43 protein-coding genes and 2 tRNA genes (1 of these 45 cut by a window edge) are annotated in these 42,851 nt (G+C 58.5%); 27 read left to right on the forward strand and 18 right to left on the reverse strand.

Going from position 1 to position 42,851, the window contains the following annotated elements:
* Both brnQ (G5287_RS05205) and brnQ (G5287_RS05210) read left to right on the forward strand, forming a co-directional pair.
* A protein-coding gene (gene brnQ / locus G5287_RS05205) for a branched-chain amino acid transport system II carrier protein (protein ID WP_005335813.1) crosses the window boundary here: on the forward strand, window positions 1-539 show its 3' portion. The gene continues 766 nt to the left of window position 1, outside the view; the window shows 539 of its 1,305 coding nt (coding positions 767-1,305); its start codon lies off the left edge, out of view; its stop codon occupies window positions 537-539.
* Between the two features lie 414 nt (window positions 540-953).
* On the forward strand, window positions 954-2,231 hold the full coding sequence (brnQ, locus tag G5287_RS05210; RefSeq protein WP_421230982.1) for a branched-chain amino acid transport system II carrier protein: 1,278 nt from the start codon (window positions 954-956) through the stop codon (window positions 2,229-2,231).
* A gap of 73 nt (window positions 2,232-2,304) precedes the next feature.
* Here the strand turns inward: brnQ (G5287_RS05210) and G5287_RS05215 are convergent, their stop codons facing one another.
* From G5287_RS05215 to zur, 3 genes are read right to left on the reverse strand one after another with little or no spacing between them, the layout of a single operon-like run.
* Entirely contained in the window at window positions 2,305-2,535 is a 231-nt protein-coding gene (locus G5287_RS05215; RefSeq protein ID WP_160882368.1) for a hypothetical protein, read from the reverse strand.
* 4 nt (window positions 2,536-2,539) lie between these two features.
* Entirely contained in the window at window positions 2,540-3,001 is a 462-nt protein-coding gene (locus G5287_RS05220) for a chemotaxis protein CheX (RefSeq protein ID WP_005343179.1), read from the reverse strand.
* Window positions 2,991-3,449 (reverse strand): zinc uptake transcriptional repressor Zur, encoded by a 459-nt coding sequence (zur, locus tag G5287_RS05225; protein WP_160882369.1) that lies wholly within the window; start codon window positions 3,447-3,449, stop codon window positions 2,991-2,993. Before zur ends, G5287_RS05220 begins: the two co-directional genes overlap by 11 nt.
* A gap of 137 nt (window positions 3,450-3,586) precedes the next feature.
* On the opposite strand from zur, the gene dusA reads away from it, so the two are divergent.
* Window positions 3,587-4,573, forward strand: a complete 987-nt coding sequence (dusA, locus tag G5287_RS05230; protein ID WP_088868451.1) for a tRNA dihydrouridine(20/20a) synthase DusA — start codon at window positions 3,587-3,589, stop codon at window positions 4,571-4,573.
* Between the two features lie 69 nt (window positions 4,574-4,642).
* Here the strand turns inward: dusA and G5287_RS05235 are convergent, their stop codons facing one another.
* Window positions 4,643-4,957: a hypothetical protein gene (locus G5287_RS05235; RefSeq protein ID WP_421230976.1), complete on the reverse strand. Its 315-nt coding sequence runs from the start codon at window positions 4,955-4,957 to the stop codon at window positions 4,643-4,645.
* 118 nt (window positions 4,958-5,075) lie between these two features.
* Window positions 5,076-6,680, reverse strand: coding sequence for a peptide ABC transporter substrate-binding protein (locus G5287_RS05240; protein ID WP_421230977.1), 1,605 nt, complete (start codon window positions 6,678-6,680; stop codon window positions 5,076-5,078).
* Window positions 6,681-6,864: 184 nt separating this feature from the next.
* Between G5287_RS05240 and G5287_RS05245 the strand changes: the two genes are divergently transcribed.
* The gene (locus tag G5287_RS05245; protein WP_421230978.1) at window positions 6,865-7,572 is read left to right on the forward strand and encodes a ParB-like protein; all 708 of its coding nucleotides are present in this window, start codon (window positions 6,865-6,867) and stop codon (window positions 7,570-7,572) included.
* A gap of 94 nt (window positions 7,573-7,666) precedes the next feature.
* On the opposite strand, the gene G5287_RS05250 is transcribed toward G5287_RS05245, so the two are convergent.
* Entirely contained in the window at window positions 7,667-8,326 is a 660-nt protein-coding gene (locus tag G5287_RS05250) for a CatB-related O-acetyltransferase (protein ID WP_157161483.1), read from the reverse strand.
* A 284-nt stretch (window positions 8,327-8,610) separates the two neighbouring features.
* On the opposite strand from G5287_RS05250, the gene G5287_RS05255 reads away from it, so the two are divergent.
* A complete protein-coding gene (locus G5287_RS05255; protein ID WP_157161484.1) occupies window positions 8,611-9,039 on the forward strand; it encodes a DUF2753 family protein in 429 nt (142 codons plus the stop codon).
* Window positions 9,040-9,056: 17 nt separating this feature from the next.
* Here G5287_RS05255 and G5287_RS05260 read toward each other — a convergent pair whose 3' ends face one another.
* On the reverse strand, window positions 9,057-9,806 hold the full coding sequence (locus G5287_RS05260; RefSeq protein WP_421230979.1) for an enoyl-CoA hydratase-related protein: 750 nt from the start codon (window positions 9,804-9,806) through the stop codon (window positions 9,057-9,059).
* Window positions 9,807-9,896: 90 nt separating this feature from the next.
* Here G5287_RS05260 and G5287_RS05265 point away from each other — a divergent pair, with 90 nt between their 5' ends.
* From G5287_RS05265 to G5287_RS05275, 3 genes are all read left to right on the forward strand, one after another.
* Window positions 9,897-10,346, forward strand: a complete 450-nt coding sequence (locus tag G5287_RS05265; protein ID WP_043820460.1) for a copper chaperone PCu(A)C — start codon at window positions 9,897-9,899, stop codon at window positions 10,344-10,346.
* A gap of 95 nt (window positions 10,347-10,441) precedes the next feature.
* Window positions 10,442-11,074: a TIGR04219 family outer membrane beta-barrel protein gene (locus tag G5287_RS05270; RefSeq protein WP_252655804.1), complete on the forward strand. Its 633-nt coding sequence runs from the start codon at window positions 10,442-10,444 to the stop codon at window positions 11,072-11,074.
* Between the two features lie 128 nt (window positions 11,075-11,202).
* Complete coding sequence (locus G5287_RS05275) at window positions 11,203-11,883, forward strand: SDR family oxidoreductase (RefSeq protein ID WP_201994735.1); 681 nt, start codon at window positions 11,203-11,205, stop codon at window positions 11,881-11,883.
* Window positions 11,884-11,977: 94 nt separating this feature from the next.
* Here the strand turns inward: G5287_RS05275 and G5287_RS05280 are convergent, their stop codons facing one another.
* Window positions 11,978-13,702: a proline--tRNA ligase gene (locus G5287_RS05280; RefSeq protein ID WP_216952073.1), complete on the reverse strand. Its 1,725-nt coding sequence runs from the start codon at window positions 13,700-13,702 to the stop codon at window positions 11,978-11,980.
* Window positions 13,703-13,975: 273 nt separating this feature from the next.
* Between G5287_RS05280 and rlmD the strand changes: the two genes are divergently transcribed.
* Window positions 13,976-15,328 (forward strand): 23S rRNA (uracil(1939)-C(5))-methyltransferase RlmD, encoded by a 1,353-nt coding sequence (gene rlmD, locus G5287_RS05285; RefSeq protein ID WP_005335776.1) that lies wholly within the window; start codon window positions 13,976-13,978, stop codon window positions 15,326-15,328.
* Between the two features lie 81 nt (window positions 15,329-15,409).
* Here the strand turns inward: rlmD and G5287_RS05290 are convergent, their stop codons facing one another.
* Genes G5287_RS05290 through G5287_RS05300 form a run of 3 tightly spaced genes read right to left on the reverse strand, consistent with a single transcriptional unit; the run spans window position 15,410 to window position 18,886 of the window.
* Window positions 15,410-15,976, reverse strand: coding sequence for a PqiC family protein (locus G5287_RS05290; protein ID WP_421230980.1), 567 nt, complete (start codon window positions 15,974-15,976; stop codon window positions 15,410-15,412).
* Window positions 15,973-17,622: an intermembrane transport protein PqiB gene (gene pqiB, locus G5287_RS05295; RefSeq protein WP_005335774.1), complete on the reverse strand. Its 1,650-nt coding sequence runs from the start codon at window positions 17,620-17,622 to the stop codon at window positions 15,973-15,975. The genes G5287_RS05290 and pqiB overlap by 4 nt, the downstream gene beginning before the upstream one ends.
* Window positions 17,615-18,886, reverse strand: coding sequence for a PqiA/YebS family transporter subunit (locus tag G5287_RS05300; RefSeq protein WP_421230981.1), 1,272 nt, complete (start codon window positions 18,884-18,886; stop codon window positions 17,615-17,617). Before G5287_RS05300 ends, pqiB begins: the two co-directional genes overlap by 8 nt.
* A 176-nt stretch (window positions 18,887-19,062) precedes the next feature.
* Here G5287_RS05300 and hfq point away from each other — a divergent pair, with 176 nt between their 5' ends.
* Complete coding sequence (gene hfq, locus G5287_RS05305; RefSeq protein ID WP_005335772.1) at window positions 19,063-19,422, forward strand: RNA chaperone Hfq; 360 nt, start codon at window positions 19,063-19,065, stop codon at window positions 19,420-19,422.
* A gap of 132 nt (window positions 19,423-19,554) precedes the next feature.
* On the opposite strand, the gene G5287_RS05310 is transcribed toward hfq, so the two are convergent.
* The 6 genes from G5287_RS05310 to G5287_RS05335 all read right to left on the reverse strand — a co-directional run bounded on the left by G5287_RS05310 (window position 19,555) and on the right by G5287_RS05335 (window position 27,065).
* Complete coding sequence (locus tag G5287_RS05310) at window positions 19,555-20,145, reverse strand: HAD family hydrolase (protein ID WP_201998107.1); 591 nt, start codon at window positions 20,143-20,145, stop codon at window positions 19,555-19,557.
* Between the two features lie 66 nt (window positions 20,146-20,211).
* Window positions 20,212-21,315 carry an EAL and HDOD domain-containing protein gene (locus G5287_RS05315; RefSeq protein WP_216952069.1) on the reverse strand — a complete coding sequence of 368 codons (1,104 nt, stop codon included), beginning with the start codon at window positions 21,313-21,315 and terminating at the stop codon, window positions 20,212-20,214.
* Window positions 21,316-21,319: 4 nt separating this feature from the next.
* Window positions 21,320-22,960 (reverse strand): GGDEF domain-containing protein, encoded by a 1,641-nt coding sequence (locus tag G5287_RS05320; protein ID WP_227341411.1) that lies wholly within the window; start codon window positions 22,958-22,960, stop codon window positions 21,320-21,322.
* 253 nt (window positions 22,961-23,213) lie between these two features.
* Window positions 23,214-25,229: an exoribonuclease II gene (locus tag G5287_RS05325; RefSeq protein ID WP_216952067.1), complete on the reverse strand. Its 2,016-nt coding sequence runs from the start codon at window positions 25,227-25,229 to the stop codon at window positions 23,214-23,216.
* Between the two features lie 86 nt (window positions 25,230-25,315).
* The gene (locus tag G5287_RS05330; RefSeq protein ID WP_216979494.1) at window positions 25,316-26,215 is read right to left on the reverse strand and encodes a LysR family transcriptional regulator ArgP; all 900 of its coding nucleotides are present in this window, start codon (window positions 26,213-26,215) and stop codon (window positions 25,316-25,318) included.
* A 199-nt stretch (window positions 26,216-26,414) separates the two neighbouring features.
* Window positions 26,415-27,065, reverse strand: coding sequence for an acyl-homoserine-lactone synthase (locus tag G5287_RS05335; protein ID WP_216979493.1), 651 nt, complete (start codon window positions 27,063-27,065; stop codon window positions 26,415-26,417).
* 62 nt (window positions 27,066-27,127) lie between these two features.
* Here G5287_RS05335 and G5287_RS05340 point away from each other — a divergent pair, with 62 nt between their 5' ends.
* Both G5287_RS05340 and lysE read left to right on the forward strand, forming a co-directional pair.
* Window positions 27,128-27,910, forward strand: a complete 783-nt coding sequence (locus tag G5287_RS05340; protein WP_216952064.1) for a LuxR family transcriptional regulator — start codon at window positions 27,128-27,130, stop codon at window positions 27,908-27,910.
* A gap of 194 nt (window positions 27,911-28,104) precedes the next feature.
* On the forward strand, window positions 28,105-28,716 hold the full coding sequence (gene lysE / locus G5287_RS05345) for an L-lysine exporter (protein ID WP_227341410.1): 612 nt from the start codon (window positions 28,105-28,107) through the stop codon (window positions 28,714-28,716).
* Between the two features lie 81 nt (window positions 28,717-28,797).
* Here the strand turns inward: lysE and G5287_RS05350 are convergent, their stop codons facing one another.
* Window positions 28,798-30,807 carry a methyl-accepting chemotaxis protein gene (locus G5287_RS05350; RefSeq protein WP_227341409.1) on the reverse strand — a complete coding sequence of 670 codons (2,010 nt, stop codon included), beginning with the start codon at window positions 30,805-30,807 and terminating at the stop codon, window positions 28,798-28,800.
* A 261-nt stretch (window positions 30,808-31,068) separates the two neighbouring features.
* On the opposite strand from G5287_RS05350, the gene ruvA reads away from it, so the two are divergent.
* The 15 genes from ruvA (at window position 31,069) to G5287_RS05425 (ending at window position 42,851) form a co-directional block, all read left to right on the forward strand.
* Entirely contained in the window at window positions 31,069-31,683 is a 615-nt protein-coding gene (gene ruvA / locus G5287_RS05355; protein ID WP_216952061.1) for a Holliday junction branch migration protein RuvA, read from the forward strand.
* An 8-nt stretch (window positions 31,684-31,691) separates the two neighbouring features.
* Window positions 31,692-32,702: a Holliday junction branch migration DNA helicase RuvB gene (ruvB, locus tag G5287_RS05360; RefSeq protein WP_005335744.1), complete on the forward strand. Its 1,011-nt coding sequence runs from the start codon at window positions 31,692-31,694 to the stop codon at window positions 32,700-32,702.
* Between the two features lie 934 nt (window positions 32,703-33,636).
* Complete coding sequence (locus G5287_RS05365) at window positions 33,637-35,193, forward strand: cytochrome ubiquinol oxidase subunit I (RefSeq protein ID WP_227341407.1); 1,557 nt, start codon at window positions 33,637-33,639, stop codon at window positions 35,191-35,193.
* Window positions 35,194-35,204: 11 nt separating this feature from the next.
* On the forward strand, window positions 35,205-36,341 hold the full coding sequence (cydB, locus tag G5287_RS05370) for a cytochrome d ubiquinol oxidase subunit II (protein ID WP_005335741.1): 1,137 nt from the start codon (window positions 35,205-35,207) through the stop codon (window positions 36,339-36,341).
* Window positions 36,342-36,355: 14 nt separating this feature from the next.
* Window positions 36,356-36,472 (forward strand): cytochrome bd-I oxidase subunit CydX, encoded by a 117-nt coding sequence (gene cydX / locus G5287_RS05375; RefSeq protein ID WP_005304933.1) that lies wholly within the window; start codon window positions 36,356-36,358, stop codon window positions 36,470-36,472.
* A complete protein-coding gene (locus G5287_RS05380; protein WP_041202810.1) occupies window positions 36,459-36,770 on the forward strand; it encodes a cyd operon YbgE family protein in 312 nt (103 codons plus the stop codon). Before cydX ends, G5287_RS05380 begins: the two co-directional genes overlap by 14 nt.
* Window positions 36,771-36,875: 105 nt before the next feature.
* The gene (gene ybgC / locus G5287_RS05385; RefSeq protein ID WP_005343212.1) at window positions 36,876-37,283 is read left to right on the forward strand and encodes a tol-pal system-associated acyl-CoA thioesterase; all 408 of its coding nucleotides are present in this window, start codon (window positions 36,876-36,878) and stop codon (window positions 37,281-37,283) included.
* Window position 37,284: 1 nt separating this feature from the next.
* Complete coding sequence (tolQ, locus tag G5287_RS05390) at window positions 37,285-37,962, forward strand: protein TolQ (protein ID WP_216954450.1); 678 nt, start codon at window positions 37,285-37,287, stop codon at window positions 37,960-37,962.
* Window positions 37,962-38,408, forward strand: coding sequence for a protein TolR (gene tolR, locus G5287_RS05395; RefSeq protein WP_005335733.1), 447 nt, complete (start codon window positions 37,962-37,964; stop codon window positions 38,406-38,408). Before tolQ ends, tolR begins: the two co-directional genes overlap by 1 nt.
* Window positions 38,409-38,413: 5 nt before the next feature.
* Complete coding sequence (gene tolA / locus G5287_RS05400) at window positions 38,414-39,544, forward strand: cell envelope integrity protein TolA (protein ID WP_216979490.1); 1,131 nt, start codon at window positions 38,414-38,416, stop codon at window positions 39,542-39,544.
* 95 nt (window positions 39,545-39,639) lie between these two features.
* Window positions 39,640-40,965: a Tol-Pal system beta propeller repeat protein TolB gene (tolB, locus tag G5287_RS05405; protein ID WP_005335728.1), complete on the forward strand. Its 1,326-nt coding sequence runs from the start codon at window positions 39,640-39,642 to the stop codon at window positions 40,963-40,965.
* Between the two features lie 49 nt (window positions 40,966-41,014).
* Complete coding sequence (gene pal / locus G5287_RS05410) at window positions 41,015-41,539, forward strand: peptidoglycan-associated lipoprotein Pal (RefSeq protein WP_005304908.1); 525 nt, start codon at window positions 41,015-41,017, stop codon at window positions 41,537-41,539.
* Window positions 41,540-41,697: 158 nt separating this feature from the next.
* On the forward strand, window positions 41,698-42,498 hold the full coding sequence (ybgF, locus tag G5287_RS05415) for a tol-pal system protein YbgF (protein ID WP_167571264.1): 801 nt from the start codon (window positions 41,698-41,700) through the stop codon (window positions 42,496-42,498).
* A 174-nt stretch (window positions 42,499-42,672) separates the two neighbouring features.
* Window positions 42,673-42,748, forward strand: a tRNA-Lys gene (locus G5287_RS05420).
* A 31-nt stretch (window positions 42,749-42,779) separates the two neighbouring features.
* Window positions 42,780-42,851, forward strand: a tRNA-Val gene (locus G5287_RS05425).

Below are 42,851 nucleotides of genomic sequence, written 5' to 3' on the forward strand. Positions count from 1 at the left end.
GTGTGGCGACCGATGTCAGCAATGGTGGCGCCATCGTCAACGCCTACGTACTGAGCCTGTTTGGTCAGCCGGGTCAGTTCATTCTGGCGGCCATCATCACTCTGGCGTGCTTTACCACTGCAGTCGGTCTGATCTCCGCCTGTTCCGATTTCTTCCACAATCTGACCGGTATGGCTTACAAGAAGCTGGTGGTGTTGCTGGGCGTTATCTGTGCCGTGGTGGCCAACGTAGGCCTGAGCCAGCTGATCAGCCTCTCCATTCCGGTGCTGGTTGCCATCTATCCGGTTGCCGTGGCGCTGGTGCTGGTCACCTTCCTGAAGGGTTACTTCGGCCGTCCCCGTCTGGTGTTCCGTGGGGTGTTGATGGTTGCCTTCCTGTTTGGTTGCCTGGATGGTCTGGGTGCTGCCGGCATGAAGATGGATGCGTTTGCCTTCCTGCCGCTGTTCGACAAGGGCCTCGCCTGGCTGATGCCGACCCTGCTGGCCTGCGTAGTTGGCGTGATGGTGCGTCCGACCGAGATGGCTGCCGAAGCTGCCTGATCACGCCCGATGTGATATTGCCAAGAGCCTGCCCAGTGCAGGCTCTTTTGCTTTCCGTCACTCTGCATTGTGTTTTGCCGGGTTGTGATGGTCACTGCCGGTGACGCTTGCCTGTTCCGCGCTTTTGCTGCCTGTTCTCGCCTCTTTGCATCATTTTGAGAGGGGCAAATTTGTTGGTGATTAATTCTGCTTGTTCAAATTGTTTCAATATATTAATTTGAGATTGAGATTTGATTCCTTTTCTTTATGCTGAATGCGCAATTCTTGTCCGGTATCCGTACGAGAGAGAAGCAAGAGACATTGTTACCGGTTATCTGCCAGGCAGTGGGTGCAATCAATAACAAGCTGATAAGGCAGATGAGGTTGGGTTTGACGAAATCATTGAAGTTGTCCGACGTATTCGGACTGGGGTTTATGACGTTTGCCTTCTATCTGGGGGCTGGCAATATCATTTTTCCGCCGCTGGCCGGTTTTATGGCCGGTGAGCATCTGCTGGCCGCCATGTGCGGCTTTTTGCTAACGGCAGTGGGCTTGCCGCTGATCACCCTGATTGCGGTGGCCAAGGGGAGTTCGGGGGGCGGCGCGAGTGGCTGGACCGGAATGACCCGCTATCTGCCCGCCGGGGCAGCGACGGCGCTGGCCATCGCCATCTATATCATCATGGGGCCCGCCTTTGCCATTCCCCGCACCGGTCTGGTCGCCTACGAGATGGGGCTCAAGCCCTGGCTTGGCGATACCGGTCATGAGGGGCTGCTGATCTACACCCTGAGTTTCTTTGCGCTGGTGATCATGGTGGCGCTCGATCGGGGCAAACTGCTCGATGCGGTTGGCAAGTACCTGACTCCCGCCCTGATGGCGATGCTGCTCATTCTGGCGGTCGGGGTCTTTATCGCGCCGCAAGGTACCATGCCCGATGCCAGCGGTGACTACATCAGCGCTCCGCTCACCAAGGGGATGCTGGAGGGGTATAACACCATGGATACCCTGGCATCCCTGATGTTTGGCGCCCTGATCATCGGGTTGCTGCGCCAGAAGGGGATCGAGGATTATCGCAGCCAGTTCAAATACCTCACCATTGCGGGCCTGATCTCGGCGGTCGGGTTGTCGGCGGTCTATCTCTCCCTTTTCCAGCTTGGCAACAGTGCCGGTGGGGTGGCGAGCGACATCAGCAACGGCGGTGCCATCGTCAATGCCTACGTCCTGAGCCTGTTTGGTCAGCCTGGGCAGCTTATTTTGGCGGCCATCATCACTCTGGCCTGTTTTACCAGTGCAGTAGGCCTACTCTGTGCCGGAGCCGATTATTTCCAAGGTTTGACTGGCTGGGCTTACCACGAGTGGGTGATGCTGCTGGGGGCACTCTGCGCGCTGGTGGCCAATGTGGGGCTGAGTGAGCTTATCAGTCTCTCCATCCCGGTGCTGGTAGCCATCTACCCGGTTGCCATTGCATTGGTGCTGGTGACCTTCCTCAAAGGGTGGTTTGCCCAGCCACGGCTGGCGTTTCGTGGCGTGCTGCTGGTCGCCTTCCTGTTTGGCTGTCTGGACGGACTGGGCGCTGCTGGTATGGCTATGGACGGCTTTGCCTTCCTGCCGCTGTTCGACAAGGGACTTGCCTGGCTGCTGCCAACTCTGCTGGCCTGCATCGTTGGCATCTTGATGCGACCGAACGGAAAGCTGGCTGCCGAAGCGGCTTGATTCAGGATCAACGAGATAGCAAAGAGGCCAGCATCTGCTGGCCTCTTCTGTTTCTGCCGGATCCGTTACCGGATCAGATTTGCGGGCCTGCCGGCTTGGGTTTGCCATCCAGACCATACCAGTGGGTTTCTACCCGTCCGGCATGCCACTCGAAGGTGCCCCAGGGCTGTTTGGTTTCCCAGCGCGGGAAGTTGATGAGAACCCGGTTATCTTCGTACTTGTAGAGGGAGGTGCTGATCTGAATGTCCGACAGGATCAACAGTAGTGCCCAGCAGATGAAAATCCATTTCAATGCTTTCCACATAGGATTACTCGAAGCAAATTTCGATAGTGGCGCGACCGAAATCGGATTCGAACGGCATCATTATCTTGGTGCCATCGGCCCTGTGGGTGATGGTGTGGTTGGGGCCGGAGACGATGATGGGGGTCGCCATGTCAAACTCGTAGCCCTTCTCGCCCAGCATCCGCTTGGCACCGCCGGTCACCATGTTGGTGATTTCACCGACCATGTCGGTCACCTCTTCATTGATGGAGGCGGGAGCTTCCCCCAGCATGCGACGCATGATCTCCAGCGCCAGCCCCTTCTCGAAGCTGATGGAGAGGGAGCCGCGGGTCTGCGGGCCGACCATGCCGATCAGACCGGAGACGTCGCCGCGCGCCAGCTCATCCATCTTGCGTTTCGGTTTGCCCGGTTTTAGTTCCAGCTGTGCCATGGTCGAGAGCACATTGAGCAGAGATAGCAGGAACGGATTTACAAAATCAGCCTTCATGATGACTTCCTACAGTGGGCGTACAGCGAGCACATTGGCCATGTGCCTCTATTGTCTTATTGGTAATCGTAAAGCCATGCAAGTGGGCCTGCTCGGAAAACGCGCTATCTATTGCACTATCGTGAAGTTCGACCACATCCCCGCACTCGTCGCAGATCAGCAGCTGCATCGGGTGAGCGTGATCGAAGTGGCAGCAGAAGATAAACGCGTTGAGCGATTCCACTTTGTGAGCAAAGCCCTGTTCGAGCAAAAAATCGAGTGCCCGATAGACGGTTGGCGGCTTGGCATTGGCTTCGGTTTGTTGCAGCTGGGCCAACAAATCATAGGCGCTGATGGCGTTGCCGTGTGCCGCCAGCAGGCGAAATACCTGACGTCGGGTCGGGGTGAAGCGGATCCCTCGCTGTATACAGAGTCGCTCGGCTCGTTGTAAAAGTTGGTCTTGATTCATGATCGCGCAGATACCCTTTCTATTAGCCGGATACTATCACAGGGCCTCGCATGGCGCGGCGACAAAATTCATTTTCTGGGGCTGCTTCACGTTGTGATAAAATCCGCCCCTTTCTTTAGCTAACCCGGATGATTTTTATGCAGGCGCAGCGTTTTTCCATCGCCCCCATGCTGGACTGGACTGATCGGCATTGCCGTTACTTTCATCGACTGATGAGTCGCCAGACCTTGCTCTATACCGAAATGGTGACCACCGGTGCCATCATCCACGGCAAGGGGGATTATCTGGGTTACAGCGAGCAGGAGCATCCCATCTCCCTGCAGCTGGGGGGCAGCAATCCGGCCGATCTGGCGCGCTGTGCCAAGCTGGCCGAGGAGCGCGGCTATGACGAGGTGAACATCAACGTCGGCTGCCCCTCCGATCGGGTGCAAAACGGTCGCTTTGGCGCCTGCCTGATGGGCGAACCAGCGCTGGTGGCGGACTGCGTCAAGGCAATGCGCGATGTGGTCGATATTCCGGTGACGGTGAAGACCCGTATCGGCATCGACGATCAGGACTCCTACGAATTTCTGCAGACCTTTATCGAACAGGTGCGCGATGCCGGTTGCGATACCTTTATCGTCCATGCCCGCAAGGCGTGGCTGAGCGGCCTGAGCCCCAAGGAGAACCGCGAGATCCCGCCCCTCGATTATCCCCGCGTCTATCGGGTCAAGCAGGATTACCCGGAGCTGACCATTGCCCTCAACGGCGGCGTCACCTCCATGGAGCAGGCTCTCGAGCACCTGCAACACGTCGATGGCGTCATGATGGGGCGTGAAGCATATCAGAACCCCTACATTCTGGCGCAGGTGGACAATCTGGTGTTCGGCCAGAACAACGCCGTGCCGAGCCGCCACGAGGTGGTGCGGATGATGCTGCCCTATATCGAGCAGGAGCTGGCCAAGGGCAACTACCTCTCCCATATGACCCGCCACATGCTGGGGCTGTTCCAGAACATGCAGGGGGCTCGCGCCTGGCGCCGTCACCTGAGCGAGAACGCCTGCAAACCGGGCGCCGGTATTCAGGTGGTGCTGGATGCCATGGCCAAGGTGCCGGAGTTTGCCAGCAGCGAGACGGCCGAATAAGCCGCTTTGTCAGGGCAAGAACCACAAAAAGCGCGTCAATCGACGCGCTTTTGGTTTTTCTGGTCAGGGTCACCCTGATGTGTTGTCAGAAGCCGTACTGTAGTCGTGTATCTCTCCGGGGCGCGGAGTAAAACGTGGATCGCCATCTTTGTATTCACGAACAAGCTGCATGGTCTTGCAGAAGCTGGCCTGCTTGTCGTACTCCTGCCGGGCAAGATCGATGGCCCGCTCGGCCCGGCGCCGCTCCATCTTGTCAGACTTGCGATCGCTGAACTGTTGCTGCTGATGCAGCATCCAGCCGACAAACTCTTGCTGGCATTGGGATTCGCGATTGGCCTGCGCAGGTAGGGTCCACAACAACGAGAGCAGTATCAGGTAGCGCATGACTGAGTGGGGATTGAAGATTAATTGAACAGAAGGGGCGGCATTTTAGGCTGGAAATCGGGGTGTGAACAGTATCAATAGCGAGGCCCTGCGGGGCCTCGCATCGTTGTGGCCGAGGTCAGTGCCTGACGAGGTAGAGTTGGCGGCTGTAGGCCACATCTTCCGGGTTGTTGATGGGGTAGCCCTTGAGCCATGGCTTGATGAGTCGGGCATTGGTGTACTGGTAGATGGGGGCGATGGGGGCCTGATCCAGCAGGATCGCTTCCGCCTCGCCAAACAGCTTGCTGCGGCTGGCGGCATCCTGAGTGCTGGCCGCCTCTGCCAGTAGCTGGTCATAACGGGCATTGGCAAAGCCAGCCATATTGCCACTGTGACGGGAGCCCCACAGGCCGAGGAACGCTGAAGGGTCGTTGTAATCGGCGACCCAGGATGAGCGGATCACCTCGAACTGACCGCTCTGGCGGCTGTCGAGATAGGTTTTCCACTCCTGATTGGTCAGCTCGACCTCGGCGCCCAGCTTCTGCTTCCACATGCTGGCGATGGCCAGCGCCATCTTCTTGTGAATTTCCGCGGTGTTGTAGAGCAGGGTCAGCTTGAGCGGCTTGTCCGGGCCGTAACCGGCCTCCTTGAGCAGGGTCTTGGCCTTGCTGTCCAGCGCCGGCTGGCTGCTGGTGGAGAGCAGGTTGGCGGCCGGGGTGAAGCTGGCGGTCACATCCGGAGTGAAGTGATAAGCCGGTTTCTCGCCGGTGCCGAGCACCTTGTCGGCGATCAGGGCGCGGTCGATGGTGTAGGAGAGCGCCTTGCGCACCCGCACATCGTTCAGTGGTGCCTGACGGGTATTGAAGGCGTAGTAGTAGGTGCCGAGCTGATCCGGGGTATAGACCTCATTCGGGATCTGCTGCTTCAGCTTGTCGTACTGCTCCTTGGGGAAGGATTCGGTGATATGCAGATCTCCCGCCAGGTAGCGGTTGGTGGCCGCGCTCTCCTGATTGATAGGCATGAAGATCACCTTGGTCAATACGGTATGTGCCCGATCCCAGTAATAAGGGTTGGGGGTCAGCTCCAGCTTCTCGTTGACCACCCGGTTGTTCAGCACAAAGGCACCGTTGCCCACCAGTTTGCCAGGTTGGGTCCACTGGTTGCCGTACAGCTCGATGCTGGCCTGATGGAGCGGCGACAGACTGGGGTGGCTCAGCAGGTTCAGGAAGTAGGGCACCGGCTGGGAGAGGGTCACCTGCAGGGTGTGGTCATCGAGGGCCTTGACCCCCAGCTCGCTGGCAGGCAATTTGCCAGCGACTATCTCGTCCACCTTGTCGAAACGGGCCAGTTGGGCGAACCAGGCGAAGGTGGTCGCCTCTTTCGGGTCGACCAGCTTGCGCCAGCCGTAGACGAAGTCGCCGGCCTTGACCGGATCGCCGTTGGACCAGCGCGCATCCGGGCGCAGATGGAAGGTAAAGAACTGGTTGCCCTTGTTCTCCCAGCTGGCCGCCACTCCGGCAACCGGTTTGCCATCCGGCCCCTGGGTCAGCAGCCCCTCGAACAGATCCCGTAGTACCTGCAACTCCGGCAGGCCGACCAGCTTGAGCGGGCTCAGGCTCGCAGGTTCATCCTTGAGGTGGCGAACGACAATCTGCTCGGCGGCGAGTTGTGTTCCGGCGGGAATATCGGCAGCCTGGACAGCAGCACAGCCCAGCAGGGCCAGCAAGGGGGTCCATCCTTTCATGGGTCGGATCCTTCAAATAGTGTGAAGCGGGGAGAAAACTCGGCGAGAAAATATCGCCGACAGATGGGAAATCATGATATCCCGTTTGCTGGTCTGACCGCCAGCATTCGACTCTCACTCCCAATCGGGGTAGCAGAGCGTTCCCGGCGTCTGTGCAGTTCAATGTGGTGAGGAGTGTCATACGATGAAAGCATGGTTAGTGCTGGCCTGTGTGTTGAGCCAGGGTGCCTGGGCGTTGGCCCCGTGCCAGAGCGACACGGCAGTGGGCAACTGGTGCGAGATCGGCATCGATGCCTTGCACCCGACTCAGGGGGGCGTCGGCCAGATCCAGGTTGATGAGACCCAGGCCACATTGGCGGGCATGAGTGCAAAGCAGCTCGACAAGTTGATGAAAAAGAAAGAGATCCCTGTAGTGATTGCACCGGATGGCAGCTACTGGCTGGTGGACAGACACCATCTCACCAAGGCGTTGTGGCAGCAGGGCGTCAAGGATGCGCGGGTCAAGGTGATTGGCCGTCTGCAGGACAAAGCCAACTTCTGGAGCCAGATGCAGAACAACCACTGGGCCTGGCTCAAGGATGAGAAGGGGCAGCCGCTGACCCCGGAGCAGTTGCCGACCAGTATCGACAAGCTGCCTGATTACCCCTATCGCACCCTGGCCGGACTGCTGCAGGATGCGGGCTACTTTCGCAAGGACAAACAGGTCTATTTCGTCGAGTTTGCCTGGGCCAGCTGGCTCGGCAAGCAGATGCAGTGGATGCCTGTCGATAACTCCAATCTGACCGCCCGCCTGCAACAGGCCAAACGGCTCGCCTGCGGCAGCGATGCCAGTGACTTGCCCGGTTATCCCGGCAAGCAGTGCAGCCTCAACCAGTCCAAAAGCGCGCAGTGAGTGGATGTGCGATGACGGCATCCAGAGCATGCCGGAGATAAAAGAGGGCGACCCCAGGGTCGCCCTTATGCTGTCAGCTACTGGTTAGCGGTGGTCACTCATGGCGCACCGCCCAGTGGGCAGCCGCCTGTTCAAGCAGGGCGACGTCACCTTGCTGGATCAGCGCTAGCAGATCGTTGACCTGTTGATCCCGCCAATCCCACCAAGCGAGGGCCTGTAGCCGGGCAATTTCCTCCTCGCCAAAGCGCATTCGCACCACCCTGGCCGGGGTGCCCGCCACCATGGCATAGGGTGGTACATCCTGATTGACCAGCGAACGGGCGGCGATGATGGCGCCGTCGCCGATGGTGACGCCGGGCATGATCATCGCCTCCATGCCGATCCAGACATCGTTGCCGATGCGGGTATCGCCAGCGGGGCGGTAGCTGCGCTTGAGCGCCGCCAGATCGGCGAACGGATAGGTGCTGATGAAGGCCGTGTTGTGGGTGTGGTTGCCGCCCATGATGATCTTTACCCCAGCGGCAATTTGCACATAGTCGCCGATATGGAGCCGGTCGATATGCCAGAGCGGCTCCCAGCCGGTTTCCGGGCTGCGGCTGAAGGGATCGCCATGGAGGTAGCGCACCGCCACCTCTTCGAAGGGGCCATCCCAGGCACCCGAGTAGTAGCTGTGCTGCCCTTTGAGGCAGATATTGGGGTTGGTCACCGTCAGGTGCAGGTATTCGACCTGCGACCAGTGTTGGCAGGTGTTCATGCTGGTACTCCTTTGCTGAATGGATCGGATGGGTTGCGTTCGCTTGAGCGCAGCTAATAGATCCAGACCAGCATGCGGGGCACGCAGAGCAGGGAGCAGCCCAGCATCTGCGGGAGGCGAGGTCGCATTGTGGTGTGCTCCAAAGAAGAGGGAAGGGCGCGATCATAAGGTCGGGCGCCGGGTTTGCCAAGGTTGCGCAGAGATCCTGCACTAACCCTCTGGTTGATATTTATTCTCAATTAGCCATGATAACACTCCCACCATGACGGACTCGGGAGAGCGAAATGACACCGCAAAGTTGGCAACGATACATGCTGGAGGCGGAGCGTGCCTGGCAGGCCGGTTCGCTGGGGGCGGCGATCTGCTTTTATCAGCAGGCGCTGGGGGATGTTTACGAGATGACCCAGGTCGAGTTGACCGAACTGGCCACTATGCGAGTCGCCACCTGTCACCGGCTGGCTGACTTCTGGCGGTCGATGGATGAGCCGACTTACGAGCTGCGCTACCTGAAGCTTGCCTCCGAGCTGGTGACTGCGCTGGTGCCGCAGTGCCCCAATCGGGAGTGTGAGGCGCTGATCAGCGAGCTGGGTTGCTGTCGCGGCGCCCTGCTCGCCTTTCTCAAGCGCCACCCCAATCCGGAAATTGCCCGGCTGATCCAGCTGCAGGACAAGGTACAGGGCTGCGAGCTGATCGGCCGTTTTCGCCTCAACTGAACGGATGTGGGCGAGGCTCAGCCCCGCCGTTTGAGTTTCTGGGCGATGCGCTGTTGCGCCTCTTCCCCCTGCAGTGCCTGAGCGAAGGCGCGCGCCTCCAGATCGATGACAAAGTGCACCGCCTGTTTAAGCTCCTGTTTCAGCAGCGCCTTGCTCTTTTGCAGCGCTCTGGGCGGTTTGGCCGCCAGCTTCAGTCCCTGCTCGCGGGCAAAGGAGAGCAATCCATCGGCCGCTACCACCTTGTTGGCCAGCCCCAATCGCAGCGCCTCTTCGGCATCCATCGCCTCGGCCAGCAGCAACAGCTCGGCCGCCTTGAGGTGCCCCACCAGACGTGGCAGCAGCAGGCTGGAGGCGAACTCCGGCACCAGCCCCAGCTCGACGAAAGGAAGCTGCAAGCGGGCGTTATCCGCCAGATAGACCAGATCGCAATGCAGCAGAATGGTGGTGCCAATCCCCACCGCCGGGCCTGCAACGGCGGCGATCACGGGTTTGGGGAAGTCGGCCAGGGTGTGGAGGAGCTGCAGTATGGGATCGTCGGGCTCCAGCGAGCTCTTGCCCATAAAGTCGGCCAGATCATTGCCCGCGGTAAAGCAATCTTGCTGCCCCTGCAACAGCAGGACATGCACCTCCTCATCGGCTGCCGCCTCTCGCAGCGCTGCCACCAGTTGCTTATAGAGCTCGGTGTTGAGGGCGTTGCGCTTGTCGGGGCGGTTGAGGGTCAGGGTGAGCAAGCCATCCTGCTGCTCGGCAATGAGAATGGGGGCCATGTCTAAATCCTTGTTATTGAAAGGTGCAAAAAAGGTTGCTGCTGGGGTAACCTTGGCGCCGTTTAACAACATCATAAAAGGATTTCAACCATGTTTAAACGTGCGTTTTATTCTCTGCTGGTTCTGGGTATGACGGCGCCTGCACTGGCTAAGGTCGAGGCTGTCGACGGCTATGTGCGCCTGTTGCCACCGGGCTCCCCCAACACTGCCGCCTTTATGGTGCTGAAGAATGACGCCGACCAGCCGGTCAAGCTGGTGGCTGCGGCTTCTGCTGCTGCCGGGCGTGCCGAGCTGCACACTCACCTGCACGAAAATGGTGTGATGAAGATGCGTCAGGTCGAGAACATCGAGATCCCGGCCAGGGGCGAAGCGGTGCTGAAACCGGGCAGCCTGCACATCATGCTGTTCGAGGTGGGCACGCTCTCCGAGCAGACCCCTTTCCCGCTCACCCTCACCATGGACGATGGTCAGAAGCTGGATCTGTCACTGCCGGTGAAGCCGATTGAGCCGATGGCCGAGATGAAGCATATGAAGCACTGACATTTGTCGTCGTTTGTTCAGGATTGACGCTGGGTATTTTGGCTGCACCGAGTAAAATAGTGCTCTTTTCCATGTATGCAAGAGGAAGTGACGTAATGAAAAAGACGCTGATTGCCGGTTTTGTGCTGGCTCTGTGCAGCCAGAGTGCCATGGCCGCTGACGACTGGCGTTTTGCCGCCGGTGCCGACGTATGGGCCGCCAAGGGCAGTGGTCAGGCTTATGGCACCAGTGCTGATGGCAGCTATGACGACAGCTACAACTGGAACGGCTATCTGCAACTGGAACACGGCATCATCTTCCTGCCGAACGCCAAGTTTGAAGTCTCCGATTTCAGCACCTCCGGCGGTAACTTCAAAAACGATCTGACCGCCTACGATCTGAGCCTCTACTACCGTCTGTTCAACAACGATCTGTTCAAGATCGATCTGGGTATGACCGGCCGTCACTACGATGGCGAGCAGGTCTACTTCGGTCGCAAGGGTTATGACGAAGATACCCTGATGGCCTATGCCGGCAGCGAAGTGAAGATCCCGGGCACCGGCATCGCCTTCTTCGGCGATCTGCGCACTCACGATGCGGACAACTATGACTACCGTCTGGGTGGTTCCTACAAGTTCTCCTCCATGCCGATCAAGCTGCGTGCCGGCTGGCGTGAAGCCAAGGTCGACTTCGACAACGTTGACCAGCGTATCGATGGCTGGTTCATGGGCGGCGAATTCACTTTCTAATCTGACGTTGTCTGACAACGGGGGTGAAATTCTTCGCCAACATCTATCAGAGCGTTCTGTCGATGGCTGGTTCATGGGCGGCGAATTCACTTTCTAATCTGACCGTCGACTGACGACGAGGAGCGATAATGGGCCACATCATAGTGACAGGTGCCGGTTCCGGTCTCGGCCGGGCGCTGACTATCGGACTGGTTGAGCGGGGCCATCAGGTCTCCATGATGGGGCGCCGTTATCAGCGACTGCAGGAGCAGGAGCAACTGCTCGGCAGCGCGGTGATCGGCATCGCCGCCGATCTGGCGCACCATGAAGAGGTTGACGTCGCCTTCGCTGCTGCGGTGGAGTGGGGCGGCCTGCCCGATATGGTGATCCACTGCGCCGGGGTGGGCGAGTTTGGCCCGGTCGGTGTCTACACCGCCGAGCAGATCCGCCGGGTGGTGGAGAGCAATCTCATCTCCACCATTCTGGTGGCCCAGCAGACGGTGCGGCTTATCGGTGAGAAAGGCGGAGTGCTGGCCAATGTGCTCTCCTCCGCCGCTCAGGTGGGTAAGGCCAACGAGAGCCTCTACTGCGCCTCCAAATGGGGGATGCGCGGCTTTCTCGAATCCTTGCGCGCCGAGCTGAAAGGCTCGCCACTGCGGCTGGTCAATCTCTATCCGAGCGGGATCCGCAGCGAATTCTGGGCCAACTCGGATCACGTGGACCCGAGTGGCTTCATGACCCCGGAAGATGCGGCGGCCTATATGCTCGACGCGCTGGAAGCCAGAAGCAGTTGCCACGTGACCGATCTCTTTATCGGTCGTAATCCCTGAGGCGAAAACCGCCATCCGGTTGCCGTCGTCAGAACATACAGAAACAAAAAGCGCGCCAAACGGCGCGCTTTTCTATTCAGGTAAGAGGGCGGAATTAACGGCCCAGCTTGGCCTTGAGCATGGCGATGATGTCGCTGATGGCCACTTCCTGCTTCTCGCCGGTGCGGCGGCACTTGTACTCCACCACGCCGTTGTCCAGACCGCGATCGCCGATGACGATGGCGTGCGGGATGCCCAGCAGCTCCATGTCGGCGAACATCACGCCCGGGCGCTCTTTACGGTCGTCGAACAGCACGTCCACACCAGCGGCTTTCAGCTCGGCGTAGAACTGTTGCGCCTGCTCGGCCACGCGCTCGGACTTGTGCATGTTCATCGGCACGATGGCCACTTCGAACGGGGCGATGGCGTCCGGCCAGATGATGCCGTACTGGTCGTTGTTCTGCTCGATGGCTGCGGCCACCAGACGGGAAACCCCGATACCGTAGCAACCCATCTCCATGGTGACGGACTTGCCAGCTTCGTTCAGCACGCTCGCCTTCATCGCTTCGGAGTACTTGGTACCCAGCTGGAAGATGTGGCCCACTTCGATGCCGCGCTTGAGCAGCAGCTTGCCCTGGCCGCACGGGCTCGGGTCGCCTTCCACCACGTTGCGCAGGTCGGCAACTTCGTAGGTAGCGATGTCGCGATCCCAGTTGGCACCGGTCAGGTGGAAGCCGGTCTCGTTGGCGCCGCAGACGAAGTCCGCCAGATGGGCGGCGCTGCGATCGACGATGATGCGACCGGCAAAGCCGACCGGGCCAATGGAACCTGCATCGCAACCGGCGGCAGCTTTGATCTGCTCGTCGTTGGCGAAGGTCAGCGGGTTGGCAACGCCAGCCAGTTTCTCAGCCTTGATTTCGTTCAGCTCGTGGTCGCCACGCAGCACCAGCGCGATGACGGCCTGCTTGCCGTGCTCATCTTCCTCTGCCAGTACCAGCAGGGTCTTGGCGATGGCGGTCGGTGCCACGCTCAGGAAAGCGGCCACTTCGTCGATGGTGTGGACGTTCGGGGTGGCAACCTTGGTCAGGGCTGCGGTGGCGGCAGCGCGCTCACCAGCCGGTGCCAGCGCTTCGGCCATCTCGATGTTGGCGGCGTAATCGGAGCTGTCGGAGAAGGCGATCAAGTCTTCACCGCTCTCGGCCAGCACCTGGAATTCGTGGGAACCGGTACCACCGATGGAGCCGGTATCGGCCTGCACTGGACGGAAGTTCAGACCCATGCGGGTGAACGCCTTGCAGTAGGCTGCGTGCATCTTCTCGTAGGTATCGACCAGAGATTCCTTGTCGATGTGGAAGGAGTAGGCATCCTTCATCAGGAATTCGCGGCCACGCATCACGCCGAAACGGGGACGCACTTCGTCGCGGAACTTGGTCTGGATCTGGTAGAGGTTGAGCGGCAGCTGCTTGTAGCTGTTCACTTCGTAACGCACCAGCGCAGTGATCACCTCTTCGTGGGTCGGGCCCAGCACGAAGGGACGGTTGTGACGGTCGGTCAGACGGCACAGCTCGGGACCGTAGTCATCCCAGCGGCCGGACTCCTGCCACAGCTCGGCGGGTTGTACCACCGGCATGGAGACTTCGACGGCACCAGCATTGTTCATCTCTTCGCGAACAATGTTCTCGATTTTCTTCAGTACCCGCAGACCGGTTGGCAACCAGGCATACATGCCGGAGGCCAGTTTACGGATCATCCCGGCGCGCAGCATCAGCTGGTGGCTGACAACTTCAGCGTCGGAGGGGGTTTCCTTGAGAGTGGAAAGCAGATATTGGCTGGTACGCATCGCGGTAGACCTTAGCTAGAACGGGCGCGGGGCCCAGGATAATTTCAAGGGCGGAATTTTAACAGGCTGGGCGTTATGGCCCAAGGGCTAAATTTGCCGCAACCCGAAAGGTGGCAACGCCCGGCAGATGGTCAGGGCAATGACCATTGCAACAAGCAGGCTTTTTATGCCTGCAATTTGGCCGGATCTCCGCTAAACTCTGCCACCTTTTCTCGATGGGCATGGCTCTGCCGCGTTCATCACCCCCCATTTTTAGTACTTTTGGAGCCGCTCATGCCGTTAGTGGGACATCAACACCAGATCGAGATCCTGGAACTGACCGACAAAGGAGATGGCAAAGGACGCCTGTTCGATCGCCCCCTGTTTGTCGAAGGTCTGCTGCCCGGTGAGCAGGCGCTGGTGGAGCTGACCGAGGTCAAGCCGAACTATCTGCACGGCAAGGTTGCCGAGCTGCTCCAGCCCTCTGCCGATCGGGTTGCCGATTTCTGCCCCAACACCGAGTGCGGTGGCTGTCAGGTGCGCCCGCTGGCCTATCCGGCCCAGCTCAAGCTCAAGCAGGCACTGGTGCAGAGCGCACTGGAGCAGGCCGGGCTGGGTGACACCCCGGTCAAGGATATCCTTGGCATGGAAAGCCCGTTCGCCTATCGCAACAAGGCGCAATATGCGGTGCGTGGCTGTGACGCCGGTGCCGAGATCGGTTTTTATCGCAAGCACTCCCACGATCTCATCACCGCCGATGACTGTGCGGTGCAGGATCCGCTGCACGTGGAGCTGAACGCCCGGGTACGCAACTGGATGCGCGCGCATGACATCGCTGCCTATGACGAAGTGAACCACAGCGGCTGCGTGCGCAACCTGATGACCCGCAAGGGCTTCAAGAGCGGCGAGCTGATGGTGGTGCTGGTCACTTTGGGTGAGGAGCTACCGTTCGAAGCCGAACTGTTGGCAGCCCTGAGCGATCTGCCGGTCACAACCTTGGTGCAGAACATCAACGATGAGCGCACCAACCGCATTCTGGGCGCCACCAACCGGGTGCTGCTCGGCGAAGGGGTGATCCGCGACAAGATCCATGAGCTCGAGTTCGAGATCTCGCCGCTCTCCTTCTTCCAGAACAACCCGACCCAGACCGATGTGCTCTACTCCAGCGCCCTCGAGTATGCCGAGCTGACCGGCAACGAGACGGTGTTCGACATCTATTGCGGTATCGGTACCATCTCCCTGTTCCTGGCTGGCAAGGCCGCCAAGGTCGTCGGGATCGAGTCGGTGGAGAGCGCCATCAGCGATGCCCGCCGCAACGCTGCCCTCAACGGCATCGAGCACACCGAATTCCACGTTGGCAAGGCGGAGCAGCTGATGCCCGAGCTGCACGCCCAGGGCGTGACCGCTGATGTGGTGGTGATGGATCCGCCCCGCAAAGGCTGTGACAAGGCGGTGCTGCAGACCCTGGTCGCCATGGCGCCCCGCCGTCTGGTCTATGTCTCCTGCAATCCGCAGACTTTGGCCCGCGACCTTGCCTGGCTGGTCAAGCAGGGCTTCGTGCTGGACGAAGTGCAACCGGTCGATATGTTCCCGCACTCCATGCACGTGGAAGCGGTTGCCCGCTTGAGCTTGCCCGCCAAGGCATAAGTCGCCCCCGACTCTTGCCCACAAAAAAACGACGCCAGCTGGCGTCGTTTTTTTCTATCTGATGCTCGCAGGTTGATGTGCTCAACCCTGCTTGCGCACCTCGGTGGCAATCTGGTCGAGCAGCTGTTGCCAGCCCTGACCCAGCTCGTTCACCAGCGCGTTGTAGCCATCTGCTGGCAGCACTCGCTCCTGACGGAAGGGGGCATCGCGCAGCACGGTGCCATCCTCCGCCAGCAGGCGCCAGCGCCCGCTCAGCACGGCGCTGCCGTCATGACGGCCCTGAAAGCGCTCCACCAGAATGGTCAGCACCGGCCCCTTGCGGGCGCCATCCTGCCGTACCACCCAGCCCGGCAGGCGGGTGGAGAGGCCATTGAGGGTGAGCTGGTTGAGCTGATCGTCCAGCGCACCGGCCCAGCGATGGTACTCGGTGAAGTGCAGCTCTTGCCCTTCCAGCTGATAGACCAGACTGATCCGGTCGAGCTGGCTGGCCAGCGCCACCGGGCGCAGCACCAGCTGGTGCTGCGGTTTGGCCGGGGCCGTTACGGGTTGCTGGCTGTCGGCATCGAGCGAATAGTAGTGCAGGCTTGGCTGGCTGCTGCAACCCGCCAGCAGGCCCAGCAGGGCCAGCGTCAGGATCTCTTTTTTCATTGTTTGCCTCGCTTGGGCTCAGGGTCCGATGGATGCGCGCGATCGAAGATCAGCGAGCTGGGCTGCTCGTTGAGGGAGTGCACCAGCGGCTGCAGTTCGCGCATCAACTGATTGAGGGTCTGCACCGACTGACGCAGGTCCTGATTGGTCTGCGACTGGGCATCATAGGCCTGCAAGGTCTCCTGCAACTGCTTGAGGCTCTCGTTGAGCGAGGCGGGCAGCTGCTGGGTAGAATCCTTGGCGGTGAGCTTGTTCAGGTTGGCGCTGACTGCACTGATGTTCTTCAGGGTGCCATCCAGGGTGGTGAGTGACCCGTTAACCTTGGTCAGGGTGGTCGCCATGTCCATGTCGACAAACTTGTCTAGGATGAGGTTCACCTTGCGCTCGATCTGATCCAGCCCGCCCTGCACGGTGGGGAAGACCTGATAACCGGCCAGCTTGGCCTGCTCGAAACGTGGCGCGTCCGGATAGAAGTTGAGATCGATGATCTTGCCGCCAGTCAGCAGGCTCGAGGTCTTGAGGCTGGCACGCAACCCCTCCTTGAACTGCTTGCCGAACAGGGCGCGCCATTGATCTTTCTCCGCCTTGGCATAGCGGTGGGAGAGGCGCTGCACCTCGATGCGAGCCAGCACCGGGATCTGGCGGCTCTTGAAGATTTGCACGCCCTTGTCCTCGATGAGGTAGGGGGCGGAGATGACGGTACCGACCCGAATGCCGCGATACTGCACCGCCGCGCCCGGGTGCAGGCCACCCACGTTGTCATCGAACAGGAAGACGTAGTCGATGAACTGATCCAGACTACCGGCCAGCACGCTCGCCTCATCCTGGAACAGGGTGAACCCTTCCATCTGTTTGACCGGTTCGCCAGGCGCCCAGCCGGGTGGCAGACCCATGGTGATGCCGCCATCGATCAGGCTCTCCAGCGAATCCATCTTCACCTTCATCCCCTCGCTGCTCATGGAGACCTCGAAGCCCGGGGTCATCCAGAAGCGGGAGTTGCTGCTCACCAGAATGTCATAAGGAGCGTGGATGAAGATTTGATACTGCATCTCGCTCTTTTCCGGCAGGAACTTCGCCTCTTCCACCTGACCTATGGTGAAGCCCTGATAGTTGATGGGGGAGCCTTCTCCCAGCGCGCGGGTGTCGCGACTGCTGAGGGTGAGACGCAGCCCCTTGGCATCGAGGGAGGCGAGCGGCGGTTTGTCGAGCATGGCGTACTCGTCCCGCGCCCGACCTTTCTTGCCGGGGGCGAGCTCGATATAGGCGCCGGAGAGCAGGGTGCTCAGACCCGATACCCCTTCACGGCCCACTCTGGGCTTGACCACCCAGAACTGGCTGTCACCGCGCAACATGCCGGAGGCGGCATTGGTCAGCCGTCCTTTCAGCACGGCATGGCTGTAGTCATCGCTCAGCTCGACGGCCTCGATACGGCCGACGTCCACTTCGCGGGAGCGGATCACCGTCTTGCCAGCGACTATGCCCTCGGCAGTGGCGACTGTCAGGGTGAAACTCGGGCCCTGGGAGTACCAGTGCTGGAACAGCATCCAGAGACCGATGAACAGCGCCAGCAGGGGCACCATCCAGATTGCGGCGGCAGAGCTCAGAAAGTCAGAGCCCGGTTTCCACCTTTTTTTACGCTCACTCACGTTCGCGTTCTCCTTGTTGTAAATCCCAGATCAGGCGGGAGTCGAAACTCATGGCGGCGACCATGGTGATCAGCACCACACCTGCAAATGCGACGGCCGCAGGGCCGGGATAGATGGTCATCAGATTGTCGAGCCGGATCAGGCCCGCCAGAATGGCCACTACGAAGACGTCGATCATCGACCAGCGTCCGACAAATTCGGTCATGCGATAGAGTTTGAGCTTGCCGAGGGGGGAAGTGACATTGCCGCGCTGCACCATATAGCAAAGCCAGAATAGCGCCAGTATTTTCACCAGCGGCACCACCACGCTGGCGAAAAAGATCACCGCCGCTATGGGGTAGGAGCCCATGGCCCAGAGCAGCACCACACCGCCGAGGATGGTGGAGGGGCTGTCATCACCGAGAAACACCGTATCCATGATGGGATAGACGTTGGCCGGAATGTAGAGAATGGCGGAGGTAAACAGCAGCGCCCAGGTGCGGTTCAGGCCGCCCGGCTTGCGCGCATGCAGCTTGCCGCCGCAGCGGGAGCAGCTGTGGCTGCCCACCTCGCTCAGAGCGCCACAGATATGGCAGCCCACCAGACTTGATTCCAGCGCGCCCGCTTCCGGGTCGATATCCCGCTCCTCGGTAGGGCCGAACAGCCGCTGCCACAGCCACATCTGATCCAGTGAGGAGATCATCTTGATGAGCAGTACTGTGTAACCGACGAAAGCCCAGAATGACAGCCCCATCTTGATGTCGGCCATCCCCATCAGCTTGACCAGCGAGATGAGCACCCCCACCAGAAAGACATCCACCATCAGCCAGGGTTTGATCCGGCAGAGCAGACGGCCGAGGGAGCGCAGGGCATTGCTGTGCAGATCTTTATCGATCCGCCACAGCACCAGCATGATGGAGCCCATATAAACCAGCGGCAGGCCGATCAGGGTCAGGCTCAGTACCGCGCCGAGAAACAGATAGCCCTCATCCACCAGGGTGGTGATGCTCTGCAAAAAGGTCATCTCCTGGCCCACCCCTTTGGCCGAGAAGGACATAAAGGTAAAGGCATTGGCGAGCACGAACATGATGAGTGCCGCGAACCCGTAGGAGATCGGCCGCAACTCCTGCTGCGGCAGGTGGCGACTCAGGGTGTGTCCGCAACGGGGGCAGCAGCTGGCCTGTCCCACCTCGAGCGGTGTGGCCGGTATCAGCAGATCACACTCTTCGCAGGCAGTGGCATCATGGACATAGGTGGTATGGTGTTGGTGTGAAACCGGATGCAAGATAAAACCCCAGATAAGGCCCGTGGTAGAGCCAGAGCTGGCGATTATCGCAGTTGTGCTGGTCAGCGACCAGCCCCCGGAGGCCGCTATTGCTGGCGGGAGTGAGAATGACTTTGACAAGCCAGTGCCCATTTAGCACAATCAAACGCCACTTTTTTTCCGCGGGACAATAATTTATGACAACTGAATCCCCCAGCTACTCCACGATTGAGCAAGCCTTCTCCCTCGGGAACGGGCAAGATTCTGCCCTCAACTGGTTGCGCAAGAACCGCAGTCAGGTCGCTATCTTTCTGGTGAGCGGCATCAAGCTGGAAGGCACCATCAGCGGGTTTGACCAGTACAGCGTGCTGCTGACCGATGCACACGGCAACCAGCAGCTGGTCTACAAGGCCAAGATCTCCACCATCGCCATGCACACCGGCCGTCCGCAGGTGAACATCCAGCGTGCTCGCAAGCCGCGTGTCTCCATGGCGCCGCGCCCCCATGGTGCGCCGGGTCGTTATGACGACAATCAGGGCGGCGGCAACAACGAGTAATCGTCTGCCCCGCACTCCCCGTTGACGCGCCCTGCGTCAGCGGCTGACGGAACCTGCTCTCATTTTCATTCATGTCCCGTATGAGAGTCGGTTCCGGTTATCGCCCCTTGCAGGGCGATATTTTTTTACGCACTACGCGGTTATGCCGACCGGTTGACCCTCTTTGACCATGCAGGTCTGCATACCCGCCGCCTCTCCGGCCTGTACCCCGATACCGGTATCTTCAAACACCAGACAGCCTGATGGCGCGACCCCCAACTTGCTGGCGACCAGCAGGAAGGTGTCCGGATTGGGCTTGTGCAGCTCCACATCGTCTGCGGTGACTACCACTGAGAAGTAGCGATCCAGCCCGGTGTTGCGCAGCACCGCTTCGGCGTTGACACGAGGCGAGCCGGTGCCGATCCCCATCGGGATGACGCCATGATAGCGCTCGACCAGCGCCTGCATGGCCGGAAACACGGTCGCCTTGTGCAGGTTGGCCACATAGTGGGCGGTCTTGCAGCGGGTGACTTCGAGCGGATCGAGGGGGATCTGCTGCTCCTGTGCGACCAGCAGGGCGATCTTGCGGCTCGGCATGCCACCCAGCTCATAGAACCAGTCGGCATCGAAGTGAAAGCCAAACTCGCGGGCTGTGTGCTCCCAGGCGGCGAGGTGCAGCGGCATGGAGTCGACCAGGGTGCCATCAAGGTCAAAGACCAGGCCTTGGAATCCGGAAAGAGTCATGGTGCGGGGTCTGTCTCTGAAAAAAGGGAGCCCATTCTAGCCAGTGGCTCCCCGCCTCGCCATCACCTAGCAGGTGAGAAACGCTTGCCCCCACATTTGCGCCTGAAAATAGACGGGGGTGAGTCTGGTCGGGTCGAGCTGGTATTTCGGTGCCAGCTGCTCCAGCAGGGCCCAGTTGCCCTGTTCGTAGGTCCTGACCAGCTGGAACAGGTGGAACAACGGCCCTTCGTGCCGCTCGATGGCTCGTTTTACGTTGTTGGGCAGGTGGGCCTTCAGCGACTCCGATAGCAGGGAACCATCGAGTACCAGCCCTACCAGAAAAGCCCAGCTTGCTTCGCGTTTGTCTAGGGCGGTGAGGGCGATAAGTTCACAGAAGCGACCGCGAGCGATGGCCATCCGGGTAGAGGCCTCCGGCATATGCTGGCTTACCCGGGCCAGGCCGTTGATCAGCACAAACTTGCGGATCTCCTGCTCTCCCAGATAGGAGAGGGCGCGGGAAACCGAGGTGATGGGGGCGGCATGATCGAAGCCGGGGGCGTTGACATAGGTGAGTAGCTGGCCCGGGAGCAAGGCATCCTGCTCCAGCAGGCGGGCCACCTGGGCAAAGGAGAACTCCTCGTGGCAGATGAGCTGGAGGATCTGCTGCACAAGTGCCATGTCGGGCTGGGTGGCACGCTGATTGACCAGCTCGGGGCGGGCGAGAAAACCACCGGCAAAGAAGTCGACTCCGGCCTCTCGCAGCGGGAGAAAGTCTTCCCAGGTTTCGATATCGAGGGCCATCCGCTTGTGTTCGGTGGGCTGGCAGATCCCCTCTTCGCCCATCCAGAATACCAGCAGACGGCTGGCACCGAGCCAGCGTGGCTCACGGCTGACCCCGTGTACGGCAAGCCGGCGTCGACTGTCTCGCCACTGTTCCAGCACCGGAAAGGAAGCTGGTAGCCGTTCGCTGGAGGCTTCGACCAGCGGGATCGCATCCTGATCAAACAGCAGGGGGCGCTGTTCATCGAGCTGTTCGTGGGTGAAGGGCACCAGATATTGGCGCCCTTGTGCCAGCAGGCGGCAATGTTGTGCCAGCGAGGGCCACTCGTCCGGTGAGCCGAGCAGATAATCGATGCCGTAGGCCACCAGGGCCAGGCGGCGATTGAAGATGGGATAACGACGCAACAGCATGGGATCACCGATAGGCCAGAGTGCGCGCCCGTCCTTGAGACTTGGCGTGGTAGAGCGCCTGATCGGCCTGTTCGGTCAGACTCTGCCATGCCTCGTTCAGGGAGGGAACCAGATAGCTAAAGCCTATGCTAACCGTAATGAAATCAGCAACCCGCGAGGCGGGATGGGGCAGTTTTAATCGGGTTAGGCCATCATGGATCCTCTCGGCCAGTTGTTCGGCCTCACCGGGTTGGGGGGCGCAGAGCAGGATGACGAACTCTTCTCCGCCATAACGAGCCACCAGATTGGTAGAGCGTCGCTCGGCCTCCCGCAGTACTCGGGCTACCTGCTGCAGGCACTCATCCCCCTTGGTATGACCGAAGTGATCGTTATAGGCCTTGAAGTCGTCGACATCGATCATCAATACCGCCAGCGGATTTTGGGTGCGCCGTGCCCACTCCCATTCCCGTTGCATGGTGATGTCCCACTGGCGCCGATTGGCGATACCAGTCAGAGGGTCTTCCAGCGAGAGCAGGGAGAGGCGGTGATTGGCCTCCTCCAGTGCCCGATTGGTTTCGGCCAGTTGTATCGTGCGTTCGGCAACCCGCTCCTCCAGCTGGCGGTTGAGGGTTTCCAACTGCTCCTGGGTGCGCTGGCGGATCAGTAACTGTGACAGGATGGCGGCGTACTGTTTGAAAATCTCGCTCTGATAAGCCTTGAGTGGTCGGTGACAGAGCAGGTTGTCGGCGGCGATCCAGCCGATGGGAGTGGTGCCATCCCACAGCGAGACCATGGCGTTCCAGCCACGACCTACCTGCTGTTTCTCGTAGTAGAGGGGGGTATCTTCCAGCACCAGTACGTAGTCCTTACGCCTGAGTGCCTCCTGCACCGTGGGGTGCTCCGGAATGGGGCTGACAAAGTCATGTTCGTCTACCAGCTCTCCCTCTTCGCTGGTGCCCCAGGTGCCGCGCATGGTCTTGCCATCGGGTTCGATCAGGAAGATGGCGACCCGATCGAACTGCAGTTCCTTGCGGGCCAGAAGCACGGCGTCCCGCAGCAGATCGTTCTCGCTGCGGCTGCGGGAGAGGGTGACGCTGACCATGTGCAGCGCCTGCAACATGGTGAGAAAAGAGCCCTGCAGCGCCTGACTCTGCACCAGATCGGTCTGGGTATGGAGCCGCTGATCCCGCTCCTGATTGACCTGGCTGGATAGCAGGTGGTTGCTCAATTCGGCGGTCAGATAGTGGATCAGCAGCTGGATCCCCTGACGCTGGCGTGCAGAGAGGCGGTCGATACGGCGGTGGGTCTCCAGATAGATGACCCCTTCCAGGCTCATATGGCGTTTGAGGGGGAAGCAGGCGCGTAGTCGTTGCTGGGCTGGTTCGACATTCTCACCAGAGTCCGGCGGCTGGTAGATCTGCTCGATCACCAGTTGCCCCTTGTCCATCGCCTTGTCGAGCAGATGGTGGGGCAGGGTCAGTTGACCGAGATGGGCGAGATCAAGCGTAGTCAGCCCCTTATCGAGCTGAAAGCTGTAGAGCTGCGGTTCGGGGGCTTTCAGCCAGAGGTAGAGGCGTTCGGCATCGGTTTTTTCACGGATGGTGGCGAGGCTCACTTCGCATAACTGAGCGAAGTTGGTGAAGTGTTCCGGGTCCCATTCCTGCATACCAGCATCCCTTGGATTGTACCCAAGCGAGTATAAACATATTTCTCTTTGATTAATATGTCAGAAAGGAGAGGTGTCGCACATATTGGTTGCATTCCACGTTATGCGTGGAAACATTCACTGCTTTTACTGCCAACTGTGGCGAAAACTGTGCGTAGTGGCGCCACTTGTGGCAGCGTGTATGGCAGATGCGGGGCAAAAAAGAGCCCGCGCAATGGCGGGCTCTCGGGCAGATGAGATGACTCTGTGCGGCTTACTCAGCCTTGGGGGCTACGTCCGCAGGTGTGCTCTCGGCGACCGGGGCTTCCGGTGCCGGACCCGGTACCAGATCTACCGCCGGCTTGGCGATAAGGGAACGGGTCTCTTCCACCGCTTCGGTCAGCTTCACCTCGATGAGCTGGCCGAGCTCGTAGACCACCTCGGTCTTGTCCAGATAGACGCGACCATTGTCCCAGTTGCACTCCAGGCGATCCTTGTTGTCGAGGATATGACGGGCAGGCATGAAGACCACGGCGCCATTCTCCTGCAGACGCAGCTTGAGGCCAGCACGCATCACGTCGATGATCTCGGCGTTGAACACCTTGTCGGTGCCTGCATCGGCCTTCAGGTAGCGGACATAGAGCCAGTCACCGATGTCACGCTCCACCATGCGGTGCAGGCGGCGGCAGGCGGTCAGGTGCTCGGTGAGCTCGGTGCTCGGGCGCTCACCCGGGGTCTTGCCGGCGATGACGGCTTTGAGCAGACGATGGTTGACCATATCGCCGTATTTGCGGATCGGGGAGGTCCAAGTGGCGTAAGCATCCAGACCCAGACCGTAATGGGCGCCCGGTTCGGAGGACATCAGCGCATAGCTCTGAAAGCGGCGGATCTTGCCATCCAGCCAGCGGGTGTCGAGGTTGTCGATCCAGCGGCGCAGGGCGCAGAAGCCGGAGAGGCTGGCGATCTCGTCGCGCTCGAACGGGGCTTCGGCGCTTTTCAGCAGGTCGATGGCGCCGTCGAGGGACTCTTCGTCAAAGCCGGTGTGAACGTTGAAGATGCCGTAACCGACGCTCTTGCCCAGCACGCGACCGGCGCAGATGTTGGCGGCGATCATCGACTCTTCCACCATGCGGTTGGCGATGCGGCGCGGCTCGACGTGGATAGCCAGCACTTCGCCATTCTCGCCCAGCTCGAAGTCGTAGTCGGGACGATCCGGGAATACCAGCGCATGCTCGGTGCGCCACGCGATGCGTGCTTCGGTCATCGCCTTCATCAGCGGCAGCTGGGCCAGCACACCTGCGTCGATAGCCAGCTCTTTGCCATGCTCAGCCCAGTCGGAGACGTCGTCATAGTTGAGACGGGCGTGGGAGCAGATGCGGGCGGCGAAGAACTCGGTCTCCTCCAGCAGCAGACCATCTTCGGCGATCAGCAGACGGGCGCACAGGGTGTTGCGCTCCTCGCCCTCTTTCAGGGAGCAGAGCTCGTCGGAGAGGGTGCGCGGGATCATCGGCACGTTGCGGCCCGGCATGTAGACGGTAAAGGCGCGCTGGGCGGCCTCTTTGTCCAGCTCGCTCCCTTCGGCTACATAGGCGGTCGGGTCAGCGATGGCGACCAGCAGCTCCCAGCCGTTGTCCAGCTTGGTGATGGCCAGCGCATCGTCCATATCCTTGGTCTTGGCACCGTCGATGGTGAAGAAGGGGACTGCGGTCAGATCGCGACGGGGCAGCTCTTCCTCTTCGATCACCTTCCACTCCGGCAAGTCAGCCGGCTCGACCTGGGCCAGATTGTGGCGCGCCAGCACCACCCACCAGGGCACATTGTGATCTTCCTGGGCGGCGATCTTCTGGATAATCTCGGCAGAGAAGTTGCCGTCGACCAGCGCATGGCGCTTGAGGGTCGCCACCACCCAGTCACCTTCCTTGAACTCTTTCTCATCCAGACCCTTCTTGACGCGGGCCTTGATGGCATCCTTGATCAGCGGATGGTCGGCAACCACGTTGAGGCGGTCACGGAACATCTTGACCCGGGCCACGAAGCGGGTGACGGACTGCTCCAGCAGGGTATCCGGCTCGGCCACTTCCTTCTCTTTTTCGGTGCGGATCAGGGCGGTCACCCGGTCACCGTGCATCACCTTCTTCATGTAGGGAGGCGGCACGAAATAGCTGGTCTTCTCATCGACTTCCAGAAAGCCGAAGCCCCGGTCCGAGGCGCGGATCACACCCTCTTTCTTCGGGATGTTTTCGCGGATTTGTTGCTTGAGCTGGGCCAGCAGCGGATTGTCTTGGAACATAAATGGGGAACCTGAGTGGAGACCTGATGAAGAAACGCCCAGCACTATACGTTTTTAGCCCTGCAAAGCCAAGGTGAATGGCCTGATCAGCGTGGTTTCAGAGAGCTGCGGGCATAGTCGATGAGCCGTAAAGAGAGCTGTTTGTGTACCCCTTTTTCCAGTACCCAACGGTGCCAGTAGAGTCGCTCCGTCAGGATGCGCTCTGGGCTGAGGTTGACCAGTGAGCCACTCTCCAGTTGTCTCCTGATCTGTAATTCCGGGATAAGACAGTAGGCCACTCCCTGTTCGGCCATGGCGACAAAGGCCTCCGACGAATGAACCGTATGGCAGGGGTAGCCGCCAGGCTCCAGCCCGAACTGCTCCCTCATAAAGCTTACATGCATGTCATCTCGCTGATCGAACGCTACTGCCGGTGCCTTGGCCAGTGCTTCCCGGGTCAGACCGCGAGGAAAATGGCGAGCCACAAAGGCCGGGCTGGCGGTGAGCAGATAGTTCATCTCACCCAGCTCGTCGACACAGCAACCAGCCAGCGGTTGGGGGCTCAGGCTGACCGCGCCGAAGGCCTGTCCCTCGCGCACCTTGTCGAGGGTGCGGCACTCGTCATCCACCAGCAGGTTGAGTTCGATGGGATGCTGCTCAAGCAAGGGAGTAATCGAGGGCAGAAACCAGGTGGCCAGGCTGTCGGCATTGACGGCGATACTGATCCGGATGGGTGCTTGTGGTGTGGCGGGAGCCAGCTCACCAGCCAGTTCCAGCTCTAGCTGGTGGACCTGACGATAGTGTGCCAGCAGCTTCTGGCCGAGCTGGGTCGCCTGCAACGGCTGGCTGCGGATGAGCAGCGGCTCGGCAAACTGTTGCTCCAGTAGTTTGATCCGCTGGGAGATGGCGGACTGGGTCATGTGCAGTGATTTGGCGGCCCGCTCGAAGTTCTGCTCCTGCAATACCGCATCCAGTGCCCGCAGCAGTTTGTAGTCCAGCTCTTTCATCTTCCCTCCCTTGCGTTGCTTCTGGGCTGACTCTACGTCACTCGGCAGGGGACAACAATGGGTGGCGACAGGGCCGTTACGCTGTGATTTCTGACAGTAGTGATCAGGTTGTTGAGGGAGGATACTGCCCGCTGACCCATGGGTTAGCCTGCGGGCTCATAGCGATCTGTTTATCCCGGGTCTGTTTTCCCGGGATTTTTTATGGCTGCGTTGCCAGCGCCGGTGATGGTTGCTGCAGTAGAGAGTGGCTGGTTTGATAGTGGCCCAGCAGAGGTTTGCCAACGGCACGGGCGAAGCGTTCATCCAGATGGAAGCGGATCCCCACCCCGCGCACGGCCCCCAGATCCACCGCCTGGCGATGGCCGAGGCGCTCGATGGGCAGGCCGAGGCGGCGGAAGATGCGCTCTACCGGCAGGCTGACGACAGCGACCAGCTCACGGATCCCGTGAGCATGGGCGAAGGCATAGACTTCGCGAAAGATGACGCAGGTGAGCTCGCTGACGCCATTGACCATCCGCGGAGCACGGCTGGCATCGATGGCAAGACGGGTCAGTTCCCAGACATCGGGGGTACGCGGTGCACTTTCACCGGCAAGGGCGGTGGGGAAGATGGTGGGCAGCATATAGGCATCGGCACAGTTGAGCAGGCGAATACAGCCGCATAGCCCTTGCTTATCCTCGATCAGCACCCAATGGGTGTCTGGCGTATCAAAACTGTCACGTTCAAGTCCCCGATGGGACTCTACATCCCAGCCGAGCCGGTCGGAAAAGACGCGATTTCGAAAGCGATAGAGTTCATCCTCTACCTCATTTCGTGGATGCTCTCTCAATTTTCCTTTGAAAACCAACATTATGGGCCCTCTGTCTTGCTATTCGCCGTTATAATCACATGTCTGGCCAAGGGGGCTTTCATATGAAAAGAGACCAACTGCTTGAGTATCTCGAACATTTCACTTCGGTGACGGATGGCAACCGTCTGGCCGAGCTGATCGGTCACTTCACGCTCGGGATGGGCTACGACTACTACCGCTTCGCGCTGATCCTGCCGATGTCGATGCAAAGACCCAAGGTGGTGCTGTTCAATCACTGCCCTGACTCCTGGGTGCAGGCCTATACCGAAAACAACATGCTGGCATGTGATCCGGTGATCCAGCTGGCGCGCAAGCAGACCTTGCCCATCTACTGGAATCGCCTCGATGAGCGAGCAAGCTTTCTGCAAGAGGGAAGCATGGATGTGATGGGGCTGGCAGCCGAGTTCGGGCTGCGCAACGGCATCTCCTTCCCCTTGCACGGTGCCGCCGGGGAGAACGGGATCCTCTCCTTTATCACGTCCGAGCGGGCCTCGAGCGATCTGCTGCTGGAGTCGTCGCCGATCCTCTCATGGATGTCGAACTACATCTTCGATGCCGCAATCCGGGTGGTGCGTTTCAGCATGATGGACAGTGCGGGCAAAGAGCCCCTGACCGAGCGCGAAACCGAGTGTCTGTTTTGGGCCAGCGAAGGAAAGACCTCCTGCGAGATAGCCTGCATCCTCGGCATCACGGAGCGCACGGTCAATTACCACCTCAATCAGGTCACCCGCAAAACCGGCTCCATGAACCGCTACCAGGCCATTGCCAAGGGGGTGGGGACCGGCTTGCTGTTGCCCAATCTGGAGCAGGTGGTGGTCACCAATTTTCCCCGAGTGTTGCAGTAGTCCGAGTCTCACATGCCACAGATTCTCCTGCTGCTGTATGAGGGTCACAATTGTCAGATCCGGTAATTGACAAGGGATTGAATAGAAAAGCTTCATCATTAGCAAAATGAATGAACCAGTAAATCAATGAATTTCTAAGAGGGAACAGGGCTCGCTATAGTGCCGTTCATTCATCACTTCGAACGGAACTTTCCATGCTGCTGACCACGACCCTGCAAGGCTTCACCATAGGTCTTGCCATGATCATCCCCATCGGCGCCCAGAATGCCTTTGTGCTGAGCAGAGGCATCCATCGCAATCACCATCTGCTGAGCGCCACACTCTGCAGTTTCTGCGACCTCATTCTGATCGCTATAGGGGTATTTGGCGGAGCCAATCTGCTGGCTGCCAGCCCGATTGGCATGATGCTGCTTACCTGGGGCGGCGTGCTGTTTCTCGGCTGGTTTGGGGTTCGCTCCCTGCGCAGCGCCTGGCATGGACAGGAGGGCGGACTGGCCGACTCTTCGCAACGGATGAGAGCCAGAAGCGTACTGGCCATGACGCTAGGGGTCACCCTGCTCAATCCCCATGTCTATCTCGATACCCTGATGCTGCTCGGCTCCCTTGGCTGTCAGGTGAGCGAGTCCCTGCGTCCGGCCTTTGCTGCGGGGGCCATGCTGGCCTCGCTGGTGTGGTTTTACTCGCTTGCGCTGGGTGCAGCGGCACTGGCGCCTTGGCTGGCCCGCAGCCGGGTGCAGCAGGGGATCGATCTGCTGGTTGGCATCATCATGCTGAGCCTGGCTGTTCAACTGGCCATAGGACGTTGAGGAAGTTAAGGCGGCAGGAATGAGCGACCGGTAACAAAAAGATGACACTCATATGAGTGGCATCTTTACTATTGGAGGGGCTCAGACTCTGAACTGGGAGAGCAGGCGCTGTTGCAGCAGGCTGGCCTGATGGAGCGAGGAGGCGAGTTGCAGACACTCCTGCGCCTCCTGTTCGCCGGTTCTGGCTTGCAGACTGATGCCGGAGACCTTGTCAGAGGAGTGGCTCAGGGTGTGTGACAGTTGACCTGTGGCTACGGCCACCTGCTGCACCATGTCGGCCAGCTGGTCGATGGCGCCTTCCACCTTGAACAGGATCTGCTTGGTGTTCTCGGAGTCCTGCATGCCGGACTCCACCGTCTTGAGGTTGCGCTGCATCATCAGGTAGGCGCTCTCGGTCTGCTGCTGGATGCTGCTGATCACCTGGCTGATCTCGGCGCTTGATGTCGCCGTGCGATTGGCCAGGGTGCGCACCTCGTCCGCGACCACAGCAAAGCCACGTCCCATCTCCCCCGCGCGGGCTGCTTCGATAGCCGCATTGAGGGCCAGCAGGTTGGTCTGCTCCGAGATTTCGCTGATGGTGGAGATGATCTGGCCGATCTGGCCCGCCTGCTCCTTGAGGGCGTTGATGGCGATGGCGCACTCGCCCACCTCCTGCACCACCCGCTGCATGCCCGCACTGGCAGAGGCGACATATTGGCTACTTTCGGTGGTTAGCTGGCGCACCTCGTTGGCATTGTGGGCCGCCATGCTGCAGTTGTCAGAAATACCGGTAGCGACTTGTACCATTTGTTCACTGTCCTGATGCAGGGCCAGCGCATGTTCGGCGGTCTGGCGGCTGCTCTGGCTGATCGCCTCCACCCGGTTGACCGAGGTGTGAACGTGTTCGCTGATGTGCCGGTTGTTGTCCATGGTGGAGCTGATCATCTTCTGCAATTTCTCGATGAAGCGATCCACGCTGTTGGCCAGCGAGCCTATCTCGTCATCCCGCTGCAGGTTGATGCGGGCGTTGAGATCCCCCTCGCCGGCGGCGATATCCTGCATCCGTTTGTCCACTTGCAGCAGCGGGGTGACCAGCTTGCGGGTCAGCCAGAAGCCACAGAGGGTGACCATGATCAGGCTAAGCAACAGGCCGCCCAGCAGCAGGGTGCGGGTTTGGCTGATGATGCCGTTGAGCTGGACTACCTGATCCTCGACGGTGGCATCACCGCTCGCCTCGATGGCAACCAGTTGTTGCTGTAGCTGGTCGGCACTGGCCTCATAGAGAGCCTGCTGGGCCTGATAGCTGCCGAGCGCCTCGATCCACTGCCCCATCAGCTGCTGATGTCGGGCCAACAGGGTGCGATACTGTGTCGCCAGCGGCTTGCCGGCAAATTCGCCGGTTCCCTCGATATCGAACAGCCCGGTACCGAGCATGCTGTCGATCGCTTCGTGATAGAAATCGGTCGCCTCTTTCAGCTCGACCTTGATCGCCTCCGTTACCCCTTGTCTGCGCATCTTCTCCAGCGCATAGAGCTGGCGCAAAAAGCCGATATTGGACTCCATTCCCCCGTCGGCCGCTTCCCAGCGGGTGGAGAGGCCGCTGTTCCAGCTGATGGTCTGGTCGGGGGCCTGGGTCAGCACCTCTACCGCCCCATCGCCAATCACCTCCAGCTGGGTCGAGAGTCGTGCCATCAGCTCGGCGTTGTGATGCAGCGCCTCATCAACCTCGGTATAGGCGTGATAGAGCGTCAACAGCTTCTCTTGTTGTTGTTGATAGGCCAGCTTCTGCTGCTCCATGGTGGCCAGGACTGCGCCATCAATGAGCTGACCCTGGCTGACCCGGGCCAGCGCATCATCGGTCGCCGCCTTGGCGGCATCAAGCTCGGTGCGATTGAGCGGGGTGCCGTTTTGCATCTTCTGAATCTGTAACTGTTGATTGCCCAGTTCGATGGAGCCTTCCATGGCGCCATCGGCGGTCTGCCAGGCGCTTCCCAACACATAGGTGAGCAGGCCGGCCAGCCGCTGGCTGCCATACCAGCCCACGACCCCCATCCCCAGCGTGCAGCCGAGCAAGATGGCAAGACCCAGATTGGCGGTGGTAACAATTTTCATATGATGGCCTTCCTTGGTATCTGCATTGGCATCAATTTCGGTTCCGAACGGATTTAGTGTAGTGGCTCATGCCCAGTCGGAGTCCGGTACGGTGCAGAAACATCCCGTACACGCAGGCTGAACCAGATCAAGCATGGTGGCCAATTTGCGAAAAAGCTTCTCCGGATACCAGGGGGTTGCTGCCCTATGCTGGATACTTATCCAGTTATTCTTTATGCTATGAGCCAATTTGCGAATAGTTGTATTGGTGAGGAGAGAGCCGTGATTGGTCGCTTGAGAGGCATTGTCATTGAGAAGCAGCCCCCCGAGGTCTTGCTGGAAGTAGGCGGGGTTGGTTACGAGGTTCATATGCCGATGAGCTGCTTCTATGATTTGCCGGAGATCGGCAAGGAGGCGACCATCCACACTCACTTCGTGGTGCGGGAAGATGCCCAGTTGCTCTATGGTTTTAACCACAAACAGGAGCGGGCGCTGTTCCGCGAGCTGATCAAGACCAACGGAGTCGGCCCCAAGCTGGCGCTGGCTATTCTCTCCGGCATGACAGCTACCCAATTCGTGCTGAGTGTCGAACGTGAAGAGATAAGCTCTTTGGTCAAACTGCCGGGAGTCGGCAAGAAGACCGCCGAGCGTCTGGTGGTGGAGATGAAGGATCGCCTCAAGGGCTGGGTCAGTCACGACCTCTTCTCCCCGGCCATGGTCACCCTGCCAGCCAGTGAGCCAGAATTGCGGGCACCGGATGTGACCGAAGAGGCGGCCAGTGCGCTGGTGGCCCTCGGTTACAAGCCGCAGCAGGCGAGCCAGATTGTCAGCAAGATCGCCAAAGAGGGGATGTCGGTGGAAGATATCATCCGTGAATCCCTGCGTAGCCTGGTATGAGGTAGTTGATGATTGAAGCAGACCGCCTCATTTCGGCCAGTGCTGCCCGTGAGGATGACATTATTGACCGGGCTATCCGCCCCAAGAAGCTGGCTGACTACACCGGTCAGGATACCGTCTGCGAACAGATGGAGATCTTTATCGAAGCGGCCCGTCAGCGGGGAGAAGCGCTCGATCACCTGCTGATCTTCGGTCCGCCGGGTCTGGGCAAGACCACCCTCGCCAACATCGTCGCCAACGAGATGGGGGTCAATATCAAGACCACCTCCGGCCCGGTGCTGGAGAAAGCGGGGGATCTGGCGGCGCTGCTCACCAACCTCGAACCGAACGATGTGCTGTTCATCGACGAGATCCATCGCCTCAGCCCGGTGGTGGAGGAGGTGCTCTATCCGGCGATGGAGGATTACCAGCTCGACATCATGATCGGGGAGGGGCCAGCGGCTCGTTCCATCAAGCTGGATCTGCCTCCCTTCACTCTGATTGGCGCCACCACCCGGGCTGGTTCACTCACCAGCCCGCTGCGGGATCGCTTCGGTATCGTCCAGCGGTTGGAGTTCTACAACGTCAAGGATCTGACCGATATCGTCTCCCGCAGTGCCCGTTGTCTGGGGCTAGATATGACGGAAGATGGTGCCATTGAGGTCGCTCGTCGCTCTCGTGGTACGCCGCGGATTGCTAACCGTTTGTTAAGACGAGTGCGTGACTTCGCCCAGGTCAAATCCGATGGCCGGATCGATGGCCCCATCGCGGCCCGCGCCATGGACATGCTGGATGTCGATAACGAAGGTTTTGACTTCATGGACCGCAAGTTATTGTTGGCTGTGATAGACAAGTTTATGGGGGGCCCTGTGGGTCTCGATAATCTGGCCGCCGCGATCGGGGAGGAGAAAGATACTATCGAAGATGTGCTGGAGCCTTATCTGATCCAGCAAGGGTATCTGCAACGTACACCCAGAGGACGGATTGCGACCACACGAGCCTACGCTCATTTCGGTCTTCAGCGACCAGATGAGAAGTAAAAACAGTCGTTTGAACATGAAACCGCCGTCAAAGGCGGTTTTTTGTTATCCGGGCAAAAAAAAGCCCACGGCGGATGCGGTGGGCAAAGACAATTCAGGATGGATGTTCACAGACAGTGAGTGCGTCTGGACACAGACCGGAAAATAAACAGGTGAGCCGTCGCGAGCTCTCAGAGTCGGTTCAGTTGATAGAGCTGAACAAAGGAAAGCTTGTAGTAACGGATGGTTTTAGCAACAAACTTTTTCATCTTCGATTCCAATAGACAGGTTCAAATTGATGGTCGAATACGTACCGTGAACCCGGATTAACCGGCCTGTATCCAAGGGTATGCCCTCACTGCGAGGCGCATTGTAGGAGCTCGTATCGGCCCGGGCAAACAAGAAAAATTGCAACCTTCAAATTAGTTTATCTAATGTAGTGATTGATGAAATTGGTTCGCATGAGTATGCATTGTTTGTAGTTTTAAATTGAGTTTTCGAATCAGTTCGCCTGACCTGGATAACATGGAAAAAGGCGCGTCATCGACATTTTTCAAATTAAATGGGGTGGCCGGATGTTAAATTCTTAAATTGATTTAAATCAATATTTTACGCATTGTCATCTTTTGTGATCTGGCTCGCTTCAATAATCGTGAAATAGATTAAACATGGCTTTGAAAGCCATGTATGGCGGGTCCTTTTACATTGATTTCAATCAAATAAAGGTGATATAAAAACCCGGTCATAATGAGCGAGAATAAATTGAAGCTTATTGTTTTTTAATTGTTAAACATTAGCTTTGTTTGTGTTTTCGCGTTGCCTTGTTGTTAATATTGGTGGTTACTGAAAGTGTTTTGTTGTGATCCGTCTCAACGGGGCCCATTCGATAACCCCCAACGGAAGCTTTGTGCTTAAAACTTAAAATAGCCGTGCCAATAATCGGTGAGGAAACATCATGATTGCTGAGCATGTGGTAGACCTATCGCGGTTCCAGTTCGCTGCGACGGCCCTTTATCACTTTTTGTTTGTACCCCTGACGCTGGGAATGGCCTTTCTCCTGGCGATCATGGAATCCGTCTATGTGATGACCAACAACACCATCTACCGGGACATGACCAAATTCTGGGGTAAGTTGTTTGGTATCAACTTTGCCCTGGGGGTCACCACAGGTCTGGCCATGGAGTTCCAGTTCGGGACGAACTGGGCGTACTACTCCCATTATGTCGGCGATATCTTCGGGGCCCCGCTGGCTATCGAAGGGCTGATGGCCTTCTTCCTGGAGTCCACCTTCGTCGGTATGTTCTTCTTTGGTTGGGATCGTCTGAGCAAGCATCAGCATCTGGCTGCCACCTGGTTGATGGCGCTGGGTACCAACCTCTCCGCCCTCTGGATCCTGGTCGCCAACGGCTGGATGCAGAACCCGGTCGGTGCCGAGTTCAACTTCGAATCCATGCGGATGGAGATGATGAGCTTCGCTGACGTGGTGCTCAACCCTGTTGCTCAGGTCAAGTTCGTCCACACTGTGGCGGCTGGCTATACCTGTGGCGCCATGTTTGTGCTGGGTATCTCCTCCTACTACCTGCTGAAGAATCGTGATGTGGCGTTTGCCCGTCGCTCCTTCGCCATTGCCGCTGCGTTCGGTATGGCTTCCATCGTGTCCGTGCTGATCCTCGGTGACGAATCCGGTTACGAAACCGGTGAAGTGCAGAAGGTGAAACTGGCCGCTATCGAAGCCGAGTGGGAGACTGAACCTGCTCCGGCCGCCTTTACCCTGTTCGGTATTCCGAATCAGGAAGAGATGCGCACCGACTACGCCATCAAGATCCCCTATGCACTGGGCATTATCGCTACCCGTTCTCTGGACGGTCAGGTAACCGGTCTGAAGGATCTGAAGAGCGAGCACGAACTGCGCGTTCGTAACGGTATGACCGCTTACGACTTGCTGACCAAGCTGCAATCCGGTGACAAGTCTGACGAGACCCGCGCTCGCTTCGACGAAGTGAAGCAGGATCTGGGCTACGGTCTGCTGCTCAAGCGCTACACCAGCAATGTGACCGATGCTACCGACGAGCAGATCAAGGCCGCCGTGGATGACTCCATCCCGCAGGTTCTGCCGCTGTTCTTCGCCTTCCGCATCATGGTTGCCGTCGGCATGCTGATGCTGGTACTGATTGGTATGGCCTTCTATGACAGTGCCCGTCACCAGATCGGCCAGCGCAAGTGGCTGCTCAAGGCTCTGCTGTGGGGTATCCCGCTGCCGTGGATCGCCATCGAAGCTGGCTGGTTTGTTGCCGAATATGGTCGCCAACCGTGGACCATTGCAGAGGTGTTGCCGACTTCCCTCTCTGCATCCAACTTGCCTGCAGCCGAGATCTGGTTCTCTCTGATCGGTATCTGCCTGTTCTATACCGTACTTCTGGTTATCGAGATGTACCTGATGTTCAAGTATGCCCGTCTTGGCCCCAGCAGCCTGAAGACTGGCAAGTATCACTTTGAACAGATCAAGGCATAAGGAGAGCGACCATGTTTGATTACGAAACTCTGCGTGTCATCTGGTGGGCTCTGGTCGGCGTACTGCTGATCGGTTTTGCCATCACTGACGGCTTCGACATGGGGGTAGGCGCACTGCTCCCGTTCGTCGGCAAGAAAGATGTCGAGCGCCGCGTGATGCTCAACACCATGGGGCCGCACTGGGAAGGTAACCAGGTTTGGCTGGTCACTGCCGGTGGCGCCTTGTTCGCCGCCTGGCCGATGGTGTATGCCGCGACCTTCTCCGGCTTCTACATCGCCATGATCCTGACCTTGATGGCGCTGTTCCTGCGTCCGGTCGGTTTCAAGTACCGCTCGCTGCGTGCTGATGCAAAATGGCGCAGCAACTGGGACTGGGCCTTGTTCGCCGGTAGCGCCGTACCGCCCATCGTCTTTGGTGTGGCCTTTGGCAACCTGCTGCAAGGCGTTCCGTTCGAGTTTAACCAGTTCATGATGTTGACCTATCACGGCAACTTCTTCGGCCTGCTTAACCCGTTCGGCATTCTGGCTGGTCTGGTGAGCCTGTTCATGCTGCTCACCCAGGGCGCAACCTGGTTGATGATGAAGACCGACGGGGAAGTGCTGGCACGTTCCCGTACTGCCGCCATGATCTGCTCACTGCTGACTCTGGTGCTGTTTGCTGCCGCGGGTTGGTGGGTAAGCGGTATGGAAGGGTATGTCATCGTCAAGGCTGCCGCGACTGACGCAGTATCCAACCCGATGAACAAGGAAGTTGTCCTGCAGGCTGGTGCCTGGATGAACAACTACACCCTCTATCCGTGGATGGTGGCTGCCCCTGTACTGGGTCTGGCCATGAGCCTGCTGACTGCGCTGTTTGCCCGCATGAACATCGGCTGGCTGGCGTTTACCAGCTCCTCGCTGGCGATTGCCGGGGTCATCCTCACTGCCGGTTTCTCCATGTTCCCGTTCGTGATGCCCTCAAGCCTTGAGCCGTCACTGAGCCTGACCATGTGGGATGCTACCGCCTCTTTCAACACCTTGCAGGTGATGACTGTGGCTGCAGCGATCTTCGTACCGATTGTGCTGGGTTACACCATCTGGACTTACATCAAGATGTTTGGCCGGGTAACCAACAAGCACATCGAAGATAACCAACAATCTCTCTATTAAGAGGTGCGCTGACAATGTGGTATTTCACCTGGATCCTGGGGCTGTTGCTGGCCTGTGCATTTGGCATCATCAATGCGCTGTGGCTGGAACACACCGAGAACATGGATCGTCAGATCGATGAAAACAAGTGATCGACTCGCCAGGCTGGCCGCTCCACTGGAGCGGCAGCCGTGGCAGGGGTTGATGTTACTCGCGGCGGCCTTGTTGGCCGTCGCTATTTTACAGGCCCCCAATCTGATCGCGGCCAACACCAGCGAGCATGGTCTCTGGCTTGCTCCCTGGCTGATGTGGGCCGTCTGTTGTGGCGTACTTAACGGGCTTGGCTTTCATCTGAAAAGCCTGCCCGGACGTGTGCTGTTCAACCCCTGGCTCGCCTGGCCCAGTTTGTTGTATGGCCTCTGGCTGACACATTCATATTTCCTTTCATAAAAAACGGGGGGAGGCAGGATTTCCCTGTCTCCCCCTGCTTCTTTCCTATTCAGCCCTGCGCTATGATAGCCCCCCATCTGACTGTCGAATGGATCACAGATTGTTATGGGGGAAGTCTTTGAGTTTCCGGTACGTGTCTACTACGAAGACACCGATGCCGGGGGCATCGTCTACAACGCCAATTATCTCAAGTTTATGGAACGTGCTCGCACCGAGTTTCTTCGTGCCAAAGGGGTCGAACAGGACGTCTGGCTGCAGGAGGGATATGCCTTCGTGGTGAGCCGAACTGAGATCGATTTCCGCTCGGCGGCCCGTTTTAATGAACTATTGAATGTATTAACGCAAGTGATTGAAGTGAAACGCGCATCCCTGCGTTTTTCGCAGCAGATCCTGGCGGCTGATGGACGACTCGTCACCCAGGCTTTGGTACAGATAGCCTGTGTAAGTCATCCGCAAATGAAACCTGTAGCTATACCTGAAAAAATCAAGGGAGTGCTGTTAAGTGCACGCTGAAATTTCGTTTATTGGCCTGTTTTGGCAAGCCAGCCTGTTGGTAAAACTGGTCATGATCACCCTGATGAGCATGTCTATTGTCTCCTGGGCGCTGATTATCCAGCGTTCCAAGGCGATCAAGGCGGCCAATCTCGCATCGGAACAGTTTGAAGATCGCTTCTGGTCAGGGGTCGATCTCAATCGCCTCTATCAGGAGTCCTCTTCCCGCCGCGATGATATCGAAGGCATGGAAGATATCTTCTACTCCGGCTTCAAGGAGTATGCCCGCCTGCTCAAGGCCGGGGCCCGTGGTCAGGATGCGGTGATGGATGGTACCTACCGTGCCATGCGCGTCTCCCTCTCCCGTGCGGTGGATGATCTGGAATCCAACCTGCCGGTGCTGGCGACCATCGGCTCCATCAGCCCCTACATCGGTCTGTTCGGTACCGTATGGGGGATCATGAACGCCTTTATCGCCCTGGGTCAGGTGCAGCAGGCCACCCTGCAGATGGTGGCACCGGGTATCGCGGAAGCGCTGATTGCGACCGCCATGGGTCTGTTTGCCGCTATCCCGGCGGTAATCTTCTACAACCGCTTCTCCAACAAGGTCGAGCGGCTGGAGAACGCCTACGCCAACTTCATGGACGAGTTCACCACCATTCTGAACCGTCAAATTGCTCAGCAGCAGGGTGATCAGTAATGCAAACCTATCAGCGGATCCGGCGCAAGAAGGTGGCCGAGATCAACGTGGTTCCCTATATCGACGTCATGCTGGTGCTGCTTATCATCTTTATGGCGGTCACGCCGGTGATCACGCAAGGGGTCAAGGTGGATCTGCCGCAGGCTGAGTCCGAGCAGTTGCCGGAAGATGCCAAGCCGCCCTTCATCGTAAGCGTCAATACCGAAGGCGAGTATGTCATCAAGGCTGGCGAAGCCGATGACGAGCCGGTGCCAAGTGGCACGCCAGAGGCGATGCAGCAATACATCACCGAAAAAGCCATGGGCTATCTGGCGATCAACCAGAATGCCCCCGTGGTGGTCGCGGGTGACAAGGCCGTGCGCTACGAAGAGGTGATCCTGTTGATGGTGGCCCTCAAGAATGCGGGTGTGCCTCAGGTTGGCCTGATGACAGATCCGGTGAACTAACGGAGATGGATGTGAAGCGTGGTATTTCCGGTTATCTCATCGCGTCGTTTCTGCTGCACCTGATCATCGGCATCATCCTGTTTGTCGGGCTCGATTTCAGCAAACCGAAACGACCCGAATCGAAGGGGCAGATCGTCAATGCCGTCATGCTTGATGAGAACTTCCTCAACGAGCAGGCCAAGCAGATCCAGCAGCAGAAAGCTCAGCCCAAGCCGCAGAAGGTAGAGAAAGAGAAGGATAAGGAAGATACGGATCTTGCCAAACGCGAACTAGCCCAGCAGCAGGAACGGCTGCGTATTGCCGAGGCCAAGCGGAAAGAAGCAGAAGAGGCGACCCGCAAGGCCGAGGCTGAGAAGCAGAAAAAAGTTGCCGAGCAGAAGCGGGCGGAAGAGAAGGCGCAGAAAGCCGAGGAGGCCCGCAAGCTGGAAGAGCAGAAGGCCAAGAAGGCGGAAGCCGAGCGCAAGGCTGCTGAAGAGGCCAAGGCACTGGCGCTGAAGAAAAAGAAAGAGCTCGAGAAAAAACAGGCGGAAGAGAAGGCTAAAGCCGAGGAGGCCAAAGCCAAGAAAGCGGAAGCTGACAAGAAGGCCAAGGCTGAGGCAGAGAAGAAAGCCAAGGCAGAGGCTGAGAAAAAAGCCAAAGCCGAGGCTGAGAAGAAGGCCAAGGAAGAGGCAGCCAAAAAGGCAAAAGCTGACGCAGAGAAGAAAGCCAAGGCTGAAGCCGAGAAGCAGGCCAAGATCGCGGCAGAACGCAAACGCAAAGCGGCCGAGGAGGCCAGACTGCAAAAAGAGATGGAAGCCATGATGCAGCAGCAGCTGGCGGCTGAAGCCAATGCCCGCAGCCAGGCTGCCTCTGCAGCGGCACAAGGTGAGGTCGACAAGTATGCGGCGCTCATCAAGGCCACTGTTGAGCGGTATATGATTTTAGATCCCACCATGCGGGGCAAAACATGTACTATCGGCGTACGTCTTGCGAGCAGTGGCTTTGTCATATCGGTAGATAACGGCCAGGGTGACCCGGCGGTCTGTCGTTCGGGTAAGGCGGCTGTCTTGAAAGCCAATCAACTGCCAGTGCCCAAGGATCCTGCGGCATTCGAGATGTTGAAGGAATTTAACCTGAAGTTAGAACCGAGTATCTAAGCGTGATAAAACGAGGTTGCTTGCCTCCGGTTGGCAACCTCTCGCCGAGAAAGGAATTTAACCTCTCATCTTTATTGGAACCGAGTATTTAAGCCATGATCAGAAAAGTATTTTTTGCTTTGGTTGGCTGTTTGTTGCTGGGCCAGAGTGCCCAGGCGGCCCTGGACATCGTCATCACCGGCGGTATTGATAGCGCACGCCCCATCGCTGTCGCCCCCTTCAAGTGGGAAGGCAACGGGCAGTTGCCGCAGGACATCGCGGAAGTGGTCTCCAACGACCTGATGCGCAGCGGCAAATTCAAGCCGCTGGCCCGTGGCCAGATGCCGCAGACCCCGAGCAGCAGCAGCGAGATCAACTTCGCTCCCTGGGCCTCCCAAGGGGTTGAAGCCGTGGTGGTGGGTTCCATTTCGGCAGTCGGTGACGGCACCTACAAGGTGAACTTCGAGCTGGTCGATGTGCTGAAGGGTCAGCTGGCCAAGGCACAAGGTGGCGAGAGCAACGGTTACATTCTGGATAGCCGTATGGCGACCATCCCGGGTGCCCAGATGCGCCAGTTTGCCCACCGTATCTCCGACATCGTCTATGAGCGTTTGACTGGCGAGCGCGGTGCCTTCCTGACCCGTCTGGCTTACGTCTCCGTACAGCAGGGTACCCAGTTCCCGTACCAGCTGCGCATTTCTGACTACGACGGTTACAACGAGAAGACCCTGCTGCGCTCCCGCGAACCGTTGATGTCTCCGGCCTGGTCGCCGGATGGCAGCAAGCTGGCTTACGTGAGCTTCGAGAACCAGAAGTCCGAAATCTACGTGCAGGATATCTACACCCAGCAGCGCAGCCTGATCACCAGTTTCCGCGGTATTAACGGGGCGCCGGAGTGGTCTCCGGATGGTCGTCGTCTGGCTATCGTTCTCTCCAAAGATGGTTCACCGAACCTCTATGTGGTTGATGTCGCTAGCAAGCAGCTGACCCGCGTCACAACCAGCCGTGTGATCGACACCGAACCCTCCTGGATGCCGGATGGGCAAAATTTGTTGTTCACCTCTGAACGTGGTGGCAAACCCCAGATTTATAGCGTAAATTTGGCGACTGGTATGACTCGCCGGATGACTTGGGAAGGTGAATCCAACCAGGGTGCATCCATCACTCCTGATGGCAAAATCATGGTGATGGTGACCCGTGTTCAGGGACAGTATCGTATTGCCCGTCAGGACATGGAAAACAATGCCCTGTTGGTCCTTACCCAGAGTGCTCTGGATGAGTCGCCAAGTGTGGCTCCCAATGGCAGCATGATCATTTATGCCACCATCTATCAGGGTCGTAAGAGTCTCGCGTTGGTGTCGACTGATGGTCGCTTCAAGGCTGTGCTTCCGACCAGTAGCGGTGAAATTCGTGCACCAGCTTGGTCGCCCTTCTTGAATTGATAAAAATCCAATTGTTTTTTGTTTTGTTATAAAGGTTTAAGGAAATAGCATGCAACTCAATAAACTGCTCAAGGGTTTGGCCATCGCACTGCCACTGTTCACCCTGGCCGCTTGTAGTTCTTCTTCTGATTCCGACGCCGCTGGCGCCGAATCAGGTATGACCGACGGCATGGGCGGTGTACAAACCGGCGGCGCCAACGGCATGTTGTCCCCGGAAGAGCAGATGCGTCAGAAGTTCGAAGCACTGCAACGTGACAACGTGATCTACTTCCCGTTCGACGGTTACGATATCCAGGGTCAGTACGCTGATCTGCTGGATGCCCACGCCAGCTACCTGCGCGAGCGCCCGAGCGTTAAAGTCCTGATCGAAGGTCACGCCGACGAGCGCGGTACTCCCGAGTACAACATCGCCCTGGGCGAGCGTCGTGCCAAGGCTGTTGCCAAGTATCTGCAAACCCTGGGTGTGCAGGCCGAGCAGCTCTCCATCGTCAGCTATGGCGAAGAGAAGCCGCTGGACATGTCCCACACCGAGGATGCCTTTGCCAAAAACCGCCGCGCGGTTCTGGTTTACTAAGGTTTAAACCGAACGAAGTTCGTTTATATGCAAGCGGCCATTTCGATGGCCGTTTTATTTGCACTAAACGCCAAGGTTTGATCCGAATGAAATCTGCATATGCGAGCGACGATGGCGCTGGCCGTTTTATCTGTACTAAACGCTAAGGTTTGATCCGAATGAAATCTGTGTACAAGCAAGCTGTCGTTGCGCTGGCCGTAATGGTTGCTCTGAATGCGCAAGCTGCGGCTCCTGTCAGCGATCTGGGCGGTGACTCGGGTGGTGGCGTTGTCCTTAGTGGCAACAACGGCGCCATCGTGCCCACCGGTAGCCTGGAAGATCGGGTTGCCCTGCTGGAGCGCACCCTCAATGCCCGTCTGCGACTGCAAGCTGAATTGCAGCAACAGGTCGACTCCCTGCAAGGGGAGGTTTCCGAGCTGCGTGGTCAGCTGGAGCAGCAGACCTACCAGATGGAACAGTCGCAAGAGCGCCAGCGTCAGCTCTATCAGGAGCTCGACAAGGTTGCCAGCAGCCAGCAGGCTGCTCCAGCCGCCCCGGCCCCTGCTGCTGCCACACCGGCTGCTGCCGCCAATTACTCAACCAATCAGGATGAGAATCAGGCCTACGACGCAGCGGTCAACATGGTGCTCAAAGAGAAGAACTACGACAAAGCCATTCCGGCTTTCCAGGGCTTCATCAAGCAGTACCCCAATTCGGGCTATGTTCCCAATGCACACTACTGGCTCGGCCAGTTGCTGTTCAACAAGGGTGACAGAGCCGGTGCATCGGCCCAGTTCTCGACCGTGGCCAACAAATACAGCAAATCCCCCAAGCGAGCCGATGCGCTGCTGAAGCTGGGTATGCTGGCGCAGCTGGATGGCAAGAAGGCGGAAGCCAAATCCTTCTATGAGCAGGTGATCAAGGGCTATCCCAACACCTCGCCGGCCCAGTTGGCCAAACAGAGTCTGAGCAAGCTGTAACATTGCTGTATGTCACTGTTTTCGTAACGCTACTGTAAAAACAGCCTGCATTTGTACGCACAGTGAGCAAACGGATTTAAATTACGAATTTTCTGTTGCACCGGAAATTTAAATCCGTAATATAGGCCGCCGTCAGAGCCGAAGCAGTAATGCAGTCGGAACTGGTCGTGGTGAGGGTCGTTAGCTCAGTCGGTAGAGCAGTTGACTTTTAATCAATTGGTCGCTGGTTCGAATCCAGCACGACCCACCATTTTCTCCACTCGGTGGAGACAGAATTCCCAGGTCGTTTAGCTCAGCTGGGAGAGCACCTCCCTTACAAGGAGGGGGTCACTGGTTCGATCCCAGTAACGACC

It is taken from the genome of Aeromonas sp. 603079, from assembly GCF_049172135.1.
Classification (GTDB): Bacteria; Pseudomonadota; Gammaproteobacteria; order Enterobacterales; family Aeromonadaceae; genus Aeromonas; species Aeromonas veronii.

Excerpts from the sequence above, each read along its gene's own strand:
- G5287_RS05255 (WP_157161484.1), top strand. The coding sequence starts at position 8,611 with ATGACACCGCAAAGTTGGCAACGATACATGCTGGAGGCGGAGCGTGCC.
- G5287_RS05310 (WP_201998107.1), bottom strand. The coding sequence starts at position 20,145 with ATGACTCTTTCCGGATTCCAAGGCCTGGTCTTTGACCTTGATGGCACC.
- G5287_RS05340 (WP_216952064.1), top strand. The coding sequence starts at position 27,128 with ATGAAAAGAGACCAACTGCTTGAGTATCTCGAACATTTCACTTCGGTG.
- G5287_RS05240 (WP_421230977.1), bottom strand. The coding sequence starts at position 6,680 with ATGAAAGGATGGACCCCCTTGCTGGCCCTGCTGGGCTGTGCTGCTGTC.
- G5287_RS05325 (WP_216952067.1), bottom strand. The coding sequence starts at position 25,229 with ATGTTCCAAGACAATCCGCTGCTGGCCCAGCTCAAGCAACAAATCCGC.
- lysE (WP_227341410.1), top strand. The coding sequence starts at position 28,105 with ATGCTGCTGACCACGACCCTGCAAGGCTTCACCATAGGTCTTGCCATG.
- G5287_RS05320 (WP_227341411.1), bottom strand. The coding sequence starts at position 22,960 with ATGCAGGAATGGGACCCGGAACACTTCACCAACTTCGCTCAGTTATGC.
- ybgC (WP_005343212.1), top strand. The coding sequence starts at position 36,876 with ATGGGGGAAGTCTTTGAGTTTCCGGTACGTGTCTACTACGAAGACACC.
- rlmD (WP_005335776.1), top strand. The coding sequence starts at position 13,976 with ATGCCGTTAGTGGGACATCAACACCAGATCGAGATCCTGGAACTGACC.
- G5287_RS05270 (WP_252655804.1), top strand. The coding sequence starts at position 10,442 with ATGAAAAAGACGCTGATTGCCGGTTTTGTGCTGGCTCTGTGCAGCCAG.
- G5287_RS05350 (WP_227341409.1), bottom strand. The coding sequence starts at position 30,807 with ATGAAAATTGTTACCACCGCCAATCTGGGTCTTGCCATCTTGCTCGGC.
- tolR (WP_005335733.1), top strand. The coding sequence starts at position 37,962 with ATGCAAACCTATCAGCGGATCCGGCGCAAGAAGGTGGCCGAGATCAAC.
- brnQ (WP_421230982.1), top strand. The coding sequence starts at position 954 with ATGACGTTTGCCTTCTATCTGGGGGCTGGCAATATCATTTTTCCGCCG.
- G5287_RS05215 (WP_160882368.1), bottom strand. The coding sequence starts at position 2,535 with ATGTGGAAAGCATTGAAATGGATTTTCATCTGCTGGGCACTACTGTTG.
- G5287_RS05315 (WP_216952069.1), bottom strand. The coding sequence starts at position 21,315 with ATGCTGTTGCGTCGTTATCCCATCTTCAATCGCCGCCTGGCCCTGGTG.
- G5287_RS05275 (WP_201994735.1), top strand. The coding sequence starts at position 11,203 with ATGGGCCACATCATAGTGACAGGTGCCGGTTCCGGTCTCGGCCGGGCG.
- tolA (WP_216979490.1), top strand. The coding sequence starts at position 38,414 with ATGGATGTGAAGCGTGGTATTTCCGGTTATCTCATCGCGTCGTTTCTG.
- G5287_RS05280 (WP_216952073.1), bottom strand. The coding sequence starts at position 13,702 with ATGCGTACCAGCCAATATCTGCTTTCCACTCTCAAGGAAACCCCCTCC.
- cydX (WP_005304933.1), top strand. The coding sequence starts at position 36,356 with ATGTGGTATTTCACCTGGATCCTGGGGCTGTTGCTGGCCTGTGCATTT.
- tolB (WP_005335728.1), top strand. The coding sequence starts at position 39,640 with ATGATCAGAAAAGTATTTTTTGCTTTGGTTGGCTGTTTGTTGCTGGGC.
- G5287_RS05380 (WP_041202810.1), top strand. The coding sequence starts at position 36,459 with ATGAAAACAAGTGATCGACTCGCCAGGCTGGCCGCTCCACTGGAGCGG.
- G5287_RS05365 (WP_227341407.1), top strand. The coding sequence starts at position 33,637 with ATGATTGCTGAGCATGTGGTAGACCTATCGCGGTTCCAGTTCGCTGCG.
- dusA (WP_088868451.1), top strand. The coding sequence starts at position 3,587 with ATGCAGGCGCAGCGTTTTTCCATCGCCCCCATGCTGGACTGGACTGAT.
- G5287_RS05250 (WP_157161483.1), bottom strand. The coding sequence starts at position 8,326 with ATGAACACCTGCCAACACTGGTCGCAGGTCGAATACCTGCACCTGACG.
- ruvB (WP_005335744.1), top strand. The coding sequence starts at position 31,692 with ATGATTGAAGCAGACCGCCTCATTTCGGCCAGTGCTGCCCGTGAGGAT.
- G5287_RS05265 (WP_043820460.1), top strand. The coding sequence starts at position 9,897 with ATGTTTAAACGTGCGTTTTATTCTCTGCTGGTTCTGGGTATGACGGCG.
- G5287_RS05290 (WP_421230980.1), bottom strand. The coding sequence starts at position 15,976 with ATGAAAAAAGAGATCCTGACGCTGGCCCTGCTGGGCCTGCTGGCGGGT.
- cydB (WP_005335741.1), top strand. The coding sequence starts at position 35,205 with ATGTTTGATTACGAAACTCTGCGTGTCATCTGGTGGGCTCTGGTCGGC.
- G5287_RS05330 (WP_216979494.1), bottom strand. The coding sequence starts at position 26,215 with ATGAAAGAGCTGGACTACAAACTGCTGCGGGCACTGGATGCGGTATTG.
- G5287_RS05260 (WP_421230979.1), bottom strand. The coding sequence starts at position 9,806 with ATGGCCCCCATTCTCATTGCCGAGCAGCAGGATGGCTTGCTCACCCTG.
- G5287_RS05235 (WP_421230976.1), bottom strand. The coding sequence starts at position 4,957 with ATGCGCTACCTGATACTGCTCTCGTTGTTGTGGACCCTACCTGCGCAG.
- G5287_RS05220 (WP_005343179.1), bottom strand. The coding sequence starts at position 3,001 with ATGAAGGCTGATTTTGTAAATCCGTTCCTGCTATCTCTGCTCAATGTG.
- hfq (WP_005335772.1), top strand. The coding sequence starts at position 19,063 with ATGACAACTGAATCCCCCAGCTACTCCACGATTGAGCAAGCCTTCTCC.
- G5287_RS05245 (WP_421230978.1), top strand. The coding sequence starts at position 6,865 with ATGAAAGCATGGTTAGTGCTGGCCTGTGTGTTGAGCCAGGGTGCCTGG.
- zur (WP_160882369.1), bottom strand. The coding sequence starts at position 3,449 with ATGAATCAAGACCAACTTTTACAACGAGCCGAGCGACTCTGTATACAG.
- pal (WP_005304908.1), top strand. The coding sequence starts at position 41,015 with ATGCAACTCAATAAACTGCTCAAGGGTTTGGCCATCGCACTGCCACTG.
- ybgF (WP_167571264.1), top strand. The coding sequence starts at position 41,698 with ATGAAATCTGTGTACAAGCAAGCTGTCGTTGCGCTGGCCGTAATGGTT.
- G5287_RS05335 (WP_216979493.1), bottom strand. The coding sequence starts at position 27,065 with ATGTTGGTTTTCAAAGGAAAATTGAGAGAGCATCCACGAAATGAGGTA.